The 56,803-nt window shown below is 72.2% G+C and carries 53 protein-coding genes (2 of these 53 running past the window's edge); 30 read left to right on the top strand and 23 right to left on the bottom strand.

Going from position 1 to position 56,803, the window contains the following annotated elements; translation table 11 throughout:
• From ACIODU_RS21350 to ACIODU_RS21330, 5 genes are all read right to left on the bottom strand, one after another.
• A protein-coding gene (locus ACIODU_RS21350) for a hypothetical protein (protein ID WP_401769500.1) crosses the window boundary here: on the bottom strand, positions 1-584 show its 5' portion. Its footprint begins 298 nt before the window's first position; the window shows 584 of its 882 coding nt (coding positions 1-584); it begins with the start codon at positions 582-584; its stop codon lies off the left edge, out of view.
• Positions 585-814: 230 nt separating this feature from the next.
• Positions 815-1,765 (bottom strand): type I pantothenate kinase, encoded by a 951-nt coding sequence (gene coaA / locus ACIODU_RS21345; protein WP_356432754.1) that lies wholly within the window; start codon positions 1,763-1,765, stop codon positions 815-817.
• 22 nt (positions 1,766-1,787) lie between these two features.
• Entirely contained in the window at positions 1,788-3,647 is a 1,860-nt protein-coding gene (locus ACIODU_RS21340) for a M16 family metallopeptidase (protein WP_401769499.1), read from the bottom strand.
• 4 nt (positions 3,648-3,651) lie between these two features.
• Positions 3,652-4,599 (bottom strand): hypothetical protein, encoded by a 948-nt coding sequence (locus ACIODU_RS21335; protein WP_401769498.1) that lies wholly within the window; start codon positions 4,597-4,599, stop codon positions 3,652-3,654.
• A 292-nt stretch (positions 4,600-4,891) separates the two neighbouring features.
• A complete protein-coding gene (locus ACIODU_RS21330) occupies positions 4,892-6,931 on the bottom strand; it encodes a hypothetical protein (protein ID WP_401769496.1) in 2,040 nt (679 codons plus the stop codon).
• Between the two features lie 161 nt (positions 6,932-7,092).
• Between ACIODU_RS21330 and glmS the strand changes: the two genes are divergently transcribed.
• The 7 genes from glmS (at position 7,093) to ACIODU_RS21295 (ending at position 15,667) form a co-directional block, all read left to right on the top strand.
• Entirely contained in the window at positions 7,093-8,940 is a 1,848-nt protein-coding gene (gene glmS / locus ACIODU_RS21325; protein WP_401769494.1) for a glutamine--fructose-6-phosphate transaminase (isomerizing), read from the top strand.
• 43 nt (positions 8,941-8,983) lie between these two features.
• Positions 8,984-9,352 (top strand): holo-ACP synthase, encoded by a 369-nt coding sequence (locus tag ACIODU_RS21320; protein WP_401769492.1) that lies wholly within the window; start codon positions 8,984-8,986, stop codon positions 9,350-9,352.
• A 91-nt stretch (positions 9,353-9,443) separates the two neighbouring features.
• Positions 9,444-10,904: an NAD(P)H-hydrate dehydratase gene (locus tag ACIODU_RS21315; RefSeq protein WP_401769490.1), complete on the top strand. Its 1,461-nt coding sequence runs from the start codon at positions 9,444-9,446 to the stop codon at positions 10,902-10,904.
• A gap of 1,245 nt (positions 10,905-12,149) precedes the next feature.
• On the top strand, positions 12,150-13,415 hold the full coding sequence (alr, locus tag ACIODU_RS21310) for an alanine racemase (RefSeq protein ID WP_401769489.1): 1,266 nt from the start codon (positions 12,150-12,152) through the stop codon (positions 13,413-13,415).
• A complete protein-coding gene (locus ACIODU_RS21305; protein WP_401769487.1) occupies positions 13,412-14,713 on the top strand; it encodes an alpha/beta fold hydrolase in 1,302 nt (433 codons plus the stop codon). The genes alr and ACIODU_RS21305 overlap by 4 nt, the downstream gene beginning before the upstream one ends.
• Complete coding sequence (gene tsaE / locus ACIODU_RS21300) at positions 14,685-15,242, top strand: tRNA (adenosine(37)-N6)-threonylcarbamoyltransferase complex ATPase subunit type 1 TsaE (RefSeq protein WP_401769485.1); 558 nt, start codon at positions 14,685-14,687, stop codon at positions 15,240-15,242. Before ACIODU_RS21305 ends, tsaE begins: the two co-directional genes overlap by 29 nt.
• Before the next feature lie 239 nt (positions 15,243-15,481).
• A complete protein-coding gene (locus ACIODU_RS21295; RefSeq protein WP_401769483.1) occupies positions 15,482-15,667 on the top strand; it encodes a hypothetical protein in 186 nt (61 codons plus the stop codon).
• 6 nt (positions 15,668-15,673) lie between these two features.
• Here ACIODU_RS21295 and ACIODU_RS21290 read toward each other — a convergent pair whose 3' ends face one another.
• Positions 15,674-16,228, bottom strand: a complete 555-nt coding sequence (locus tag ACIODU_RS21290; protein WP_401769481.1) for a hypothetical protein — start codon at positions 16,226-16,228, stop codon at positions 15,674-15,676.
• 103 nt (positions 16,229-16,331) lie between these two features.
• Here ACIODU_RS21290 and tsaB point away from each other — a divergent pair, with 103 nt between their 5' ends.
• The 7 genes from tsaB to ACIODU_RS21255 all read left to right on the top strand — a co-directional run bounded on the left by tsaB (position 16,332) and on the right by ACIODU_RS21255 (position 22,485).
• Positions 16,332-16,997, top strand: coding sequence for a tRNA (adenosine(37)-N6)-threonylcarbamoyltransferase complex dimerization subunit type 1 TsaB (gene tsaB / locus ACIODU_RS21285; RefSeq protein ID WP_401769479.1), 666 nt, complete (start codon positions 16,332-16,334; stop codon positions 16,995-16,997).
• A 74-nt stretch (positions 16,998-17,071) separates the two neighbouring features.
• Entirely contained in the window at positions 17,072-17,554 is a 483-nt protein-coding gene (gene rimI, locus ACIODU_RS21280) for a ribosomal protein S18-alanine N-acetyltransferase (RefSeq protein ID WP_401769524.1), read from the top strand.
• Positions 17,547-18,707, top strand: coding sequence for a tRNA (adenosine(37)-N6)-threonylcarbamoyltransferase complex transferase subunit TsaD (gene tsaD / locus ACIODU_RS21275; protein ID WP_401769477.1), 1,161 nt, complete (start codon positions 17,547-17,549; stop codon positions 18,705-18,707). Before rimI ends, tsaD begins: the two co-directional genes overlap by 8 nt.
• A complete protein-coding gene (locus tag ACIODU_RS21270) occupies positions 18,707-19,033 on the top strand; it encodes a hypothetical protein (protein WP_401769475.1) in 327 nt (108 codons plus the stop codon). Before tsaD ends, ACIODU_RS21270 begins: the two co-directional genes overlap by 1 nt.
• 73 nt (positions 19,034-19,106) lie before the next feature.
• Complete coding sequence (locus ACIODU_RS21265) at positions 19,107-20,540, top strand: FAD-binding protein (protein ID WP_401769473.1); 1,434 nt, start codon at positions 19,107-19,109, stop codon at positions 20,538-20,540.
• A 167-nt stretch (positions 20,541-20,707) separates the two neighbouring features.
• Positions 20,708-21,064: a YciI family protein gene (locus ACIODU_RS21260; RefSeq protein WP_356424192.1), complete on the top strand. Its 357-nt coding sequence runs from the start codon at positions 20,708-20,710 to the stop codon at positions 21,062-21,064.
• A gap of 125 nt (positions 21,065-21,189) precedes the next feature.
• On the top strand, positions 21,190-22,485 hold the full coding sequence (locus ACIODU_RS21255) for an RNA polymerase sigma factor (RefSeq protein ID WP_401769471.1): 1,296 nt from the start codon (positions 21,190-21,192) through the stop codon (positions 22,483-22,485).
• 12 nt (positions 22,486-22,497) lie between these two features.
• Here the strand turns inward: ACIODU_RS21255 and ACIODU_RS21250 are convergent, their stop codons facing one another.
• The gene (locus tag ACIODU_RS21250; RefSeq protein ID WP_356424186.1) at positions 22,498-23,160 is read right to left on the bottom strand and encodes a helix-turn-helix domain-containing protein; all 663 of its coding nucleotides are present in this window, start codon (positions 23,158-23,160) and stop codon (positions 22,498-22,500) included.
• 85 nt (positions 23,161-23,245) lie between these two features.
• Here ACIODU_RS21250 and ACIODU_RS21245 point away from each other — a divergent pair, with 85 nt between their 5' ends.
• Positions 23,246-24,241 (top strand): zinc-binding dehydrogenase, encoded by a 996-nt coding sequence (locus ACIODU_RS21245; protein ID WP_401769523.1) that lies wholly within the window; start codon positions 23,246-23,248, stop codon positions 24,239-24,241.
• A gap of 28 nt (positions 24,242-24,269) precedes the next feature.
• Here ACIODU_RS21245 and ACIODU_RS21240 read toward each other — a convergent pair whose 3' ends face one another.
• The gene (locus ACIODU_RS21240) at positions 24,270-24,710 is read right to left on the bottom strand and encodes a hypothetical protein (RefSeq protein ID WP_401769469.1); all 441 of its coding nucleotides are present in this window, start codon (positions 24,708-24,710) and stop codon (positions 24,270-24,272) included.
• Positions 24,711-24,836: 126 nt separating this feature from the next.
• Positions 24,837-25,343, bottom strand: a complete 507-nt coding sequence (locus ACIODU_RS21235; RefSeq protein WP_401769467.1) for a methyltransferase domain-containing protein — start codon at positions 25,341-25,343, stop codon at positions 24,837-24,839.
• Positions 25,344-25,609: 266 nt separating this feature from the next.
• Here ACIODU_RS21235 and ACIODU_RS21230 point away from each other — a divergent pair, with 266 nt between their 5' ends.
• A complete protein-coding gene (locus ACIODU_RS21230) occupies positions 25,610-26,173 on the top strand; it encodes a hypothetical protein (RefSeq protein ID WP_401769465.1) in 564 nt (187 codons plus the stop codon).
• 21 nt (positions 26,174-26,194) lie between these two features.
• Here the strand turns inward: ACIODU_RS21230 and ACIODU_RS21225 are convergent, their stop codons facing one another.
• Positions 26,195-26,620, bottom strand: coding sequence for a hypothetical protein (locus tag ACIODU_RS21225; RefSeq protein WP_356424177.1), 426 nt, complete (start codon positions 26,618-26,620; stop codon positions 26,195-26,197).
• Positions 26,621-26,673: 53 nt separating this feature from the next.
• Entirely contained in the window at positions 26,674-28,176 is a 1,503-nt protein-coding gene (locus ACIODU_RS21220; protein WP_401769463.1) for an MFS transporter, read from the bottom strand.
• 175 nt (positions 28,177-28,351) lie between these two features.
• Here ACIODU_RS21220 and ACIODU_RS21215 point away from each other — a divergent pair, with 175 nt between their 5' ends.
• Positions 28,352-28,762, top strand: a complete 411-nt coding sequence (locus tag ACIODU_RS21215; RefSeq protein ID WP_161311098.1) for a MarR family winged helix-turn-helix transcriptional regulator — start codon at positions 28,352-28,354, stop codon at positions 28,760-28,762.
• 64 nt (positions 28,763-28,826) lie between these two features.
• Here ACIODU_RS21215 and ACIODU_RS21210 read toward each other — a convergent pair whose 3' ends face one another.
• Together ACIODU_RS21210 and ACIODU_RS21205 are read right to left on the bottom strand one after the other, a co-directional pair.
• Positions 28,827-29,240 carry an SRPBCC family protein gene (locus tag ACIODU_RS21210; RefSeq protein ID WP_356424171.1) on the bottom strand — a complete coding sequence of 138 codons (414 nt, stop codon included), beginning with the start codon at positions 29,238-29,240 and terminating at the stop codon, positions 28,827-28,829.
• Between the two features lie 124 nt (positions 29,241-29,364).
• Positions 29,365-29,871, bottom strand: coding sequence for a DinB family protein (locus tag ACIODU_RS21205; protein ID WP_401769461.1), 507 nt, complete (start codon positions 29,869-29,871; stop codon positions 29,365-29,367).
• A 98-nt stretch (positions 29,872-29,969) separates the two neighbouring features.
• On the opposite strand from ACIODU_RS21205, the gene ACIODU_RS21200 reads away from it, so the two are divergent.
• The 5 genes from ACIODU_RS21200 (at position 29,970) to groL (ending at position 34,430) form a co-directional block, all read left to right on the top strand.
• Positions 29,970-30,644: a hypothetical protein gene (locus ACIODU_RS21200; protein WP_401769459.1), complete on the top strand. Its 675-nt coding sequence runs from the start codon at positions 29,970-29,972 to the stop codon at positions 30,642-30,644.
• A 71-nt stretch (positions 30,645-30,715) separates the two neighbouring features.
• Positions 30,716-31,081: a hypothetical protein gene (locus tag ACIODU_RS21195; protein ID WP_356424163.1), complete on the top strand. Its 366-nt coding sequence runs from the start codon at positions 30,716-30,718 to the stop codon at positions 31,079-31,081.
• Positions 31,082-31,133: 52 nt separating this feature from the next.
• On the top strand, positions 31,134-32,114 hold the full coding sequence (locus ACIODU_RS21190; RefSeq protein ID WP_401769457.1) for a polysaccharide deacetylase family protein: 981 nt from the start codon (positions 31,134-31,136) through the stop codon (positions 32,112-32,114).
• A gap of 286 nt (positions 32,115-32,400) precedes the next feature.
• On the top strand, positions 32,401-32,709 hold the full coding sequence (gene groES, locus ACIODU_RS21185) for a co-chaperone GroES (RefSeq protein WP_023539274.1): 309 nt from the start codon (positions 32,401-32,403) through the stop codon (positions 32,707-32,709).
• 98 nt (positions 32,710-32,807) lie between these two features.
• Complete coding sequence (groL, locus tag ACIODU_RS21180; protein WP_356424157.1) at positions 32,808-34,430, top strand: chaperonin GroEL; 1,623 nt, start codon at positions 32,808-32,810, stop codon at positions 34,428-34,430.
• A 71-nt stretch (positions 34,431-34,501) separates the two neighbouring features.
• Here the strand turns inward: groL and ACIODU_RS21175 are convergent, their stop codons facing one another.
• The 8 genes from ACIODU_RS21175 to ACIODU_RS21140 all read right to left on the bottom strand — a co-directional run bounded on the left by ACIODU_RS21175 (position 34,502) and on the right by ACIODU_RS21140 (position 43,408).
• Positions 34,502-35,530, bottom strand: a complete 1,029-nt coding sequence (locus tag ACIODU_RS21175; RefSeq protein WP_356424155.1) for a hydroxyacid dehydrogenase — start codon at positions 35,528-35,530, stop codon at positions 34,502-34,504.
• 84 nt (positions 35,531-35,614) lie between these two features.
• Positions 35,615-36,568 carry a carbohydrate ABC transporter permease gene (locus ACIODU_RS21170; protein ID WP_401769454.1) on the bottom strand — a complete coding sequence of 318 codons (954 nt, stop codon included), beginning with the start codon at positions 36,566-36,568 and terminating at the stop codon, positions 35,615-35,617.
• Positions 36,565-37,488, bottom strand: coding sequence for a carbohydrate ABC transporter permease (locus ACIODU_RS21165; protein ID WP_401769452.1), 924 nt, complete (start codon positions 37,486-37,488; stop codon positions 36,565-36,567). Before ACIODU_RS21165 ends, ACIODU_RS21170 begins: the two co-directional genes overlap by 4 nt.
• A complete protein-coding gene (locus ACIODU_RS21160) occupies positions 37,485-38,828 on the bottom strand; it encodes an ABC transporter substrate-binding protein (RefSeq protein ID WP_401769450.1) in 1,344 nt (447 codons plus the stop codon). The genes ACIODU_RS21165 and ACIODU_RS21160 overlap by 4 nt, the downstream gene beginning before the upstream one ends.
• A gap of 135 nt (positions 38,829-38,963) precedes the next feature.
• Positions 38,964-40,040, bottom strand: coding sequence for a substrate-binding domain-containing protein (locus ACIODU_RS21155; protein ID WP_401769448.1), 1,077 nt, complete (start codon positions 40,038-40,040; stop codon positions 38,964-38,966).
• Positions 40,041-40,191: 151 nt separating this feature from the next.
• Positions 40,192-40,965, bottom strand: coding sequence for an SDR family oxidoreductase (locus tag ACIODU_RS21150; protein ID WP_356424142.1), 774 nt, complete (start codon positions 40,963-40,965; stop codon positions 40,192-40,194).
• 22 nt (positions 40,966-40,987) lie between these two features.
• Complete coding sequence (locus ACIODU_RS21145; RefSeq protein WP_401769446.1) at positions 40,988-42,502, bottom strand: multicopper oxidase family protein; 1,515 nt, start codon at positions 42,500-42,502, stop codon at positions 40,988-40,990.
• A gap of 138 nt (positions 42,503-42,640) precedes the next feature.
• Positions 42,641-43,408, bottom strand: a complete 768-nt coding sequence (locus ACIODU_RS21140; protein WP_401769444.1) for an MOSC domain-containing protein — start codon at positions 43,406-43,408, stop codon at positions 42,641-42,643.
• 80 nt (positions 43,409-43,488) lie between these two features.
• Here ACIODU_RS21140 and ACIODU_RS21135 point away from each other — a divergent pair, with 80 nt between their 5' ends.
• On the top strand, positions 43,489-44,379 hold the full coding sequence (locus ACIODU_RS21135) for a LysR family transcriptional regulator (protein ID WP_401769442.1): 891 nt from the start codon (positions 43,489-43,491) through the stop codon (positions 44,377-44,379).
• A 107-nt stretch (positions 44,380-44,486) separates the two neighbouring features.
• Here the strand turns inward: ACIODU_RS21135 and ACIODU_RS21130 are convergent, their stop codons facing one another.
• Positions 44,487-44,870, bottom strand: a complete 384-nt coding sequence (locus tag ACIODU_RS21130; protein ID WP_356424130.1) for a WhiB family transcriptional regulator — start codon at positions 44,868-44,870, stop codon at positions 44,487-44,489.
• A 395-nt stretch (positions 44,871-45,265) separates the two neighbouring features.
• Between ACIODU_RS21130 and ACIODU_RS21125 the strand changes: the two genes are divergently transcribed.
• From ACIODU_RS21125 to ACIODU_RS21110, 4 genes are all read left to right on the top strand, one after another.
• Entirely contained in the window at positions 45,266-45,877 is a 612-nt protein-coding gene (locus tag ACIODU_RS21125) for a response regulator transcription factor (RefSeq protein WP_003948568.1), read from the top strand.
• A gap of 281 nt (positions 45,878-46,158) precedes the next feature.
• On the top strand, positions 46,159-46,734 hold the full coding sequence (locus ACIODU_RS21120) for a sigma-70 family RNA polymerase sigma factor (RefSeq protein ID WP_161307647.1): 576 nt from the start codon (positions 46,159-46,161) through the stop codon (positions 46,732-46,734).
• 120 nt (positions 46,735-46,854) lie between these two features.
• A complete protein-coding gene (gene guaB, locus ACIODU_RS21115; RefSeq protein WP_356424127.1) occupies positions 46,855-48,357 on the top strand; it encodes an IMP dehydrogenase in 1,503 nt (500 codons plus the stop codon).
• Between the two features lie 103 nt (positions 48,358-48,460).
• Entirely contained in the window at positions 48,461-49,585 is a 1,125-nt protein-coding gene (locus ACIODU_RS21110) for a GuaB3 family IMP dehydrogenase-related protein (protein WP_327234928.1), read from the top strand.
• A 246-nt stretch (positions 49,586-49,831) separates the two neighbouring features.
• Here the strand turns inward: ACIODU_RS21110 and ACIODU_RS21105 are convergent, their stop codons facing one another.
• The gene (locus ACIODU_RS21105) at positions 49,832-51,094 is read right to left on the bottom strand and encodes a nucleotide sugar dehydrogenase (protein ID WP_356424124.1); all 1,263 of its coding nucleotides are present in this window, start codon (positions 51,092-51,094) and stop codon (positions 49,832-49,834) included.
• Between the two features lie 275 nt (positions 51,095-51,369).
• Between ACIODU_RS21105 and ACIODU_RS21100 the strand changes: the two genes are divergently transcribed.
• The 3 genes from ACIODU_RS21100 to ACIODU_RS21090 all read left to right on the top strand — a co-directional run.
• A complete protein-coding gene (locus ACIODU_RS21100) occupies positions 51,370-53,076 on the top strand; it encodes a glycerol-3-phosphate dehydrogenase/oxidase (RefSeq protein ID WP_356424121.1) in 1,707 nt (568 codons plus the stop codon).
• A 232-nt stretch (positions 53,077-53,308) separates the two neighbouring features.
• Entirely contained in the window at positions 53,309-55,357 is a 2,049-nt protein-coding gene (locus tag ACIODU_RS21095; protein ID WP_401769438.1) for a protein kinase, read from the top strand.
• 264 nt (positions 55,358-55,621) lie between these two features.
• Positions 55,622-56,803, top strand: partial view of a protein kinase gene (locus ACIODU_RS21090; protein ID WP_401769436.1) — the beginning only. It continues 2,169 nt past the right edge of the window; 1,182 of the gene's 3,351 nt are visible here — the first part of the coding sequence; it begins with the start codon at positions 55,622-55,624; the stop codon falls past the right edge of the window.

The following is a 56,803-nucleotide window of genomic DNA, read 5'->3' as shown; positions in this document are numbered from 1 at the left end:
GCGGTTACGGCGATCTCGGCGGTCATCGCACGGGACTTTTCGGCGTCGAATGGTGTGCCGCGCCTGAGGATCAGTCCCGTCTCAGCCGGGGTGAACTGGGCCATGCAGGATGTCGCGGTCGGATGCGTCCACGCACTGGCCTCTTTGTAGTAGTTCCGGTAGAGCTGCACTTCGTCGTCCGAGACAACGCGGTTGTCCGCGAGCCACTGCCGGACCTTGCCGTCGGGCCACCACTGATCCTTGCGAAGCCACTTGTCCGCCATCACGGGATCCTTTGCGAGAGTGCGGCCCAAGCCTGCCGACTCGTACGCAGAGCGCAGGATATTGCGTACAACGCCATAGAAACCGTAGGAGAGCATCACCGTGGCGGCCTCAAGCTGCTCGAGGGCCTGTGCCATGCATGCTGCACTTGCCATGTCGTTGGAGAAGGTGGTCTCGTACGGGAACTTTTGCTGTGCGTGGACGGCGTAGTGGAGGAGCGACATGGCGAGGCCGAGCTGCTTGAGCTCGGGCTGGTCGTTGTCCGAATCCATGTACTGCACAAGGTGTTCAAGGAACCACGGCTGCTCCGGTCCGTACGTCATGGGTCAATTCTGGTAGTGCTGCTTCGTCTTCTTCAAGGAGTTTCCTACGCGTCGAAGCCCTTGAGTAGCTCGTACAGAAAAGGCCACCCCAGGCGTGTCTGCGGCTTCTACCGCGCACCGATCGGCGGTACGTACCCTGCCGCATAGCGGTAGAAATGCCCCGGCCGTGGCACGGGCTCAGCGCGCAGGAGGCCGGCGACCGGGGCGATCCAATCCGGGCCCGGGGGGCGTCAGAGTTTGCGTAGGGAGAGGCGTTGGACCTTGTGGTCCTGGCCCTTGCGGACGATCAGGGTGGCGCGGCCCCGGGTCGGGGCGACGTTTTCCAGCAGGTTCGGTTGGTTGACGGTCCGCCACATCGTGCGTGCGTAGTCCAGCGACTCCTCCTCCGACACCTGCGTGTACTTGCGGAAGTACGAGGAGGGGTCCTGGAACGCGGTCTCGCGCAGTTTGCGGAAGCGGTTCAGGTACCAGCTCTCGATGTCCTCGGCGCGGGCGTCCACGTACACACTGAAGTCGAAGTAGTCGGCGAGCCCGACCCGTGTCCTGCCGTCCTTGCCGGGGAGCGCCGGCTGGAGGACGTTGATGCCCTCCACGATCAGGATGTCCGGGCGCCGTACGGTCAGCACCTCGCCCGGCACGATGTCGTAGATCAGGTGCGAGTAGACGGGCGCCGTGACCTCGTCCTTCCCCGCCTTCACGTCGGCGACGAAGCGGGTCAGGGCGCGGCGGTCGTACGACTCCGGGAAGCCTTTGCGCGCCATCAGCCCCCGCGCCTCCAGCTCCTTCATCGGCAGCAGGAAGCCGTCGGTCGTCACCCGCTCGACGCGGGGGTGCTCGGGCCAGCGGGCGAGCAGCGCCTGGAGGAGGCGCGCCACGGTGGACTTCCCGACGGCGACACTTCCGGCCACCCCTATGACGAATGGCGTGCCGCGCTGCGCGCCGTGCCCGTTGCCCGCGTCCCCGAGGAACGTGTTGAGCGCGCCGCGCAGCTCGGCCGTGGCCTTGACGTACAGATTCAGCAGCCGGGAGAGCGGCAGGTAGACGTCCCGCACCTCGTCGAGGTCGATGACGTCCCCGAGCCCCCGCAGCCGCTCGACCTCCTCGGCGGTGAGCGGCAGCGGTGTCTTGTCCCGCAGGGCGCTCCATTCGGCCCGGCTGAGATCGACATAGGGGGTGATCATTCGGCCATTGTCACGCACGGGATCACCCGGGGGTCTCCCGGGTGGCGAGCGCCGTGCGCAGGACTTGAGTGAGGGCCAGCGAGCCGCCCAGCAGGAGCCAGTGGAGGACGACGAACGCGGTGCCCGGCCTCGGCTCGACCGTCCAGGTCAGCGTGACGGCGCGCAGGCCGAAGAACAGGGTGACGACGTAGGCCGCGTTCACGCCCAGCTTCAGGAACGGCGCGGGGACGCGGCGCCACGCGCTGGTCCGGGTCCGGCGTGCCGCCGTTCCGGACGCCGGCCGCGGCTGCGGGATCCGTTCCGGTGCCCGCTCCGGCGCCCGTACCACCGCCGAGGCCGGAACCCCGGCGTCGATCGCCGCGATCCTGTCCGGGGTCAGGCCCGCGTAGAGCGTGGGCTCCACGGCGATCTGGAAGCCGTCGAGGCCGGTGAGGCGGCGGCCGCCGTCCGGGTGGGCGACCATCGCGGCGCACTGGTCGTACCGGATGGTGATCACCCCGGCGGGGCGGCTGAAACTGACCCCTCCGGCCGCCACCGTCAGCACCGCGCTCTTGTCGTCGTGCGACTGGTGGCGGGTCCCGGTGAGGCGGTCGGTCTCCGGCGAGAACTGCGGCGCCTCGGTGAAGCCCGCCCAGTCGGCGCCCCGGCCGGGGACCTCCAGCAGGGCCGTGGCGTGCAGCTCGCGGGCGACGTCGCGCAGGTCGTCCACGGTGACGGCGGCCAGCCCGGCGCGGTATTCGTCCTTGGTCGAGTTGGGGTGGTCGACCAGCAGGTTCAGCGCGTACGAGGGCAGGCTCGCGGCGTGCGCGTCGGGCTGGTCGAACTGCTTGAGGGCCTTGTTGCGCGCCGCGTCCAGCTCCGCCTGCTCGATGCGGCCGGCCCGGAGCCGGGCGAGGACGTCGACAAAGCCGCCGACCACGGCGTCCTGCTTCTGCGGGAGCGCGTCGGCGTAGGCCGTGATGGTGGCGAAGTCCGCGTCGCGCGGGCTGTAGTGCCCGGCGGTGGCGTACGAGTAGCCGCCCTTCTGGCGCAGGTCCGTGTAGAGGGCCCGGCCCAGGACCTCGGCGAAGAGCGAGGCCGCGGAGGAGCGCCGGACGATGCCGTCCATGACGACACCCCCGTCCTCGCCGCTGATGTAGGCCGGGGTGACGGGCAGCGCGGAGGTGACGGGCGGCATCGGGTGGCGCGGCCCGGAGGGGAGGTCGAGCCGCAGTCCGTCCGGCACGGTGTCGCTGGTGATCCACAGGACCGCGTTGTCGCGGGTGAAGCGGGTCGCGGCCCAGTCCCGTACGGCCTCGGCCGTCAGGTGCCAGGCGCCCAGCTCGGTGTAGCTCACGAGGCCGTACCCCTGGGCACCGTAACGCCACAGCGGCAGCTGGTGGTTGGGGCCGTAGGTGCGGCCCGCCGCCTCCGTGCGGAGGATCTCGCGCTCGGTCTCCAGCCGCTCCAGCGGGAGGTCGCGCAGCGCCTCGCAGACGCCGTTGAGGTACGTGACGACCTCGTCGGCCGTGCCCGTGGCGTGGAAGATCGTGTACGTGGTGGCGGTGGCGCCGTTGTAGTGCAGGTCGGACACGCCGTGGCGGAAGAGGGCCAGGTGCTCGACCAGGTGGGTGATGCCGGAGGTGGCGTACGTCTCGTCGGCGGCGCCCACGCGGAAGACCAGCCCGGCGGTGATCTCGCCGCTGCCGGCGGCCAGGAGTGTCCGGACGCCGTCGACCTCGGTGAGGCGGATGCCGGGGTCGCCGCCGGTGACGCCGGCGGGAGCGGCGGTGGGGGCGGGGGTGTCCGTCGTGACGCCGGTGTCCGTGGTGACGGCGGTGTCCGTGGTGACGGCGGTGTCCGTGGTGACGGCGGTCACCGGGGCGGGGGTGTGCTGCGTCATTGGGTCAGCCCTTCGCCAGTGCGAGCGTGCGGTGCTTCGTGAACGCGGCGTCCTGGTCGCCCAGATACGTCCACGGGCGTTCGGTCGCGTTGTTGCCGATCGCGCGGAAGTGCGGGGCGGCCAGGGCGTGTTCGCCGGCCGTCGAGAACACCATCGCGAAGTGGTTGTGCGCCTCGACCGACCGGAACGTCGGCCGGTGGCCGGGGTGGAGTACGGACGCGGCGGCCGCCGCGACCAGTTCGTCCCGCACGTCCGCCGACGTGAGGTAGCGGGCGTCGTCGCCCGAGGGCAGGTCGAGCCAGTGCTCGATGTGGACCGCCGCGACCAGGACGCCCGCGTCGCTCCCCGCCGGCGCGGCGGCGGCGCGCTCCCGGGCGAAGCCGTGCGCGGCCTCCCAGGTCCCTCCCCACTTGGGGCACAGCTGCTGGAGCAGCGAGTTCTGGGCGGCGAGGTGGTGGGGGTGGTGCTCGGCGAGCCGGTCGTAGCGGCGGCGCGCCTCGCTCTGGCCCAGCTCCAGGCCGCGCGCGGTGGTCAGGCGTACGGACCAGGCCAGGGCGAACTCGGGGTGCTCGGCGCAGACGTCGATCAGGAGCTGCTCGGCCTTGCGGAGCCAGGCGTGGAACTGGTCGAACTGCCGGCGGGACACGTGCTGGGCGCGGGCCCCGCTGCGGATGTTCCAGCCGATGACCACCTGGCGGTGGGCGAGGAGGGTCCGGGGGAGCGGGGCGTCGGACCCCTCGGCCTCGATCCGCTCGAACAGCTTCTCCGTGCCGGTCAGGTCCGCGAGGAGGGCGGAGGCGTACGCGCGGTCGTCCTCGTCGGTGAGCCCGTCGAAGAAGCTCTCCACGGCGGGCAGGTCGCCGGCCCGGGCGGCGGTGCGCAGCGGCACGAGCGCCGGTATGGCGGCGTACGGATGGAACTGGGGGCGAGCCAGTGGCTCGGCTTGAGGCATGACGGTCCTCGGTACGGGGGGTCGGCGGACGGCGGGGCGGAAGAAGGCGCGCCTCGCGTACGGCCCTGGGAACGGGGTCCCCACGATGTGTGCGTGAGGTGAAGGCGCAGGTTAGCACCGGGGACTGACAGAGGGTCGGGGAGTTTTCGGGGGCGGGCTCGGGTGAGGCGGCGGGGGTGGGTCGGGGTGGGCCCGGGTGGGGATGCGTCGGAGTGGGCCCGGGTGGGGGTGCGTCGGGTACGGGCCCCAGGGCCTCGTCGCCCGTCGCCCGTTGCCCGGCGCCCCGCCCCCGTCAGCCGCGCCCCCGGCGCTGGCGCCAGGCGCGGGTGACGCGGGCCGTCAGCCAGAGCGCGGCGATCGTGGAGCTGACCGCCCGGAAGGGGCCGATGTCCGGGGCCCACCAGGCGTAGGCCGCGGCGGGGACGGCGAGGCACAGGCCCAGGACGTGGAGGAGCCACCAGAGCCGGGGGCGGGGAAAAGCGGCGCGGGGAACGTCGGCGCGCGGAAACGCGGTACGGGGAAAGGCGGCAAGGGAAGCGCGCCCGCGCGCCTGCGCGCTCCCGGCGCCGGACGAGGTCGCCGACGCCAGGGACTCCCTGATGCCCGTCAACAGGCCCCGGCTGACCAGGACATGGGCGTCCGCCAGCCCGGTGAGGGCTTCGGGCCGGGTGCCGAAGGACTCGGGGAGCGGGGGCAGGCCCAGCAGCCCCACCAGGGTCCGCTGCCGCTCCGCCGGGGCGTTGGCGCCGCGCAGGAGGGCGGTGAGGGGGCGCGGGTCGGCGACGCCGTACGCCTTGGCGAGGGCCGCCGCCGTGGCCGCCGCCGTCGCCTGGTCGGGGACCGGGGCCGCTTCGTCCCACTCGTGGGCGGCCACCTTCTTGCCCTTGCGGAGGAGGGTGAAGCCGTGGCGGTCGCCGGTGCGGTGGAGGACGAGGGCCGGCCAGCGCTCGCCCGTGGTGAAGGTGTCGGCCGCGGCGGTGAGCCCCTCCTCGCCGAGGAGCCGGGCGCGCCGCCCCGGGGCGGCGTTCGCGGCCAGCTCGACGTACGACATGGCGCCGTCGGCGGCCGGCGCGATCCGCAGGGGGACCCCGCAGAGCAGCGCCGCCTCCGCGACCTTGTGCGGCGGCGCGGCGGCGACGGCGAGGGAAAAGGTGGCGGGTGGGCCGGGCGTGGTGGTGGCGTCCGGGGCGGCGGGAAGCGGCGGCGGTACGGGGGTCGAGAAGAACTTGACGCGCGCCGCGACCTCCATCCGTACCCCCCGGCGAAAGTCCAGGAACTCCTCCCGCGCGTCCCCGAAGTACGCCCACGGAAGCTCCGTCGCGTGCGTGCCGATCCGCCGGAACTGCTCCAGCGCCTCCGCGTGCCGCCCGGCCAGGATCAGCGCCAGGGCCAGGTGGTTGCGTAAGGTCGCCGCCTCCGGATCGCCCGCCGCGTGGGCGTCCGACAGGGCCAGGGCCCGTTCCGTCGCGGCGTGGACGCGGGCGCGGGCCGGGGCCCGGGCGGCGCCGGGCGGGGTGGGGGTGCCGTGGAGGGTGACGGCGGGGACAGGGCGGTTGCGGGGCGCGCCGAGCGCGGTGTCGGCCGTCGCGGCGGACGTCGTGGGGTGCGCCGCCACCTCGTACTCGACCGCCGCCAGCAGCGGCAGCGCGTGCAGCTGCGAGCCGGGCAGCGCCTCCGCCGCCGCCTGTTCCGCGAAGTCGAACATCTCCTCGTGCGAGCCGTGCCACTTCTCGCACAGGTACTGGAGCGCCGCGCGGTGGCAGCCGTAGTGGTGCGGGGCGCGGGCCGTCGCCTCCGCCCAGTACGCGGCGAAGACCTCGCGCGGCGCCTGACTGCCCGTCGCGTGCGTGAGCGCGATCTGCCACGGCACGGGGTCGGCGGGGTTCAGCTCGGCCGCCGTACTGATCACCGGGACCGCGTCGTCCAGCAGCGCGAAGAACGCCTGGAACTGGTCCCTGGACACGTCCTGGGCGCGCGACCCGGTCCGTATCTCCCAGGCCTGCGCCACGCACAGCTCCGCCTTGACCAGCACCGCGTCCGGATCCTCCGGCGCCTCGGCCAGCCAGGCGTCCAGCCAGCCGCGGTGGTGCAGGGCGTTCCTGGCCAGCTGCGGTACGAAAATACCGCGCCGCTCCCACTCCGCGCCCCGCCGGGTGGCCGCCAGCACGTCCCGCGCGGGCCCGTGGTCCCCGCCCGCCGCCGCCCGGAGCGCGTCGCGCAGGTTCGGGTGGACCGGGTCGAGGGCGACGGCCGTGTCCGGCGGCAGGTCCGCGCCGACGGTGGCGCCGTGGCGGAGCATCCGGGGCAGGGCGATCAGCGTACGAAGTGTCACGAAGCCCCATTCAATGCGGTGGTGGCGGCAGCGACAAGGCGGGGGTGTGCGCGGGGCCGGGGTGCGAGCGGCCGGGGCGCGAGCGGCCGGCGGACAAGGCCGGGGCCACCGTACGGGCCTGGTTGCGCGGGGCGTGGCGTCCCGCGCCTTAGGCTGCCGACATGTGTGGAATTGTGGGATATGTCGGTGGTCAGTCGGCGCTCGATGTGGTCGTCGCGGGCCTCAAACGACTCGAATACCGGGGCTATGACTCGGCCGGGGTCGCGGTGCTCGCGGACGGCGGGCTCGCCATGTCGAAGAAGGCCGGCAAGCTCGTCAACCTGGAGAAGTCGCTCGCGGAACAGCCGCTGCCGAGCGGCGCCACCGGCATCGGGCACACCCGGTGGGCCACCCACGGCGGCCCGACGGACCTCAACGCCCACCCCCACCTGGACAACGCGGGGCGGGTTGCCGTCGTCCACAACGGGATCATCGAGAACTTCGCCGCCCTGCGCGCCGAACTGACCGACCGCGGCCACGGCCTGGAGTCCGAGACGGACACCGAGGTCGTCGCGCACCTGCTCGCCGAGGCGTTCTCGGCCTGCGGCGACCTGGCGGACTCCCTGCGCCAGGTGTGCCGGCGGCTGGACGGCGCCTTCACCCTCGTCGCCGTACACGCGGACGAGCCGGACGTAGTGGTGGGCGCGCGGCGCAACTCCCCGCTGGTGGTGGGGGTGGGTGACGGCGAGGCCTTCCTCGCCTCGGACGTCGCGGCCTTCATCGCCCACACCCGCTCGGCGATCGAACTGGGCCAGGACCAGGTGGTCGAGCTGCGCAGGGACGGCGTGACGGTGACGGACTTCCACGGCGCACCGGCCGAGACCCACGCGTACCACATCGACTGGGACGCCTCGGCGGCCGAGAAGGCCGGCTACGAGTCCTTCATGCTCAAGGAGATCGCCGAGCAGCCGAAGGCGGTCGCGGACACGCTGCTGGGACGTATCGACGGCGAGGGACAGCTGTCGCTGGACGAGGTACGGATCCCGGCGGAGGTGCTGCGGGAGGCGGACAAGGTCGTCATCGTGGCGTGCGGGACGGCGTTCCACGCCGGGCTGATCGCGAAGTACGCCATCGAGCACTGGACCCGGATCCCCTGCGAGGTGGAGCTGGCGAGCGAGTTCCGCTACCGCGACCCGATCCTGGACCGGCGGACGCTGGTGATCGCCATCTCGCAGTCCGGCGAGACGATGGACACGCTGATGGCGCTGCGGCACGCCCGGGAGCAGGGCGCGAAGGTGCTGGCGATCTGCAACACGAACGGCTCGACCATCCCGAGGGAGTCGGACGCGGTCCTGTACACGCACGCGGGCCCCGAGGTCGCCGTGGCGTCCACGAAGGCGTTCCTCACGCAGCTGGTGGCGTGCTACCTGGTGGCGCTGTACCTGGGGCAGTCGCGCGGGACGAAGTGGGGCGACGAGATCCGGGCGGTGGTACGGGACCTGTCGCACATCTCGGGCGAGGTGGAACGGGTCCTGGAGACGATGGAGCCGGTACGGGAGCTGGCGCGCTCGCTCAAGGACAAGAAGACGGTGCTGTTCCTGGGGCGGCACGTGGGGTACCCGGTGGCACTGGAGGGTGCGCTCAAGCTGAAGGAGCTGGCGTACATGCACGCCGAGGGGTTCGCGGCGGGCGAGTTGAAGCACGGCCCGATCGCGCTGATCGAGGAGGACCTGCCGGTGGTGGTCGTCGTACCCTCGCCGCGCGGCAGGTCGGTGCTGCACGACAAGATCGTGTCGAACATCCAGGAGATCCGGGCCAGGGGAGCGCGCACGATCGTGATCGCGGAGGAGGGGGACGAGGCGGTGGCACCGTACGCGGACCACCTGATCCGCGTCCCGGTGACGCCGACGCTGCTGCAACCCTTGGTCGCGACCGTGCCGTTGCAGGTGTTCGCGTGCGAGCTGGCGACGGCGCGGGGCAACGAGGTGGACCAGCCGCGGAACCTGGCGAAGTCGGTGACGGTGGAGTGAGCGAGTGAGTACGTGAGTACGTGAGTGAGGGAGTGGGTTCAGGGTGATCATCGGGGTGGGGATCGACGTCGCGGAGATCGACCGGTTCGGGGAGTCGCTGCTGCGTACCCCCCAGATGGTCGAACGGCTCTTCTCGGAGCGGGAGTTGCTGCTGCCGAGCGGTGAGCGGCGCGGTACGGCGTCCCTCGCGGCGCGGTTCGCCGCGAAGGAGGCCGTGGCGAAGGCGCTGGGCGCGCCCGGGGGGCTGCGCTGGCTCGACGCGGAGGTGTACGTCGAGGAGAGCGGGCAGCCGAGGCTGCGCGTGCTCGGGACGGTGGCGGCGCGGGCGGCAGAGCTGGGGGTACGGCACTGGCACGTGTCGCTGAGCCATGACGCGGGGGTGGCCTCGGCGGTGGTGATCGCGGAGGGGTGAGGGGGGCGGGGGTGCGGGGGCGGGGGTAGGTCGTTGGCGGGTGGGCCGGGTGTGGACGGTCGGCCCGGGTGTGGACGGAGAGAGGGGCGTTATGCGGACTGCTTACAGCGTGGAGACGGTACGGAACGCCGAGCGGGAGCTGATGGCGCGGCTGCCGGAGGGCGCGCTGATGCAACGCGCGGCGGCCGGGCTGGCGGCGGCCTGCGCGGACCTGCTGGGTGGTGGGCCCGGGTCGGTGGCGGGGCGGCGGGTGTACGGGTCCAGGGTCGTCGTCCTCGCCGGGAGCGGCGCCAACGGCGGCGACGCGCTGTACGCGGGGGCCCGGCTGGCGGCCAGGGGCGCGCGGGTGTCGGCGGTGCTGCTGGCGCCGGACCGTACGCACGAAGGCGGCCTGTCGGCGCTGCTGGGGAAGGGCGGACGGGTCGTGGACGACCCGTTCGAGGTGCTGGCGGCGGCTGACCTGGTGCTGGACGGTATTACGGGCATCGGGGGGCACGGGGGGCTGCGCCCCGACGCGGTGCCGGTGGCGCGGGCGGCGCGCGGGGGGAGCGGGGTGATCGTCGCCGTGGACCTGCCGAGCGGGGTGGAGGCGGACACCGGGGAGGTGAAGGGGGAGGCGCTGCGGGCGGACGCGACGGTGACCTTCGGCGCGTACAAGCCGGGGCTGCTGATCGACCCGGCGCGCGAGTACGCGGGGGCGGTGCGGCTGGTGGACATCGGCCTGGGCCCGTACCTGCCGTCCGTACCGGAGTTGGAGGCGCTCCAGCACGCGGACGTGGCGCGGCTGTTGCCGGAACCGACGGGCGAGAGCGACAAGTACCGGCGGGGGGTGGTCGGGATTGTGGCCGGTTCCGCGAGGTATCCGGGTGCGGCGGTGCTGGCGGTGGCGGGTGCGCTGCGGGGCGGTGCGGGGGCGGTGCGGTACGTGGGGCCTGGCGGCGACGCGGTGATCGCCCGCTACCCGGAGACGCTGGTGCACGACGGCCCGCCGTCGAAGGCGGGCCGGGTGCAGGCGTGGGCGGTGGGCCCGGGGCTGGGCGACGGCCCGGGCGTGGCGGACGTCCTGGCGTCGGACGTCCCGGTCCTGGTCGACGCGGACGGCTTGCGGCTGCTGGACCCGGCGACGGTACGGGCGCGCACCGCGCCGACCCTGCTCACCCCGCACGCGGGGGAGGCGGCGGCGCTGCTGGGGGTGGACCGGGCGGAGGTGGAGTCGGGCCGGCTGGCGGCGGTACGGGAACTGGCGGCACGGTACGGCGCGACGGTGCTGCTCAAGGGCTCGACGACGCTGATCGCGTCGCCGGACGGGTCGGTGCCGGTACGGGTGAACCCGACGGGCACGCCCTGGCTGGCGACGGCGGGCAGCGGCGACGTGCTGTCGGGCCTGGCGGGTTCACTGCTGGCGTCGGGCCTGGAGACAAGGGACGCGGCATCGGCGGCGGCATATCTGCACGGCCTGGCGGGACGCCTGGCGTCCCGGGGAGCGCCGGTGGCGGCGCACGAGGTGGCGGAGGGGGTGCGGGAGGCTTGGCGGAGTGTGCAGGGGGGGTGACGATTTCATGTGCGGGTTCAGACCGAGGGGTAGTCGGGGGCACCGGTCTTGTATTGGTCGGCGTGGGGCCGCCCTGGTTGTTGATTGTCGCGGGGCCGGGGTGGGCGTCAAGGGCGCTCCTGCGTCGCGTCGGCTTCGCCGATTGCGCTTCGCTTCACCCTTGACTCCCACCCCGGCCCCGCAAGTGCAGCTGAGGGGGGCGGCCCGGGGGAAGGTCCCCCGGGGGCTTGTTTGCTGTTGGGGTTTCGTCGCGGGCTGCGGCTCTCGGCGGGGTTTTGCGCACCACTTGAATGGGGCGGTGGCGACTCGGCTTAGCGGCTGGAAGGCCGTCTGTTGGCCGGTGCGCAAGCACCGTGTCTGGGGTGAGTGGGTGGTGGGGCGGACGTGGCCGGGTGGGGTGGTTGTCGGGCCTGTTTCGGTGGGTTGTGTGCTCTGAGAGCCCGTTAACGAAACACAGGACACAAGACCGGGTGGGAAGAGCCCTCAGGAGTCCTCAAAGTCAGGGCAAATGGGGCATATTCCCTTGCTGGGGTGGGGTGATGCGCGGCCTTGGCGGTCGGCTGCCACCCACCGGCCCGCACGAGGCCGCCACACCCGAGCTGAGTGGGTGGTGGGGCGGAAGGTGATTGCCGGGACGGCCGTCCGGCCCGTTTCGGCCGGATGTGGGTCGTCAGAGCCCCTTAGGACACAAGACCCGGGGAAAGAGGCCCCCGCCGGACCTCAAAACCCAGCCAAATGGGGCACATTGGCCGCCGGGATGAAAGGCCCCCGGTCCGGCCGCCGCAGTTGACCACGAATCTCAGACACGGTGCCTGCACGCCCACCAACAGACAGCCGTCAGCCGCTAAGCCGACCCGTCACCGCCCCATTCAAGTCGTGCGCAAACCCACGCCGAGAGCCGCAGCCCGCGACGAAACCCCGACAACAAACAGGCCCCCCGGGGGACCTTTCCCCGGGCCGCCCCCCTCTGCCTGCACTTGCGGGTCCGGGCCGGGGGTCAAGGGTTAAGCGCAGCGCAATCGGCGAAGCCGACGCTCCGCAGGAGCGCCCTTGACGCCCGGACCGGACCCGCGACAATCAACACCAAGGGGCGGCCCCACCCGCACCACACAACCCGGCCACACCCGACTACCCCTCGGCCTGAACCCGCACCGCCCGTCCGACCCCAACCACCCCCCACCCCAACCCGCACCCAACCATCCCACCTCAACCCCCACAGCCCCCCGCTCTGAGAGACTGGCCCTGATGACCGGAAACATTCAGGCGCCACACGACCAGCCACAGCATCAGCCACACGACCCACCCCGCGACGCCCCCCCACCCCCCCGCGCCCGTGCCGAGATCGATCTCGGTGCCCTGCGGGGCAACGTGCGAGCGCTTCGGGACCGTGCTCAGCCCGGTGCTGCCCTGATGGCCGTCGTGAAGTCCGACGCGTACGGGCATGGGATGGTGCCCGTCGCCCGGGCCGCGCTCGAAGCCGGTGCCCGGTGGCTCGGGACCGCCACCCCGCAGGAGGCACTCGGCCTGCGGGCCGCTGGGATCCGCGGTCGCATCCTGTGCTGGCTCTGGACCCCCGGCGACCCCTGGCGCGCCGGTATCGAAGCCGACCTCGACATGGGGGTCAGCGGGATGTGGGCCCTGCGCGAGGTGGCCGCCGCCGCCCGGGAGGCCGGGCGGCCCGCCCGTATCCAGCTCAAGGCCGACACCGGCCTCGGCCGCAACGGCTGCCAGCCCGCCGACTGGCCCGCCCTCGTCGCCGCCGCCCTCGCCGCCCAGGACGCCGGCCAGGTCCGTGTCACCGGCCTGTGGTCCCACTTCGCCTGCGCCGACGAGCCCGGTCATCCCTCCATCGGCGCGCAGCTCGACCTCTTCCACGAGATGCTCGCGTACGCCGAGAAGGAAGGCATCGAGCCGGAAGTACGGCACATCGCCAACTCCCCGGCCACCCTCACCCTCCCCGACTCGCACTTCGATCTCGTACGGACCGGCATCGCGATGTACGGCATCTCCCCCAGCCCCGCGCTCGGCACCCCCCAGGACTTCGGCCTGCGGCCCGTCATGACGCTCTCCGCCTCCGTCGCCCTGGTCAAGCAGGTCCCCGAGGGCCACGGCGTCAGTTACGGCCATCACTACGTCACCCCTCAGCGGACCAACCTCGGCCTCGTGCCCCTCGGGTACGCCGACGGCGTCCCCCGGCACGCCTCCGGCCGTGGGCCCGTGCTGGTCGGCGAGGGCGGCGGGGCAGGAGGGAAGGGCACCCCCTGGCGGCGTGTCGCCGGGCGAGTCGCCATGGACCAGTTCGTCGTCGACCTCGGCGACGACGTCGTCGAGCCCGGCACCCCCGCCGTCCTCTTCGGCCCCGGCGATCGCGGTGAGCCGACGGCCGAGGACTGGGCCGAGGCCGCCGGGACCATCGCGTACGAGATCGTCACCCGCATCGGCGCGCGCGTTCCCCGCGTCTATGTCGACGAGAGACAAGACAGCGAGACGACCGCGAGGAGCGCACGGTGACCGAGAGCAGCGCGGCCGGCGACGTGGCGCGGGAAGTCGCCACCCTCACCTCGGCCGCGACCGGCACCTGGCGCCGGGCCGGGGTCGCCGGGGCCGCGATAGGCGTCATCGCCGCCGGCGCCGCCGCCGGAGTGGCGATCGAACGCCTCACCGTCGGCCGGGGCATGCGCAAGAAGGCGCGGCTCGCGCTCGACTCGTCGGGGCCGTACGGCGGTCTGCGCGGCACCCCGGGCACGGCCCGCGCCGACGACGGTACGGAGCTGTACTACGAGACCGACGAGGTGGAGGCCGAGGAGACCGGCAAGGCGGGCAAGGGGGGAGCGAAGGGGGCGACGGACGGCACGGCGGGCAGCGCGAGCGCCGCCGCGCCCCGGCGGCGCCGGCTCTTCGGACGGCGTACGCCCGCGCCCGTCACCGTCGTCTTCAGCCACGGTTACTGCCTCAACCAGGACTCCTGGCACTTCCAGCGCGCCGCGCTGCGCGGACTCGTCCGTACCGTCCACTGGGACCAGCGCAGCCACGGACGGTCCGCGCGCGGAGCCTCCCAGCGGGGTCCCGGCGCCGTCCCCGTCACCATCGACCAGCTCGGCCGCGACCTCAAGGCCGTCATCGACGCGGCGGCGCCCGAAGGGCCGCTCGTCCTCGTCGGGCACTCCATGGGCGGCATGACGATCATGGCTCTCGCCGACCAGTACCCCGAGCTGATAAGGGAACGGGTGGTCGGTGCCGCCTTCGTCGGTACGTCCAGCGGCAGGCTCGGCGAGGTCAACTACGGTCTTCCGCTCGCGGGCGTGAACGCCGTCCGCCGGGTCCTGCCCGGTGTGCTCAGGGCGCTCGGTTCGCAGGCGGACCTGGTCGAGCGGGGGCGGCGGGCGACCGCCGACCTGTTCGCGGGGCTGATCAAGCGGTACTCGTTCAGCTCGAAGGACGTGGACCCCGCCGTCGTACGGTTCGCCGAGCGGCTCATCGAGGGCACCCCGATCGACGTGGTCGCGGAGTTCTACCCGGCCTTCGCCGACCACGACAAGACGGCCGCGCTGGACGTCTTCCTGGAGGTCCCGGCGCTGATCCTGGCCGGGGTGAGCGACCTGGTGACCCCCAGCTCGCACAGCGAGGCCATCGCCGACCTGCTGCCGGACGCGGAGCTGGTGCTCGTACCGGACGCCGGGCACCTGGTGATGCTGGAGCACCCGGAGGCCGTCACGGACCGGCTCGCCGACCTGCTGGCGCGCGTCGGCGCGGTGCCGGCGGAGACTAACGTGGGCACTTATGGAACGACCGCACAGCCGGGCGACTGAGCCCGCCACGGGACCCGGCGGCCCCGGTGACGCCCCGCTCGTCCGCACCCGCACCCGCACCCTCACCGTCGACTCGCCCGAGCGCATGCGCGAACTGGGCCTGGGCCTCGCCGCCCTGGTGCGCCCCGGTGACCTGGTCATGCTCACCGGCGAACTGGGCGCGGGCAAGACGACCCTGACGCGCGGACTCGGCGAGGGGCTCGGGGTCCGGGGAGCCGTGACCTCCCCGACCTTCGTGATCGCCCGCGTGCACCCGTCCCTGGTGGACGGCCCGGCCCTGGTCCACGTCGACGCGTACCGGCTCGGCGGGGGCCTGGACGAGATGGAGGATCTCGACCTGGACGTCTCGCTGCCCGACTCGGTGGTGGTCGTGGAGTGGGGCGAGGGCAAGGTCGAGGAACTGTCGGACGACCGGCTCCACGTCCTGATCGACCGCGTGGTCGGGGACACGGACGACGAACGCCGCGAGGTCACCCTGACGGGCGTGGGAAAGCGATGGGCGAACGCGGACCTGGGCTCGCTGTCGTAAAACGCGCAGTCCGGGCATACGTGTCTGCGGAGGCCCCGGCCGCCGTCACCACGGCACACCCAGCCCGTCCGGCGATTGAGGACATCCGTAAGCGCAACCATGCGCCCGGCGGCACGTTCCGACAAAGCGTCGGGAAAATGTTGCGCGTGCCGGGCCGCGCGTGGTCACATGGTGTCCAGAGGTGGTTAGGTCTACCTAACTTACGACCACGCTTGCCCCCGCAGCCCCAGGAGGCATCCATGCCGCAGCCGCCGCACCCCCACCCGTCGCCCTCCGACGTACCCATGCGGGACCTGCTCGCCTCCTGCGCGGCGGCCGCCGCCGTGTCGGCTCCGCCGGAGTGGCCCGTGGCCGCGCCCGTGGCGACACGCCCCGCCGCGCAGGCGTACGCGGAGGCCCCCACCACAGGCGCCCACGCCGCCTAGGCGCCCTCAGGGGACGACGACCACCGTCGAGTTGATCGTCGCGAACGACCACAACGCCGCCCCGTCCGCCCGCTTCATCCGCACCCCGCCCGTCCTCAGCGCGGGATTCGGCGTCGGCAGCGACCCGTCCACCGCCGCGCTGAAGCCGACCGTGGCCCCCTCCGCCGTCGCGAACCGTACGACGTGTTCGACCAGGACCCCGTCCGAGCCCTGGACCTGGGCGGACCGGGAGTTGACGGTGTACGAGCCGGGGGCCGGGTCGAGGGTGCTCGGGACGACCGGGAACGTACGCGTCGCCTGGTTGGTCCGGTCGACCAGCCAGACCCGGCGGTCCTTCAGGCCATACACCACCCGCCGGCCCGTGCCCGACGCCGCCGGCACCGTCAGCGGGTCCTTCTTCGGCGCGGGGGAGGCCGACGCGGTCGGGGAGGAGGCGCTCGGGGTGCCGTTCTTCCCGAGGGTGTCGGGCACGCTCGCCGAGGCCTGGTAAGCGAGGAAGGCGACGCCGGCGATGGCCGCCGCGGTGAGCCCGGCCACGATTCCCGAGCTGCTCCTGGACACCCTGTTCCACCTCTCGTACGTATGACTCCGTGGTGACGTTAGCAGCAGCGGAATGACGGGACTGGGCGCCGTGCCCCGCCGCCGGGAGCCGTAGGCTGTTTGCGTGCTTCTGCTCGCCGTTGATACCGCCACGCCCGCCGTCACCGTCGCCCTCCATGACGGCTCCTCCGTCCTCGCCGCCGAGAGCCAGGTGGACGCGCGCCGCCACGGCGAGCTGCTGCTGCCCGCCGTGGACCGCGTCCTCTCCGAGGCCGGGGCGGGGGTGGGACTCGGCGCCGTCACGGATGTGGTCGTCGGGGTCGGGCCCGGTCCGTACACCGGACTGCGGGTGGGGCTCGCCACGGCGCTGGCCTTCGGTTCCGCGCTCGGGGTGCCGGTGCACGGGCTCTGCACGCTGGACGGTCTCGCGTACGCCTCCGGCCTCGAAGAGCCCTTCGTCGTGGCCACCGACGCCCGCCGCAAGGAGGTCTACTGGGCGCGGTACGCGGATGCCCGTACCCGCGTAGGTGACCCGGCAGTCGACCGGCCCGCCGACCTCACCGAGCGGGTCGCCGGGCTGCCCGCCGTCGGCGCCGGCGCGTTCCTCTACCCGGCCACGTTCCGGGACGCCCGTGCCCCCGAGCACCAGTCGGCCGCCGCGCTCGCCGGGCTGGCGGCGGAGCTGCTGGCCGCGGGGCGGACGGACGACTTCCTGCCGCCGCTGCCCCTCTACCTCCGCAGGCCCGACGCCGAGGTGCCCAAGAACTACAAGGTGGTCACCCCGAAGTGACCAGGGGCGAAGAAGGAGCGGACGAGGTGGGCGGAGCGGCCGGCACGGCTCCCCGCGGCGCCGTCCTCCGCGAGATGCGCTGGTGGGACATCGAGCCCGTCCTCGCCCTCGAACACGACCTCTTCCCCGAGGACGCCTGGTCCCCGGGCATGTTCTGGTCCGAGCTGGCCCACGCGCGCGGCCCCGGCGCCACCCGCCGCTACGTCGTGGCCGAGGCGGACGGCCGTATCGTCGGGTACGCGGGCCTCGCCGCCGCCGGCGGACTCGGGGACGTACAGACCATCGCCGCCGCCCGCGACCAGTGGGGCACGGGTCTCGGCTCCCGCCTGCTGACCGACCTCCTCCAGCACGCCAGCGCCGCCGAGTGCGAAGAGGTGCTGCTCGAAGTGCGGGTCGACAACATACGGGCGCAGAAGCTGTACGAACGGTTCGGCTTCGAGCCCATCGGCTTCCGCCGCGGCTACTACCAGCCCGGCAACGTCGACGCGCTCGTGATGCGCCTGCCGATGCAGGGGCTCCACATACAAGACGTCCAAGGAACTGGGATCAATGGCTGACGAACCTCTCGTCCTCGGTATCGAGACCTCCTGCGACGAGACGGGCGTCGGCATCGTGCGCGGTACGACCCTGCTCGCCGACACCGTCGCGTCGAGCGTCGACGAGCACGCGCGCTTCGGCGGTGTGGTGCCGGAGATCGCCTCCCGCGCGCATCTGGAGGCGATGGTGCCGACCGTCGAGCGCGCGCTGAAGGAGGCGGGCGTCAGTGCCCGCGACCTCGACGGGATCGCGGTGACGTCGGGCCCCGGCCTGGCGGGGGCGCTGCTGGTGGGGGTGTCGGCGGCGAAGGCGTACGCGTACGCGCTCGGCAAGCCGCTGTACGGCGTGAACCACCTGGCCTCCCACATCTGCGTCGACCAGCTGGAACACGGCCCGCTGCCCGAGCCGACAATGGCGCTGCTGGTGAGCGGCGGACACTCGTCGCTGCTGCTGGCGCCCGACATCACCTCGGACGTACGGCCCATGGGCGCGACCATCGACGACGCCGCCGGTGAGGCCTTCGACAAGATCGCGCGGGTGCTGCACCTGGGCTTCCCGGGCGGTCCGGTGATCGACCGGCTGGCGAAGGAGGGCGATCCGGCCGCGATCGCCTTCCCGCGCGGGCTGACCGGGCCGAGGGACGCGCCGTACGACTTCTCGTTCTCCGGGTTGAAGACGTCCGTGGCGCGCTGGATCGAGGCGAAGCGGAACGCGGGCGAGGACGTGCCGGTACGGGATGTGGCGGCGTCGTTCCAGGAGGCGGTCGTGGACGTGCTGACGCGGAAGGCGGTCCGCGCGTGCAAGGACCAGGGGGTCGATCATCTGATGATCGGCGGCGGGGTCGCGGCGAACTCGCGGCTGCGCGCGCTCGCCGCCGAGCGCTGCGAGCGGGCGGGCATCCGGCTGCGGGTGCCGCGCCCGGGGCTGTGCACGGACAACGGCGCGATGGTCGCGGCGCTGGGCGCGGAGATGGTGGCGCGGAACCGGCCGGCCTCGGACTGGGACCTCTCGGCGGATTCGTCGCTGCCGGTGACGGAGCCGCACGTGCCGGGTCGTAGGCAGGTCAATGAGCCTGAGTCTGGGGCTGGGCGCGAGTCTGAGCGTGGGCACGGGCACGGGCACGCGCACGCTCACGACCATGTGCACGAGCTGGCGAAGGACAACCTCTACTGATGACGGTCGCGCTCATGTGGGAGGCCAAGGCCGCCGACGGCCGGGGCGCGGAGCTGCTGGAGTGGGCCCGCGCGCGGGGCGCGGAATTGCCGTACGAGCCGCTCCGCCGCGAGCTGCTGCGCGCCCCCGGCGGCCGGGTCCTGGTTCTCACCTGGTGGGAGGGCCCGTACGACGCCGTCGTCCCCGAACTCCCCGATCCTCCGGCCGAGTTGACTGCCCGGCCGGTCCACCGCTGGCGCTTCGAGTCGCTCGGGGACGACGGACGGGGCGGCCTGGAGGGCCTGGACCCTTCCCGTACGCCAAAAGGGGCAGATCGCGACAAATAGCGACAGGATGGGGTGCGGGGGAACCGTCGCGCGCGCCGAGTCGCGCGTACCGCATCGCGAAAGGCCCGTTCGTATGACCTCGGCACCGAACCTCCCCTCCGGCCCCCGGCCGTTCTCTCCCCGCGACATCCGCACCCTGACGATCGATGTCGCGGGCCCCGTCTTCCTCCCCGGCGACGACGGGTACGCCGAGGAGGCCACCGGCTTCAACCGGGTGGTCACGCACCGTCCCGCCGTGATCGTCGGCGCCGCGGACGCGGCGGACGTCCTGAGCGCGGTGCGCTTCGCGGGCCGGTACGGGCGTCCTGTCGCCGTCCTCTCCACCGGGCACGGCCCCACGGGGGACGTCCCCGAGGACGCCGTCATGATCACGACCCGCCGGATGACGGGCCTGTCGATCGACGCCGGGGAGCGTACGGTCCGGGTCGAGGCGGGGGTGCGCTGGCGGCAGGTCGTCACCGAGGCCGCCGTGCACGGCCTGGCGCCGCTCGTCGGGTCCGCGGCGGAGGTCGGCGTGGTCGGCTACACCCTCGGCGGCGGCCTCAGCGTCACGATGGGCCGGGCCTTCGGGTGGGCGGCCGACCACGTCCAGTGGATCGACCTGGTGACGGCGGACGGCGAGCTGCGCCACGCCTCGCGCGACTCCGAGGACGACCTCTTCTGGGCGCTGCGCGGCGGGAAGGGCAACTTCGGGGTGGTCACCGCGATGGAGTTCTCCCTCTTCCCGGTGACCCAGCTGTACGCGGGCGCCCTGTACTTCTCCGGTGACGACGCCCGGGAGGTGCTGCACGCGTACCAGCGGTTCGCGGCGACGGCCCCGGAGGAGCTGATGTCGTCCGCCGTCCTGCTGCGCCTGCCCGACCTGCCCACGGTCCCCGAGATCATGCGGGGGCGGCTGACCGCGGCCGTACGGTTCTCCTGGCTCGGCTCGGAGGCCGACGGGGAGGAGCTGATCGCACCGCTGCGGGCGGCGGCGGCGGTGCTGCTGGACACGGTGAGCCTGCGCCCGTTCACGGAATTCGACGCCATCAGCGTGGATCCGCCGGACGGCATCAGCTCGGTCGAGCACTTCGCGGTCCTGGACGAGGTGACGCCGGAGACGATCGACGCCCTTCTGGAGGTCGCGGGCCCGGAGTCCGGCGCCCGGGTCAACGTCGTGGACCTGCGCCAGCTCGGCGGCGCGCTGAGCCGCTACTCCGGCGCGCCGAACGTGGTCGGGACCCGTGACGCGGCCTTCGCCGTCTTCGCCTTCGCGTTTGTGCCGCCCGGCGAGGACCCGGAGGCGTACCGGACGGTGGGGAGTGAGGTGATGGAGCGGCTGGAGCCGTGGCTGAGCGTGCGGAAGCACACCAATTTCCTGGGGGCGGACGATGTGACGGCGGAGCGGGTACGGCTGGCCTTCGACGCGCCCACGTACGCCAGGCTCCAGGAGATCAAGGCGGCGCGGGACCCGGCGAACATGTTCCGGCTGAACCACAACATCCCGCCGGCGGGGGCGGGGTCGTGAGTCCGGGTTCCGGGTCGGGATCCGGGGTGTGGATCCGGGGTGTGGAGTGATCTCTTCCGAATGTTTTCCCGGCCCGTGTCGATTCCGGTGCCGGCCGTTCGACGTACAGGTGAGAGGCGGGAACGGCCCGCCTCACCACCGCCCGACAGGGGCACCGAGGAGTCACCATGCCGCGCTTTCTGATGATGGTCCGCGTTGACGAGAACAACGCCCCCGCCGGCGGCCCCAGCGAGGAGCTGATGCGGCGCATGGGCGAGCTGATCGAGGAGATGTCCAAGGCCGACGTCCTCGTGGACACCGCGGGGCTGCTGCCGACCGCGCAGGGGGTACGGGTCCGGCAGAGCGGCGGGAAGATCTCCGTCACCGACGGGCCGTTCACCGAGACCAAGGAGGTCGTCGGCGGGTACGCGATCATCCAGGCCCCGGACAGGGACGAGGCGGTCGCGTGGGCGCGGCGCTTCGTCGAGATCCACGAGGCGGAGTGGGAGATCGCGAGCGAGGTGCGCGAGATCGTGCAGGGTTAGGGAGAGCCTTCCCGGGGCCCTGTCCCGTGGCCGGGGCCGCTCCCGTCACCGTTTGCCCTCGCCTGCCCCCGGTGTTCTGATGGGTGGCCGTGGGAGCACACAGGTCGGGAGCGGACGGGCCGGGAGTGAGCGGGCCGGGAGCGGACGGGCCGGAGGCGGGCGCGCCCCAGAGCCCGGACAGCGCCGTCGAAGCGGTGTTCAGGATCGAGTCGGCGCGCATCATCGCCGCCGTCGCCCGCATCGTCCGTGACGTCGGCATCGCCGAGGAGCTGGCGCAGGACGCCCTGGTCGCGGCGCTGGAACGGTGGCCGGAGTCGGGTGTCCCGGAGAAGCCGGGAGCCTGGCTCATGGCCACCGCCAGGAACCGTGCCGTCGATCTCGTACGGCGCCGGGAGACGTACGCCCGCAAGCTCGCCGAGGTCGGCCGCGCCCTGGAGGACGTCCCGCCGCCCGACACCGCGAACATCACCGGCATCGGGGCCGGGGTCGACGACATCGACGACGACCTCCTGCGTCTCATCTTCACCTCCTGCCACCCGGTCCTCTCCACCGAGGCCCGGATCGCCCTCACCCTGCGCCTCCTCGGCGGCCTCACCACCGACGAGATCGCCCGTGCCTTCCTGGCCCCCGAGGCGACCGTGGCGCAGCGCATCGTGCGGGCCAAGCGCAGCCTCGCCAAGGCGGGGGTGCCGTTCGAGGTGCCGTACGGGGACGAGCGCGCGCAGCGCCTCTCCTCCGTCCTGGAGGTCATCTACCTGATCTTCAACGAGGGGTACTCCGCGACCGCCGGTGACGACTGGGTACGGCCCGGCCTGTGCGAGGACGCGCTGCGGCTCGCGCGGGTGCTCAGCGGGCTGATGGACGAGGAGCCCGAAGTCCACGCGCTGGCAGCGCTGTTGGAGCTCCAGGCGTCCCGGATGCCCGCGCGGACCGGGCCCGACGGCGAGCCGGTGCTGCTCGCCGACCAGAACCGCTCGCGCTGGAACCGGCTCCTCGTCCGCCGCGGCTTCGCCGCGCTCACCCGGGCGGGGGCGCTGGGCCGGCCGCCGGGCCCGTACGTCCTCCAGGCCGCCATCGCGGCGTGCCACGCCCGGGCCCGTACGTACGAGGAGACGGACTGGACGGCGATCGCCTCGCTGTACGGACAGCTCGTCGCCCTCACCCCGTCCCCGGTGGTCGAGCTGAACCGCGCGGTCGCCGTGTCGATGGCCGAGGGCCCGGCGGCGGCGCTGCCCCTGGTCGACGCGCTGGCGGACGAACCGGCCCTGAAGGGCTACCACTTGCTGCCGAGCGTGCGCGGCGACCTGCTCGCGCGGCTGGGCCGTACGGAGGAGGCGAGGTCGGAGTTCGAACGGGCGGCGGCCCTGACCCGCAACGCGCGGGAACGCCTCTTCCTGCTGGACCGCGCGGCCCGGCTCTGAGCGGCGAGGGCCTCAGAAGTGCGCGGGTGCCAGCCACGCCGCGGGCGGGAGCGGCGTGTGCTGCGGGGAGGCCTGGATCACCTGGATCACATAAGCCGCGAAACGGCGGGAGGCCGCCACCTGGGCGGCGGGGGTGGCCGCGCGGATGCCCTGGTTCCCCATGAGCATGAGGATCAGATCGTCCGGGACCAGGAAGTCGGGGCGCAGATGACCGGCCTCCTTCGCGCGCCGGGCCAGTTCGGTGACCGTCTTCACCGTGTACGCGCGGCTCTCGGTGACTTCCGTCGGTGTCGGGAAGGTCGCCATGAAGGCTTCGGTGAAGCCCCGGTCCCGGGCGTGCAGCTCGCAGATCCTCTCGATGACCAGGCAGAGGCCGTGCCAGGGGTCGGGGTCGGCGCTCCCTTCGTCGACGATGGCGCGGCACGCGCGCATCTCGTCGGCGAAGGCTTCGGTGACCAGCGCCTGCTTGGTCGGGAAGTGGCGGTAGAGGGTGGCGGGCCCCACCCCCGCGCGCCGCGCGATCTCCCGGATCGGCACGCCCAGCCCGTCGGCGGAGAAGAGCGCGCGGGCCGCGTCGAGGATGCGCGCGCGGTTGTCGGCGGCGTCGGAGCGGGGGGTGTGAGGGGCGTTGCGGGCTTTGGGGGCGTTCGGGGCGTGAGGCAATCGGGCGGGCACCTCTCTCACTTTAGCGAAACGGACGGGGGCGTCCGTTAGCGTCGCGCCGTCGCGGAACGGTCGTACCGAGCACATGGAGGCCACGTTGAAGGCGGTTTCGATCCGGGAATTCGGACGTCCCGAGGGCCTGGCGGTCGTCGAGGTCCCCGATCCCGCACCCGGCGCCGGGCAGGTGGTGATCGCCACCGAGGCGATCGGTGTCGGCGGGGTCGACACGCTGATCCGGAGGGGAGTCCTGGCCGCCTACGGCTTCCAGGAGGGCCACATTCCGGGGGGTGAGGTGGCGGGCACGGTCACGGCGGTCGGCGACGGGGTCGACGCGTCGTGGATCGGACGGCGGGTGTGGGGGTTCACCGGCACCGGCGGGGGCTATGTCGAACAGGCCGTCGCCCCGGTCGCGGAGATCCTTCCGCTGCCCGCGGACCTGTCCGCCGCCGACGCGGTGACGCTGGGCAGCGCGGGGGTGGTGGCGCACTTCGCGCTCGTCCGCGCCCGTTTCGTACCCGGGGAGACGGTGCTGGTACGGGGCGCGGCGGGCAGCCTGGGGATCATGGCGGTGCAGTTCGCGGCGCGGGGCGGGGCCGGGGCGGTGGCGGTCACCACGTCGTCGGCGGAACGCGGGGAGCGGCTGCGGAGGCTCGGGGCGACGCACGTCCTGGACCGCGCCGGTTCCGCTGCCTCCGGTGCCGGAACCGGCTCCGGCTCCGGCTCGGGGGACACCTCGGCGGGCTACGACGTCATCATCGACGTGGTGGCCGGTGAGCACCTGCCGTCGTTCCTCGACCGGCTCGACCCGAACGGCCGCATGGTGGTCGTGGGCATCGTCGGGGGCCCGCCGCCGGCGGACTTCGGTACGAGGATGACGGCGGCCTTCCAGAAGTCGCTGTCGTTCTCCACGCTCAGCACGGACACGGTCCCCGCGGCCGACCGGACGGCCGCGCGCGCCGCACACTTCGCGGCGGCGGCCCGCGGGGAGATCGAGGCGGTGGTGCACGAACTGCTGCCGCTGGACGAAGCCGCCCTGGCGCACCGCAAGATGGACGCGGGCGAGGTCTTCGGCCGCATCGTCCTGACGCCGTAGCCCTCTGAGCGGGCTCCCGAGCCCGCGGTCATGCGGGCGTCACCGGCGTGTCCGGGCTGTCCAGCCAGGCCGTCTGCCCCTCGGGCGTGACGGTCAGCCCGTATCGTCCGATCGCCGGGCGGCCGGTCTCCGTCCACCGGTCGTAGGACGCGCGGATCTCGTCCCAGAGGCGGCGCGGTCCGTACTGGGCCGTGCGGAACGCGTCCGTCCGGCGGCCGTCGTAGTCGACGCTCGCCCAACTCGTCGCGGTGGTGTCGGCGATCCACAGCCGGGTGTGGGCGTCGGCGGACGCGGTGTCCCACGAGTACCAGGCGCCCGGGACGGTCAGCCCGAGGTGGAAGTCCAGCGCGGGGTCGTCCCCGGCGACGGCCCACGGGGAGAGGCCGGTTGTCCCCGTCTCGGGGGTCTGGTCCTCGCGCAGGACGTCGCGGAACAACTCGATGTCGGTGCGCTGTCCGTTGATCAGCATGTACGAGCCGTACGCGGCGAACGTTCCCTCCGCGCGGCCGTCCTGGCGCTTCGTCAGGCGGAGGGTGCCGTACCCGCTCCATCCACTGTCCCAGGGGGTGACGATGCGTCCGCCGGGCGCTGTCTGCTACAGCCAGGAGGTGGGCACCGTACGGACGGAACAGGTGGCGAGGACACGGTCGTACGGAGCGTGCGGAGGCCAGCCGTCCCCGCCGTCGGTGTGGATGACGGCGGGGGAGTACGACAGGGCGGCCAGGTTCTCGCGCGCGCGGGCGGCGAGGGGCGCGTCCACCTCCACGGAGGTGACCAGTCCGTCGCCCAGGCGGGCGCAGAGGAGCGCGGTGTTGTAGCCGGAGCCGGTGCCGATCTCCAGCGTCCTCGCGCCGGGGCCCAGTTGGGCGTCCTCCAGGAGGCGCAGGACCATGCTGGGCATGGACGCGGAGGACGAGGGCGAGCGGGTGCCGTCGGACTCGGTCACGAACTGGGTGACGAGAGGAGCGTCGGAGTACGCGGCGCCCATCCACCCACCCGGATCCAGACGCCGGTCACACGCCACGTACCCGCCCTCACCGTCCCTGACCCACACCACGTCGGGCAGGAAGAGGTCCCGGGGAACACGCGACAGCACATCCACCCACGCACCGGAAACCGGCTCCGTAAGGGCCTGTTGAACCGCACGCAACAGCCCCCGCGTCCCCGCCGCGCGGGCGGGGGCGTCGTGGGCGCCGACCGGTGACCGGTACGTCTGTCCCACCCCCGCCCCTCCCCTGCCCCTCCCGCTCAGCCGAGCGGCCGCTTCGTTACGTTCCGTAGTCTACGGTGACATGGCGTGGCGTGAAAGCGGACGACCGGCTCCACCGTCGCGTTGTACTCTGCCCCGCCAAGCGGGAGGGGGAGTCCATGTCGGCAGAGGGTCGCTTTCGGGCAAGTGGGTGGCGGGGGCGGGAAGTTGAGATACCGCGGGCCGCCGGGAGGCAGGGGCCGATCCTCCTGGAGTTCACGGGGGGCCTGACCTCGATCTTCCAGGTGGACATGCTGCGGCGGTCGGCAACGCGCAAGGACCACGGCGGGCAGCTGCTGCGCGTCTACGGGCCCAGGGTGCACCGAGCGCTGCTGCCCGTCGGCTACGACCGGGTGATTGTCACTCGCGTCAGGCCGAGGTCCAGCTCGGGGAGCGGCGTCTCCCGCTGGCGCCTGCGAACCGTCGAGGCGGCTGAACTGCCCGTGCTGACGGACACTCTGTCCGGCAAGGTCGCGGGGCTTGTGTACTTCGACGCTCGCGCAAGGGTGGCCTTCGTCTGGCAGGGCAGCACCGAACACGGCGAACTGCGTTTCACCTCCGTCGCCGGGTTCAGGACCGAGCGCCTCTCGCGGGAAGGCGCCACCCGGGGCGTGGTCACCGTCCCGGGCAGCGGTTTCCTCACCGTCTCCACCTCGGAGAAATGGACGCTGGAAAGGCGATGACGCGGCGGCCCGGACGGTCCGTCAGCCGGCTGTCGCCGGGGTGACCGTTACCGGTACCGCGCGGGCGCGGAAGGCGGTGGCCAGGTGTTCCATTTCCACCAGGGTGCCGAGCAGGCCCGTCGTTCGTAGTTCGGCCGCCTGGCTTCGGGCCTCGGGCAGGGACAGGCCCCGGGTGCGGCTCAGGACGCGGGTGACCGAGATGAGGTTCGCCGTGCCGTCGGTGAGGGTGAGGCGGGCCGGGCCGTGTGCCGTGAGGAGGAGGTGGCGGATGTCCTCGGGGGTCGTACCGGCGGTGGGTGGGGTGGAGCCGCCCGCCCGGCAGCCCGTGCAGGCCGTCTCCGTCTCCCACCGCACCTCGTCCTGGTCGACGCGCTGACCCACGGTCCGGGTCAGCACACCCCCGCACGCCCCGCACGGGGCGGTGACGCTCGCGCCTTGACTTGTCATCGGACTCCTCGCCGTCATTTCCGTCCATCATGCCCCGCCGGCGAGGACCCGCCCTACGAACCGCTGCGTTCCGGGACCGGGGCCAGGGGATCGCCGGTCGGCACGCCGGAGGACGCGGCCGGCGGCGTCGCCGCCAACCGCTTGCGGCCCGGGATCGCCACGACCACCAGCGCCGCGATCAGGGCGACCCCGCCGCCGATCACGAAGCCCGTACGGAAGCCGTTCTCGGAAGGGACGGTGAAGCCGCCGGACGAAACGGTCATGTGGGCGAGGACCACGCCGAGCACCGCGCTGGAGACCGACGTACCGATCGACCGCATCAGGGCGTTGAAACCGTTCGCCGCCGCCGTCTCCGACACCGGCACCGCGCTCATGATCAGCGCGGGCATGGCCCCGTACGCGAAGGCGATCCCCGCGCTGCTGACGCAGGTGAAGACCAGCAGGCCCCAGGTGGATCCCATCAGGACCAGCGCCAGGCCGTACCCGCACATGATGATCAGCGAGCCCGTGAGCAGCGAGACCTTCGGGCCGCGCGCGGCGGAGAGCTTCGCGCCCAGCGGGGAGACGCCCATCATGACCAGGCCGGCCGGGGCCATCCACAGACCCGCCGCGACCATCGACTGGCCGAGGCCGTAGCCGGTGGCGGAGGGCAGCTGGAGCAGCTGGGGGACGATCAGGGACTGGGCGTACAGCGCGAATCCGACCACGACGGACGCCAGGTTGGTCAGCAGCACCTGACGCCTGGCGGTGGTACGGAGGTCGACCAGCGGGTCGCGGGTACGCAGCTCCCACACGCCCCACGCGAGCAGGACCACCAGCGCCGTGGCCAGCAGGCCGAGCGTGGTGCCGCTGCCCCAGCCCCAGTCGGTGCCCTTCGTCACGGCGAGCAGCAGGGCGACCAGCCCGGCGCCGAGCCCCAGGGCTCCGACGAAGTCGAACCGGCCGGTGGCGCGGACCGGGGCCGCCGGTATGACGAGCAGGATGAAGACACCGAGCACCAGACCCAGGCCGGCCGAGCCCCAGAACAGCGTGTGCCAGTCAGTGTTCTGGGCCACGACCGCCGCGAGGGGCAGGCCGAGGGCGCCGCCGATGCCGAGGGACGAGCTCATCAGGGCGATGGCGGAGCCGACCCGTTCGGGCGGCAGGATGTCCCGCATCATGCTGATCCCGAGCGGGATGATGCCCATGCTCGACCCTTGCAGCGCGCGGCCCGCGACGGCGGGGAGCAGGGAGTCGGACAGCGCGCACACCACCGAGCCGCCGACGAGCAGGAGGACGCAGACGAGCATCAGCCGCCGCTTGCCGTACAGGTCGCCGAGCCGGCCCGTGACGGGGGTGGCGACGGCGCCCGCGACCAGGGTCGCGGTGATCACCCAGGACGCGTCGGCCGGGGTGGTGTCCAGGAGGCGCGGCAGCTCGCCGATGAGGGGCACGACCAGGGTCTGCATCAGCGCGGCGACGATGCCGGCGCTCGCCAGGACGGCGACGACGGCTCCGGTACGGGGTGCGGGAGGCGCCGCGAGGGCTGCCGGGGGCGGCGGAACGGTGGGTTTCACAGCGTCTCCTGTCAGGGGCGTGACGTGATGCACTGTGTAGCGTACATGCTGTGTGTACGGGGCATATTGCGCTGATATACATGCAGGTGGGTGTGCCGGTGACGGGCGTGGTGCCGAGGACGGACAGGAAGAGGTTGCCGTGGTGCGTGAGGCGAGCGAGAAGATCCAGCTGGAGATGACGCTGCTGGCGCGTTATCGCTACATGGCTCTGGCGCCCAAGGCGCGGCTCGACCGCAGCGCGTACCTCCTGCTCAGCCGGATCGAGGCCGAGGGGCCGCTGTCCATCGGGCAGTTGGTCGACGCGCTGGGCCTGGAGACGTCCACGCTCAACCGGCAGACGGCCGCGATGACCCGGGCGGGGCTGGTGGAGCGCATCCCGGACCCGGAGGGCGGCATCGCGCGCAAGTTCCGTATCACGGACGAGGGTCTGGGCAAGCTCCACGCGGACCGCGAGGACGGGGTGCGGGGCCTGGAGACGGTCCTGGCGGAGTGGAAACCGGAGGAGGCGGCCGCGTTCGCCACGGCGCTGGAACGCTTCAACTCCAGCATCGAGAACCTGATCGGCCACACCTGGCCGCGCGGCTGAACGGGCTCCGGCCGCGCGCGCCCGACAAGCCGCGCGCGCCCGACCACACGCCCTGCCGTCCGCCCTACCGCGCCGACTCCAGCAGCTCCTTGAGCCGGGCCAGGTCGCCGGCGACCGTCCCGGCGTCCCGCGCGAAGTCGGCGTCGCTCATCTCCGCCTGCCGCCGGAGGGTGAACACCACCTCGCTCCCCGCCCCGTCGGCGATCACGCGGACCGGGTTGTACACGGTCTGCCCCGAGGGCAGCGTCACGTCGTGGTCGAGCACACCGAAGTCGTTGCGCGGCGCGAAGGCGACCACGACGCGCCCCATGGGCGAGAACTCCGCGACCCACTGGTCGCCGCTCTTCTCGATGGCCCCGCCCAGGCCGTGCGCCCAGGCGGGCAGGTTGGCCGGGTCCGAGGCGTACGCGTAGACGTCGCGCGCGGTGCGGTCGACATGGACGCTGACGTGGCGCGATTCCTGGTGGGTGCTGTTCATGGCGGCGACGCTAGCGGGCGGCGGCCGCCCCGGTCTTGAACGAAACGGACGCGTGCGGCGTACCGGCCGGGGCGGCGGCGGGTGCGGCTCCGTACCGCTCGTCCGTACCGCTCGTCCGTATCGCTCAGACGCCCACCGTCCCGTCGATCCCCTCGCGCAGGAAGTCCGCGTGGCCGTTGTGGCGTGCGTACTCGTGGATGAGGTGCAGCATCACCATCCGCAGCGAGACGTCCTCCTCCCACCTCGCCGAGTACCCGGTGACGTCCAGGGACTCCGCCTCCTCCTCGATCCGCCGGGAGTGGGCGACCTCCGCCTCCCACGCGGCGAACGCCTCGGCGCGGGTGGCGGTACGGGTGTCGTACGCCACCTGGAAGTCACCGTCCTCCGACCACACCAGGGGGATGTCCTCGCCGTTGATCACCCGGCGGAACCACGTGCGCTCGACCTCCGCCATGTGCCGTACGAGCCCGAGGAGGCTGAGGGTGGACGGCGGCATCGAGCGGCGGCGCAGGTCCTCGTCCCCGAGGCCGTCGGTCTTCATGGCGAGGGTCGCCCGGTGGTAGTCGAGGAAGGCGCGCAGCATGACGCGCTCCTCGGCGACCGCGGGGGGTCCGATGCGTTCTGTGGTCATGACCGGGGCCTTCCTGGAGGGTGGACGGGGTGAGGGTGGGGTGGCGGGCGGGGCGCCGGACGATCGTCGCAGAGGCTACCGCCGCTACCCTCACCCGGGTGATCAACCGCCTCGCGCTTCCGCCGTACCCTCCCGAGCCCCCGCCCGGGGAGGGGTTCGAGGCGTGGGAGGCGGAAGAGGGCGGGGACGGGGCGCTCTCCCCCGGGCTGCTCGCCGAGCGGGACGCCACCGTCGTGGCGCTCGCCGCGCGTGCGCTGGCCGTCCGGCGCCTGCTGCTCCTCTGGGGGATCGCCGCCGTCGCCGTGCTCGGGTGGGCCGCCGTCGGGCTCGCCGTCCGGAGCATCGAGGACGGCGGCCTGGGGCTCCTCAGCGGCCTCGTCGCGCTGGTCCTCGCCGCGGTCCTGCTCGTCCCCGCCGCCGTCGCGCTGGGGCTCTGGGTGCGCCGGAACCAGGAGGTACGGGACCGGCTGGACGCGTGGGCGTATCTCGGCCCGGAACCCGTCACCGACGAACGGGTGCGCGCGCATGGCAGGTCCGTGCTCTGGCTGCTGCCGTCCGTCGCACTGTGCCTGGCCGGTACGGCGGTCGCGGGCCGGGCGGCGACCCGGATGGACACGGTCACGCTGAGTGCCACGTCGTACGCGCTGGGTCTCGGCGGCACCCTCCTGGTGACCGGTCTGCTGGGACTTGTCCGGTCCGTCGGACACCAGCGCTGGGCTGGGCGTTTGCTGGATCCGGTGCCCGTACGCAGGGGTGGCGGCGCCCACCGCTGAGGTGCTTCCTACAGCCCGCGACTTATCCTGGAGGGGGAACGCATGCGCCATTCAGGGTTAAGGGGCGGCGGATGGAATGGATTTGGTGGCTTTTCGTCTTCTTCATCGTGGGCGGCTTCGGATGGGTGGCCGACACGGGCCGCACGGCGCTGCACACGCGTCACGAGCGCCTCATGGAACGCCTCAAGCTGGCCGAGGACGAACGGAAGGCGCTGGAGGCGGCCCACAAGCCACCCGCGCCCATCTGCGGGTGTTCCCACCACCTGGCGAAGCATGACAAGCGGGGGAAGTGCCACGAGGACGTCGAGGTCGCGACGGAGTGGGACGAGGACAAGAAGCCGCTGAAGTACGAGCGCAGGCAGTGCAACTGCCAGCAGTACATCGGGCCGCAGCCGCTCTCGAAGATCTACGCCGACGAGTTGACGGACCTGGAGTAGTCCGGCGAGTCGTACGGCCGGGGGGTGTGTGGCGCTGACAGGATGCAGCGCCATGCAGCTTTTACGACAAAGGCGAGAATACGGACACGTACGTGTCCTGGTGGCCGCCCTGCTCGTCGCCGCGCTCGGTTCCGGCTGCACCGGAGAGCCGAACAGCGGCGGGGCCTACGCCCCCGAGGGGCGCCCGGCACCACAGGCGCCGCAGGGACCGCAAGCACCGCAAGCACCACAGGCACCGAAAGCCGGCCAGGCGCCCAAACTCCGTAGCGCCCCCGCCGGCGCCCTCGCCGCCTACGCCGAGAACCTTCGCCGCGCCGAGGCCGTCCGTACCGCCACCGCCAAGCGGTGGAAGCTCGCCGGCACCCCCCTGACCGCGCCCCCGCCCCCCGCCGTCAAGCCCGTGATCAAGACCCGCAAGGGCTTCGAGGTCTCCGGCGGCGCCGCGCTCCCGCCCGTCTTCACCACCGTGCCGGTCAAGGACAAGATCGTGTTCCTGACCATCGACGACGGCGCGGAGAAGGACCCCGAGTTCCTCCGCATGATGGCCGAGCTGAAGATCCCGTACAGCGCCTTCCTCAGCGACTACGTGATCAACGACGACTACCACTACTTCCGGCTGATGCGGGACAAGGGGGTCGCGCTGCACAACCACACCCTCAACCACCCCTACCTGCCCGGCCTCTCCCACGCCGGGCAGAAGCGTGAGATCTGCGGTCAGCAGGACAAGCTCCAGAAGCGGTACGGGAAGCGGCCCCGCCTCTTCCGTCCGCCGTACGGCAACTACAACGGCGACACCCTGCGCGTCGCCAAGTCCTGCGGCATCACCGCCGTACCGCTGTGGGCGGCCGAGGCGTTCCCCGACCACATGGAGTGGCGCGAGTGGGACCGGGACCTGCACCCCGGCGACATCGTCCTCAGCCACTTCCGGGGGCGCGAGGACGGGAAGGGCTCCATGCCCGACATGATCCGGCGTGTGATGAAGACCATCACGGACAAGGGGTACGCGGTGGCCAGGCTGGAGGACTACGTCTGAGAACCCCCGGCCGCAGGCCCGGTGTTCACAGGTCCGGTGCTCGCACGCCCGTACGGGGACAGCCCCTCGTACGGGCGTTTTCGCGTCCCGGACGCACCGCCACGCGCACGCTCATTGGCACTCCGCTTGACCGAGTGCTAATCGCGGTCATAGTCTCGGGTCTGGCACTCCCCACTGGAGAGTGCCAAAGCGCGACCGACGGATCCGGCACCCGCGACGACGGATCCACCCGGTCGCCACCCAAGACAGTTCACCCCGTGAGATCTCCGAAGGGGGAGGTCGGATCGTGACGACCGCCAGCACCAAGGTTGCCATCAAGCCGCTCGAGGACCGCATTGTGGTCCAGCCGCTCGACGCCGAGCAGACCACGGCCTCTGGCCTGGTCATCCCGGACACCGCCAAGGAGAAGCCCCAGGAGGGCGTCGTCCTGGCCGTGGGCCCGGGCCGTTTCGAGAACGGCGAGCGGCTCCCGCTCGACGTTTCCGTCGGCGATGTCGTTCTGTACAGCAAGTACGGCGGCACCGAAGTGAAGTACAGCGGCGAGGAATACCTCGTCCTCTCGGCTCGCGACGTACTCGCGATCATCGAGAAGTAATTCACCGAAAGTTTTGCTTGTGAGCTGCGCCCTCGGCCACCCTGCGATTGCCGGGCGGACGGGGGCGCAGTTCGTTCGAGAGGACTAGAGAAGCTCCCATGGCGAAGATCCTGAAGTTCGACGAGGACGCCCGTCGCGCCCTCGAGCGCGGCGTCAACAAGCTGGCCGACACGGTGAAGGTGACGATCGGCCCCAAGGGCCGCAACGTCGTCATCGACAAGAAGTTCGGCGCCCCGACCATCACCAACGACGGTGTCACGATCGCCCGCGAGGTCGAGCTCGACGACCCGTACGAGAACCTTGGCGCCCAGCTGGTGAAGGAGGTGGCGACCAAGACCAACGACATCGCGGGTGACGGCACCACCACCGCCACCGTCCTGGCCCAGGCGCTGGTCCGCGAGGGCCTGCGCAACGTCGCCGCCGGCGCGTCGCCCGCCTCCCTGAAGAAGGGCATCGACGCCGCGGTCAAGGCCGTGTCCGACGAACTCCTCGCGACCGCCCGCCCGATCGACGACAAGTCCGACATCGCCGCCGTGGCCGCGCTCTCCGCGCAGGACCAGCAGGTCGGTGACCTCATCGCCGAGGCGATGGACAAGGTCGGCAAGGACGGTGTCATCACCGTCGAGGAGTCCAACACCTTCGGCCTGGAGCTCGACTTCACCGAGGGCATGGCCTTCGACAAGGGCTACCTGTCCCCGTACATGGTGACCGACCAGGAGCGTATGGAGGCCGTCCTCGACGACCCGTACATCCTGATCAACCAGGGCAAGATCGCCTCCATCCAGGACATGCTCCCCCTGCTGGAGAAGGTCATCGCGGCGGGTGGCTCCAAGCCGCTGCTGATCATCGCCGAGGACGTCGAGGGCGAGGCGCTTTCCACGCTCGTCGTCAACAAGATCCGCGGCACCTTCAACGCGGTCGCGGTGAAGGCCCCCGGCTTCGGTGACCGCCGCAAGGCCATGCTCGGCGACATCGCCACCCTCACGGGCGCGACCGTCATCGCCGAGGAGGTCGGCCTCAAGCTCGACCAGGCCGGTCTGGACGTGCTGGGCTCCGCCCGCCGCGTCACCATCACCAAGGACGACACCACGATCGTCGACGGTGGCGGCGACCACAGCGAGGTCGCCGGCCGCATCAACCAGATCAAGGCCGAGATCGAGTCCACGGACTCCGACTGGGACCGCGAGAAGCTCCAGGAGCGCCTCGCGAAGCTGGCCGGCGGCGTGTGCGTGATCAAGGTCGGTGCCGCCACCGAGGTGGAGCTCAAGGAGAAGAAGCACCGTCTGGAGGACGCCATCTCCGCGACCCGCGCCGCGGTCGAGGAGGGCATCGTCTCCGGTGGTGGCTCCGCCCTGGTGCACGCCGCCAAGGTCCTGGAGGGCAACCTCGGCAAGACCGGCGACGAGGCCACCGGTGTCGCGGTCGTCCGCCGCGCCGTGGTCGAGCCGCTGCGCTGGATCGCCGAGAACGCCGGTCTCGAGGGCTACGTCATCACCGCGAAGGTCGCCGACCTCGACAAGGGCCACGGCTTCAACGCCGCGACCGGCGAGTACGTCGACCTGGTGAAGGCCGGCGTCATCGACCCGGTCAAGGTCACGCGCTCCGCGCTGGAGAACGCCGCGTCCATCGCCTCCCTGCTGCTCACGACCGAGACCCTGGTCGTCGAGAAGCCGGCCGAGGAAGAGGCCGAGGCCGGTCACGGCCACGGTCACAGCCACTGACGTCGTGTGCGACAGCCGAAGGCCCGGCACCCCGGAAGGGGCGCCGGGCCTTCGCGCGTGCCGGGGTCTCTTTACGCGGAGAGGTGCAGTGTCGTCGGGTGTACGGGGTCGGCGAACGGCAGCCCCTTCGTCCAGCGCTCCACCTCGTCCAGCGCCTGGTCCGCCATCCGGTGGATCTCGCCGCCGAGGGACCCGGCGACATGCGGGGTGAGCAGGACATTCGGCAGGTCGTACAGCGGCGAGTCGACGGGCGGCAGTTCGGGCTCCGTCACGTCCAGTACGGCGTGGAGGCGGCCCGCGACCAGCTCGGGCAGCAGCGCGTCCTCGTCGACGAGCGACCCGCGTGAGGTGTTGATCAGCGTCGAACCGTCCGCCATCGCCGCCAGCTGCGCGGCGCCGATCATGCCGTCCGTGGCGGGGAGCTGCGGGGCGTGGACGGATACGACATGGCTGCGCGAGCAGAGTTCGTCCAGGGTGACGAGGTCCGCGCCGAGCGCGGCGGCGTCGGACGGCTCGACGTACGGGTCGTACAGCAGGACCTCCAGGTCGAAGGGGCGCAGCAGCTCGATGACGCGGCGGCCGATGCGGGACGCGCCGACGATGCCGACCGTACGGCGGTAGTTGCCCGCGCTGTCCAGCTCCTCGCGCCAGTCGTGGTGGGTGCGCAGGTTCCGGTAGCGCTGGGCGGAGCCGAGGACGTTCTTGCCCGCGAAGAGGATCGCGGCGAGCGTGTACTCGGCGACGGGGCGGGCGTTCGCGGCGGCGGCCGAGGTGACGGCGATGCCCCGCTCCCAGCAGGCGTCGGTGATGTGGTGCTTGACCGAGCCCGCCGCGTGGACGACGGCCCGCAGGCGGGGCGCGGCGTCGAGGACACCGGCGGTGAGCGGGGGCGCGCCCCAGCAGGTGACGAGCAGTTCGGTGTCGGCGAGGGCGGCGGCGACGGCGGGCGGCGGGTCGGTCAGCTGATGGGCGATCAGGGCGGGATCGGTACGGACGAGGCCGGTCAGCCGGGTCCTGTGGGCGTCGGTGAACAGGCGCTCGGCGATGCCGGGGCCCATGGAGAGCAGGGCCGCGGGGCGATTGTCAGTGGTGGCTGGCATGGTGGAACTCAAGCTCCTCGGGTGTCGCTGGGACTCGCTCGGGTCTCGCTCGCTCCTACCCAGGCAGGTCGCGCTCGGGGGCGGCTATTTGACGCTGCCGGCCGTGAGGCCGGCCTTCCAGTGCCGTTGGAGGGTGACGAACGCGATGATCAGCGGGGTGACGGCGAGGAGTGAACCGGTCACGACCATCGGATAGAAGTCCGGGGTCGCGTTGGCGTTGCTGTGCCAGTTGTAGAGGCCCAGGCTCAGCGGATAGAGGTTCTTGTCCGAGAGCATCACGAGGGGGAGGAAGAAGTTGTTCCAGACGGCGGTGAACTGGAAGAGGAAGACGGTGACGAAGCCCGGCATGATCATGCGCAGACCGATCGACCAGAAGGCGCGCAGTTCGCTCGCGCCGTCGATCCTGGCCGCTTCCAGCGCCTCGTCCGGGATATAGCCGGCGCTGAAGATCCGGGACAGGTAGACGCCGAACGGGTTGACCAGGACGGGGATCAGCACGGACCAGTAGGTGTTGACGGTGTGGGTTTTCACGGCCAGCAGGTACAGGGGGAGGGACAGGGCCGTGGAGGGCAGCAGCACGCCGAGCAGGACGACGGCGAACAGCTTCTCCTTGCCCCGGAAGCGGTATTTGTCGAAGGCGTAACCGGCGGCGACGCTGACCAGCGAGCAGCCGAGGGCGCCGACTCCCGCGTACAGCAGCGAGTTGCCGTACCACCGGAAGTAGACGCCGTCCTGGTAGGTCGTCAGGTCGGAGTGGTTCTGGCCGAGGTGGAAGCCCTGGAAGGAGAAGACGTCGCCGCCGAGCAGGTTGCCCGCGTCCTTGGTGGCGGCCGTGACCAGCCAGATGAGGGGGAACAGGGTGTACGCGGCGGCCAGGACGAGCACGCCGTTGACGGCGGACCTGGACAGCCACCGGCCGGTGCCCGGCCGGCCGGCCGCGCGGACGGGGGCACGGCGGGGGGTTCCGCGGCGCGCGGGGGCGGGCGGGGTGGCGGGGTCGGCCGGGTCGGCCGGGGTGGCGACGAGGGGGGACGTCATGCTGCCCGTGCCTCCTTCCGTCGGGAGAGTCGGGTGACGCCGAAGGAGAGCGCGGCGGCCACGAGGGCGATGAGGACGGACGCGGCGGCGGCCAGGCCGTAGTCGTTGCGCTGGAAGGCCGCGCTGTAGGCGTACATGTTGGGCGTCCAGGTGCTGGGCACGGACGCGCCCGAGCGGCTGAGGATCAGCGGTTCGGTGAAGAGCTGGAGCGATCCGATGATCGTGAAGAGCAGCACGAGCGCCAGCGAGGAGCGGATCAGGGGGAACTTGATGCTGAACGCGAGCCGCCACTGCCCCGCGCCGTCCACGGTGGCGGCTTCGAGCAGCGAGCGGTCGATGGCCTGGAGGGAGGCGTAGAAGATGACGACGTTGTAGCCGAGCCACTCCCACAGCGCGATGTTGACCACCGAGGGGAGGACGCCGTCGGTGGACAGGAAGTCGTAGCCGAGTCCGCCGGCGTCCATGGCGTTGATGACCGGGCTGAGCCCCGGCGTGTAGAGGTAGATCCAGATCAGGGCGGCGATCAGGCCGGGGATGGCGTGCGGGAGAAAGAGCGCCAGCTGGAAGAAGCGGCGGGCGCGGGCCAGGGCCGTATCGAGCAGCAGGGAGAGGACCAGCGCGCCGCCGACCATCAGGGGGATGTAGAAGGCGCAGTAGCCGAGGAGCACCCAGAAGCCGTCGCGGAACGCCTGGTCGCCGAGGGCTTCGGTGTAGTTGCCGAGGCCGTGGAAGACGGTACGGGGACCGTCGAAGCCGAGGCCCGAGGCCTTCTCGGTGAAGAGGCTGAGCCAGAGGGCGTAGCCGACGGGTATCACCATCGCCACGGTGAACAGGGCGAAGAACGGGGTGAGCAGGACGGTGGCGGCGACGCCGGTGCGGGTGGCGGAGCCGCCGCGTCGGTTCTGGGTATTGGTGGTCATGAGGCGTCCTCGACGTTGAGACCGCGCTTCTTGAGATCGGCGACGGTGGCGTCCTGGGCCGTTCTGACGGCGCGGGAGAGGCTGGAGCCGCCGCCGACGGCTTCGCGGAGCTGGTCGCCCAGCGCCGCGTTGGTGGCACCGGTGCTCGGGCCCCAGATCCAGTCCGGTTTGATCGATTCGCCGGCCCGGAGGTAGAGGCCGTACAGGTCCTGGCCGCCGAAGAAGCTGGTGTCGATGGCCTTTCGGGCGACGGGGACCATCGCGGGGGAGGCGGGCAGGGCGGTGGAGGTGCTGGCGCCGATCCGGGCCTTGATGCCGGCTTCGGAGGTGGCCATCCAGAGGGCGAACTCGACGGCGGCCGCCTTCTTGTGGCTGTTCTCGCTCACGGCGAAGGTGGAGCCCTGGATCATTCCGCTGGCGGGTCGCGCCGCGTCCCAGCTCGGCACCGGCGCCGCCGCCCACTTGCCCTTCTCCTCGGGCACGATGCCGGCGAGCACGCCCGCGCTCCAGGAGGCGCCGAGGTAGCCGACGAGCGTGCCCTGCTTGAGGCCGCCGGTCCACTCCGGGCTGAACGAGGAGGAGGTGTTGACGAGGTCGTCGTCGATCAGCCCTTGCCAGTACTCCGCCGTCCTGATCGTGGCGGGGTCGGTGGTGTCGACCTGCCAGGCGTTCCTTTGCGTGTCGGTCGTGAACCACCGTGCGCCGGCCTGCCAGGCCATCGCCTGGAAGAAGGTCGGGTCGTCGGGGAAGAAGCTGGCGATCCTGGTGTCCGGGGCCGCCTTCTTGACCTGCGCGGCGGCGGTGCGGAACTCGTCCCAGGTGCGTGGCGGCGTCAGGTGGTGCTTGGCGAAGAAGTCCTTGCGGTAGTAGAAGACCTGCGGGGACGCGTCGAACGGGACGGCCCAGTTCTTGCCGCCCAGGGTGGTCAGCTTGATCGTCTGCGGCAGGAACTCCTTCTTGACGTCGTCGGTCAGATAGCCGCTCAGGTCCTGGAGCGAGCCCTGGCTCACGAACTGCGACAGCATCGGGTACTCGATGGAGAGCAGGTCGGGGGCGATCCCGGCCTTCACGGCGTTGGCGATCTTGGGATAGCCGCCGTTGCCGCCGGAGGGGATCTCCTCGAACCTCACCTTGATCGTGTCGTGCGAGGCGTTGAACGCGTCCACGACTTCTTGCGACCCCTTGGTCCAGGCCCAGAACGTGACGGTGACGGGATGTTCCGCGGTGCCTTCCGCGGGTGCGTCGGCGCCGCCGCCGCACGCCGTGAGGGCGGCGAGAGCGGCCAGCGCGGTGGCGGCGCCGGCACAGGCATGGAGAGAACGGGACCAACTGCGACTCACGGCGCGGCTCCTGTGCGTACGGGGACAGGCGGTGGCCGTGATACTTCGATCCGGCGTGAGCGAAGTCAAGAGCGAAAGATTGATTGATCGAAAAATGATCGAAAGGGGTGGCTGCCTACAGTCCGGGGCGGGGGGTCAGGTGGAGGCGCGCACCCGCAGGCGCGGCAGCAGCTCCACATGACGGCGCGGCTCGTCCGCGCCCCCGCCGGCCGACGTCAGCCGCTCCACCAGCAGCTCCGCCGCGCACCGCCCCACCTCCCGCTTGGGCGGGGCGACCGCGGTGAGCGGGGTGTCCGCCAGGGCGGCCACCTCGTCGTCGTACGTGATGAGGGCCAGGTCCTCGGGGACCCGTACCCCCAGCTCGGCGAGGCGCCGGACCATGCGGATCGCGTCCTCGTCGTTGTGCATCAGCGCGGCGCTCGCCCCGCCGTCGCGCACGGCCGCGCACACCGCCCGCGCGGCCCGCTCGAAGACCTGCGGATCGCGCTCCGCCGACGTCGAGTCGATCACGGGCCCGGGCGCGGTCAGCCCGAGGACGTCGAGCGCCTGCACGTATCCGGCCCGTACCGCCGTCGCCGTCGGGCTGTCCCGCCGCGCCACGAGCAGCGGGGTCGGGTGCCCGAGCCCCACCAGGTGCCGTACGGCGATCAGGACGCCGTGCGCGTGGTCCGAGCAGACCCGGTCCAGGGCGGCCAGCGGCCCGCCCGGGTCCCCGCGCCGCTCCACCAGCACGGTCGCCACCGGCAGCCGGGCGATCCACTCGCTGTACGTGCCGGGGTGGCCGGGCTCGGTCCAGCTCGGGGCGAGCAGCAGCCCCTCCGCGCCGGCCGCCAGCAGCCCGGCCGCGTGCGCGGCGTCGTCCTCGGGCCGGTAGTCGGAGACCCGCAGGATCAGCCGGGCGCCGAGCCGGGCGGCGGCTTCGTGCGCCCCGCGGATCACCTCGGCGAAGTAGTACGCGGCCGCCGGCGCGAGCAGGCCGATGACCGGGCCGCCGCCGCCCGGCGCGATCCCCGCCGGGCCCTGCCGCTCCGGCCAGGAGACCGAACCGTGCACCCGGTCCAGCAGCCCCCGGGCGGCCAGCGCCTCCGCGTCCCGGCGCGCCGTCACGGGGGACACGCCGAGCCGGTCGGCGAGGTCGGACACCCGGACCGTGCCGCGCTCGCGGACCAGGTTCAGCAGTCGGTCATGACGTTCAGCGGCACCTTCGCGCACGGTGACGGCCCTCTCGCGAGTACGGCGACCCGGGCACGGGTGCGTCCCGGACCACCGACCCTAATGCGTACGATCGAACGGCAGGACATTCGATCATTCGCTCACCGCTGTGCTCGGGGTCCGGCGGGTCGCCCCGGGGGCGCGGCGCCCGCTACTGCGGGCCGTACTTGCGTCCCGTCTTCGACGTGAGGCCGCTCAGCAGGCCGCGCGGGGCCAGCTTCACCGCCCCCATCAGGGCCTTGTAGCGCGGGTCGGGGATGGACACGGCCTTGCCGCGGGCCAGGTCCCCCAGCGCGGCCGTCACCAGTTTGTCCGCGTCGAGCCACATCCAGTCGGGGATCCGCTGCGTCCCCAGCCCGGCCCGCTCGTGGAACTCCGTCCGTACGAAGCCGGGGCACAGCGCCATCACCCGTACCCCCGACCCCACCAGCTCCCTGGCCACACCCTGGCTGAACTGCACGACCCACGCCTTCGACGCGCCGTACGTCCCCCGGGGCACGAACGCCGCCACCGACGCCACGTTGACCACCGCGCCCCGGCCGCGCGCCTTCATGCCGGTGACCGCCACCGACGTGAGCCGCAGCACCGCCTCGATGTGGACTTTCAGCATGACCAGTTCATCGGAGACCGGGACCTCCAGGAAGGGCCCCTTGTTGGCGAAGCCCGCGTTGTTCACGAGGAGGTCGACCGGCTGCGTGAGGTTCGACAGCCGCTTCTCGACCGCCTCGATCCCGCTCTCGGTGGAGAGGTCCGCGCTCAGCACCTCCGCCTCGATGCCGTGCCGGTCGTGCAGTTCGGTGGCGTGTTCGCGCAGCCGTTCCGTGTCGCGCGCCACCAGTACCAGGTTGTGTCCGTCCGCCGCCAGCCGCCGCGCGAAGGCGGCACCGATCCCCGCCGTCGCGCCCGTAATCAAAGCAGTCGTCATAGGCGGCACGTTAGCGCCTGGGTCAGTGGCCCTGATGGGCGTGTTCCAGGGGTGGACGGCCCGCCTTCTGTCCCTTCTCCACGACGACGAACTGGCCCATCATTCCCTGGTCCTCGTGGAGGAGGAGATGGCAGTGGAACATGTACGGCGCGTTCGGGTCGGCCGGTCCCCCGAAGCGCATCGCCAGCTTCACCGTGGTGCCGTTCGGGACGAACACCGTGTCCTTCGCCCCGCGCAGCGCCGGCGCCGGAGGCCGCCCGTTCACGCTGAGGACCCTGAACTGCACGCCGTGGACGTGGAAGTTGTGCGGCATCCCGTTCGTGTTCCGTACCGTCCAGGTCTCCGTCGTGCCGCGTGTGACCGTCTCGTCGATCCGGCCCATCGACATCCGCCGGCCGTTGATCCCGGACAGCTTGAGGTCGAAGAACCGTCCGCGCACCGCGTCCTTGCCGTCCGGCACCTCCAGCTTCCCGAGCTTCGCGGGGAGCGCCGGCGACGGGCGCAGCCGGGACTTGGCCCGCAGTTCCAGGATGTCGAAGGTGTCGTCGCCGCCGTTGAAGCGCTGGTTGATGAAGTCCATGCCGACGTCGAGGGGGAAGCTGCGCAGGACCGTCCGCTCGCCCGGCCGCACGCGCACCACGACCTCGGCCCGCTCGCCCGGGGACAGCTGGATCCGGTCCATCCGCGCCGGCTGCTCCAGCAGTCCGCCGTCGGTGCCGATGAGCGAGAACGCCCGGCTGTCGTCGAAGCCGAAGTTGTACGTCCGCGCGGTCGACGCGTTGAGCAGCCGGAGCCGTACCTGCTCGTCCCCCACCACGCGGTACGGGTCCAGCGTGCCGTTCACCATCGTTTCGTCGCCGAGGAACCCGACGCTCTGGGCCACTCCGTGCCCGTGGTCGAACCGGGCCCCGTCGAACTTCACGTCCTGCACGATGACCGGGAGATCGTCCACGCCGTATCTCTTGGGCAGGGCGAGCGTGCGGGACTTCTGGTCGTCGAGGATGAACATCCCCGCCAGGCCCCGCTGGACGTGGTCCTCGGTCTCGCCGTGCGGGTGCGGGTGGTACCAGAGCGTCGCGGCCGGCTGGGCGACCGTCCACCGCGGCGACCAGGTCTTCCCCGGCGCGACCATCTGGTGCGGGCCCCCGTCCATCCGGGCGGGCAGGTCCATCCCGTGCCAGTGCACGTTGGACGTCTCGTCCAGCGTGTTGGTCACCCGGACCCGTACCTTCTCCCCGCGCGCGGCCCGCAGCGTCGGCCCGAGGTAACTCCCGTTGAAGCCCCAGGTGGGCGTCTTCTCCCCGTCCTTGAACTCCGTCGTACCGGCCCGCATCCGCAGGTCGAAGACGCGGGTGCCGTCCGCCGCGACGGTGGATCTCGCGAGCGGCGGCACCGCCAGTGGGTTGCGGAACCCGCCGCGGCCGACCGTGGACACCTTGGCGCTGGAGTAGAACCACGCGGCGCCGCCGCCGAGCGCCAGGGCGAGGACAAACGCGACGGACGTCAGAATGATGAGGACACGCTTGAGACCGGACATGCGACGAGCGTCGCGGCGGGCACCGCCCCGGGCCATCGGGGCCCACCCCCAGCCACCCCCGAGGGACCCCGCACCCCTCTCAGGGGCATCCCCTACGCATCAGGTATACCGGTGTCGGCACGCCCAACAAGCCGCAGGTCAGGGCTGGTTGGCCAGAGCGGCGTCGTCCCTCCCGGGAGTCCGTCCGCCCGCTTCCGCGCGCACATCCGTCTGCTCCGCCCCGACCGCGGGGCGACCGATCCTCCCGTATTTCTCGACGTACGCTTGAGCGATCCTCAACTTCTCCGCGTGCAGCGCCTCGCCGGCGGCGAGGATCCGCGGCAGCAGCTCCCGCTCCAGGGTCACGGCCCGGAAGACCATCGTGACCGTCACGTCGTGCGCCGGCCGGTGCACGATCTCGATCGGGTCGCCCGCGCGGATCTCGCCCGGGGTGATCACCCGCAGATAGGCGCCCGTGACGGCCTGGTGGGTGAAGCGCTTCATCCACCCGTCCTCGCCGAGCCAGGCCTGGAACGTACGACACGGGATCCGTCCGCTCGTCGCCTCCAGCACCAGATCGGGACCGATCCGCCAGCGCTCGCCGATCAGCGCGTTCCTGACGTCGATCCCCGACGTGGTCAGGTTCTCCCCGAACACCCCGTTGCTCAGCGGGCGCCCCAGCTCCCGCTCCCAGAAATCCAGATCCTCCCTCGCGAACGCGTACACCGCCTGGTCGGAACCTCCGTGATGACGCAGGTCGCAGACCGCGTCACCCCCCACCCCGCTCGCGCCCACCCCCTTCGGTCCCGGATCCGCCACCCGCACGGGACCCTCGACCGGCCGCTTGTCGATGCCCGTGACACCGCCCGCCGCGTCGCTGTACTCCACGGCCTTCGGTCGTCCCGCGTTCACGGTCAGAAGCTTCATGCAGGCAAGCTAACCGGACCCGCCTCAAAGGTTCTACCCCTCAACCCGCGAAAACCCCAAGCGTGTCTTATAGTCGCCACATGATCGAAGCCCGCCATCTCCGTGTGCTGCGCACCGTGGCCGCCACCGGTTCCTTCTCCGCGGCCGCGCGGGCACTGGGATGCACCCAGCCGGCGGTCAGCCAGCAGATGAAGGCGCTCGAAGCCTCCGCCGGCACTCCGCTGATCGTCCGGGCCGGCCGTGAGATGCGCCTCACCCAGGCCGGGGACGTGCTCGTCCGGCACGCGACGGGCATCCTCGCCGGGCTCACCGCCGCCGAGGAGGAGATCGCGGCGATCGTGGGACTGCGGGCCGGCCGGGTCAGGCTCGCCTCCTTCCCCAGCGGCAGCTCCACCCTGGTCCCCGCGGCCCTGGCCGCGCTGCGCGCCGCCCACCCCGGCACCCGCGTCTCCCTCGTGGAGGCCGAGCCGCCGCGCTCGTCGGGCATGCTCAGGGACGGTGACTGCGAGGTGGCACTGGCGTTCCGGTACGGCGGCTCAGCTGCGGAGTGGGACGACCTCGTCGTGAGGCCGCTGCTGGTGGACCGGCTCGTCGCCGTGGTGCCGGACGGGCGTCCGCCGGCGGGCGCCACGTCCGTCTCCCTCGGCGATCTGGCCGGCGAGCCGTGGATCGCGGGCTGCCCGCGCTGCCGGGAGCAGCTCGTCGGCGCCTGCGCGCGGGCCGGGTTCACGCCCAGGATCGACTTCGCCACCGACGACTACCCGGCCGTGATCGGCCTGGTCGCGGCGGGTCTGGGCGTGGCCGTCCTGCCGGAGCTGGCGCTGCGGTCGGTCCGTACGGAAGGGGTCAGGACGCTCGCGCTGGAGCCGGCCGTCGAGCGGGAGGTCGTGGCGCTCACGCTGCCGGACCTCGCGCACGTACCGACCGTCGCCGCCACGCTGGACCAGTTGGTCCTGGCGGCGGCGCGCTGAAGCGCGGCACGGGAGCCGCGCTCCCCGGGGCCGGGGTGCGCGCTGCCGGACCGCGGGGTGGGTGCCGGTGGTCGCAGGAACGTTTCTTCGCTGCCGGGGTGCGACGGTCAGTCGTCGGGGTGGCGGTCGTGATGATCGTGGTGGTCCTGAGGGGCGGGGTCGCCGTGGTGGTGGTTCGCGCCGTGCGCCGAGGGCGACGCCGAGACGAGCCGGGTGCGCGCCCGCCCCATCAGCTCCTCGCGCTCGTCCTCCGTCAGCCCGCCCCACACGCCGTACGGCTCCCGCACCGCCAGCGCGTGCGCCGCGCACTCCGCGCGGACCGGGCACCGCATGCACACCTCTTTCGCCGAGTTCTCACGCGCGCTTCGCGCCGCGCCCCGTTCCCCCTCCGGGTGGAAGAAGAGCGAGCTGTCGACACCACGGCAGGCCGCGAGCAGCTGCCAGTCCCACAGATCTGCGTTCGGTCCGGGAAGGCGGGAGAAATCTGCCATTGCTCATGTCCCCTTGAAACCGTACTGAAGCGGATACGGGCCGATCTTCCGATCTCATCACGACCGTACATCTACTATCTAAGTAGATGTAAATATGACTCATGGCGAATCTAGCGTCAGACACCGTCAAAAGTGAAGAAAAGCCACTAAATGGGGCATAGCTCGGGACGAACACCAGGCGGTCGGGGCCGCTCTGCCGCGTGCGCGAGCCCTCACGGGGAGTGTCGAAGTCGATCGTCCGACCCGTAACTCTTTCGAGTGACCATCGTTGAATGTGCGAGGCGGTTGAGAGAACGAGCGCTCGGGCACATGTCCGAGAGCGTCAATCGCACAGGTGACGATATGTACTCAGCCTGGAGGCCCAAGGTGACGCGCATCAGCTGCGGAGGACGGTCATGACATCCGTCCTCGTCTGCGACGACTCCCCGCTTGCCCGAGAGGCGCTCCGCCGCGCGGTCGCGACCGTGCCCGGCGTCGAGCGCGTGACGACCGCGGCCAACGGCGAGGAAGTCCTCCGCCGCTGGGGCGCCGATCGGTCGGACCTGATCCTGATGGATGTCCGGATGCCCGGCCTCGGGGGTGTCGAGACGGTCCGCCGGCTCCTGTCCGCCGACCCGGGCGCGCGGATCATCATGCTCACGGTCGCGGAAGACCTGGACGGGGTCGCGCTCGCGGTCGCCGCGGGTGCCCGGGGCTACCTGCACAAGGACGCCTCGCGCGCGGAACTGCGCGCGACGGTCACCCAGGCGCTCGCGGACCCGACCTGGCGCCTCGCCCCGCGCCGGCTCCGCTCGGCCGAGATGGGCGCCGCGCCCACGCTCACCGCGCGCGAGATCCAGGTGCTCGAAGGCATGAGCCACGGCCGGTCCAACGCGGAGATCGGGCGCGAGCTGTTCCTCTCCGAGGACACGGTCAAGACGCACGCGCGCCGGCTCTTCAAGAAGCTCGGCGCCTCGGACCGCGCCCACGCGGTCGCCCTCGGCTTCCGCTGGGGCCTGGTGCGCTAGGGCGTGTCCTCCTAGGACGTGTCTCAGGAGGCGCCGCCCCGCTCGTGGACAGGGCCCTTACGGGCGACAAGCCCGGTGCGAGCGGGGCAACGTACGGCGGTACGCCACCGTTTCCCGCGCCATGCCGCATCCTTGAAGATGTGGAGTTCCTCGGGGACGAGTCGGACGAGCGCGAGGGGAGGGCGCAGGGGATGAGTTCTGCCGCACCTGCTCATAACGCTTCGGTGCACAACTACGGACGCGGTGCCACTGATCAGGAGCCGTCAAGGCACCATGGACCGATGCGCGATGACGAGACCACGGTGATCGGTGCGCTCGTTCATCGTGCTGTCGACGGCGACGAGCAGGCCACGCACGATCTCCTGGCCCGCGTCCACCCGCTCGCGCTGCGCTACTGCCGTACGCGGCTGAGCCGGCTGCCGGGCGACGCCCGTCATTTCACCGAAGACCTCGCGCAGGAGGTCTGCGTCGCGGTCCTGATGGCCCTGCCGCGCTACCGCGACACCGGCCGCCCCTTCGAGGCGTTCGTCTTCGCGATCGCCGGGCACAAGGTCGCCGATCTCCAGCGGGCCGCCATGCGGCACCCGGGATCCACGGCCGTACCGTCCGACGAGATGCCCGAGCGGCCCGACGACTCGCTCGGGCCCGAGGAGCGGGCGCTGCTCAGCAGTGACGCCGAATGGGCCAAGAAACTCCTGGCCAACCTCCCGGAGAACCAGCGCGAACTGCTCGTCCTGCGGGTGGCGGTCGGACTGACCGCCGAGGAGACCGGCCAGATGCTCGGGATGTCCCCGGGCGCGGTACGGGTCGCCCAGCACCGCGCCCTGAGCAGACTGCGCGCGCTGGCGGAACAGTGAACGGGACAGTGACCCCGCGTACCGGAGGAACGGCGGGCGGGCGGTGGCCGTGGAATGAGACGTCCGCGCGGCCCGTTAGCATGGACATCCGCACCGATCAAGCCATCTGGGGAAGGTGTCATGACTGCATACGTCGACGGAGTGCCTGAGAAATTCGCGACGCTCGGGCTGACATACGACGACGTGCTGCTGCTGCCGGGCGCCTCGGAGGTCCTGCCGAACCAGGTGGACACCGCGTCCCTGGTCTCCCGCAACGTCCGGGTGAACATCCCGCTGCTCTCCGCCGCGATGGACAAGGTCACCGAGGCCCGCATGGCGATCGCCATGGCGCGGCAGGGCGGCGTGGGCGTGCTGCACCGCAACCTGTCCATCGCCGACCAGGCCAACCAGGTCGACCTGGTCAAGCGCTCCGAGTCCGGCATGGTCACCGACCCCATCACGGTGCACCCCGACGCGACGCTGGCCGAGGCCGACCAGCTCTGCGCCAAGTTCCGGATCAGCGGCGTCCCGGTCACCGACCGCGCGGGCAAGCTGCTCGGCATCGTCACCAACCGTGACATGGCCTTCGAGTCGGACCGCGGCCGCCAGGTGCGCGAGGTCATGACCCCCATGCCGCTCGTCACCGGCAAGGTCGGCATCTCCGGCGTGGACGCCATGCACCTGCTGCGGCGCCACAAGATCGAGAAGCTGCCGCTGGTCGACGACGCGGGCATCCTCAAGGGCCTCATCACGGTCAAGGACTTCGTCAAGGCCGAGAAGTACCCGCACGCGGCGAAGGACGGCGAGGGCCGGCTGCTCGTCGGCGCCGCCGTCGGCGCCAGCCCCGAGGCGCTGGAGCGCTCGCAGGCGCTGGTCGCGGCCGGGGTCGACTTCCTGGTCGTGGACACCTCGCACGGCCACAACAGCAACGCGCTCAGCTGGATGTCCAAGATCAAGTCGAGCGTCCCGGTGGACGTCATCGGCGGGAACGTCGCCACCCGCGACGGCGCGCAGGCGCTGATCGACGCGGGTGTGGACGGCGTGAAGGTCGGCGTGGGCCCCGGTTCCATCTGTACGACCCGTGTGGTCGCCGGGATCGGCGTCCCGCAGGTCACGGCGATCTACGAGGCCGCGGTGGTCTGCCGCGCGGCGGGCATCCCGGTCATCGGCGACGGCGGCCTCCAGTACTCGGGCGACATCGGCAAGGCGCTGGCCGCCGGTGCCTCGACCGTCATGCTGGGCAGTCTGCTCGCGGGCTGCGAGGAGTCCCCGGGCGAGTTGCAGTTCATCAACGGCAAGCAGTTCAAGTCGTACCGCGGCATGGGGTCGCTCGGTGCGATGCAGTCGCGCGGCCAGGGCCGTTCGTACTCGAAGGACCGCTACTTCCAGGGCGACGTGGCGTCGGACGACAAGCTGGTGCCCGAGGGCATCGAGGGCCAGGTGCCCTTCCGCGGCCCGCTCGGCGCGGTGCTGCACCAGCTGATCGGCGGACTGCGGCAGACCATGGGGTACGTCGGCGCGGCGTCCATCGACGAGATGGAGCACAAGGGCCGGTTCGTACGGATCACCGCGGCGGGCCTCAAGGAGAGCCACCCGCACGACATCCAGATGACCGTCGAGGCGCCGAACTACAACCAGCACTGATCGTCGCGCGTGTCCGTGAGGGGCGGGTCCGGTTCCGGACCCGCCCCTCACGGGTGCGTCGGGGATACTGGACCGGCAGACGTAGAGGGAAAGGCCACACATCGTGACTGAGATCGAGATCGGGCGCGGCAAGCGCGGCCGCAGGGCGTACGCGTTCGACGACATCGCCGTCGTCCCGAGCCGGCGCACCCGGGACCCGAAGGAGGTCTCGATCGCCTGGCAGATCGACGCCTACCGGTTCGAGCTGCCGTTCCTGGCCGCTCCGATGGACTCCATCGTCTCCCCGGCGACGGCGATCCGGATCGGCGAGATGGGCGGCCTGGGGGTGCTCAACCTGGAAGGGCTGTGGACCCGTTACGAGGACCCGCAGCCGCTGCTCGACGAGATCGCGGAGCTGGAGGAGGCGACCGCGAACCGCCGCCTCCAGGAGATCTACGCGGAGCCGATCAAGGAGGAGCTGATCGGGCGGCGGATCAAGGAGGTGCGGGACTCCGGGGTGGTCACCGCCGCCGCGCTGTCGCCGCAGCGCACCGCGCAGTTCTCCAAGGCCGTGGTGGACGCCGGGGTCGACATCTTCGTCATCCGCGGGACGACGGTCTCCGCCGAGCACGTCTCGGGCGCGGCCGAGCCGCTGAACCTCAAGCAGTTCATCTACGAGCTGGACGTCCCGGTCATCGTCGGCGGCTGCGCCACGTACACGGCGGCGCTGCACCTGATGCGTACGGGCGCGGCGGGGGTGCTGGTCGGCTTCGGCGGCGGCGCCGCGCACACCACCCGTAACGTGCTGGGCATCCAGGTCCCGATGGCGACGGCCGTGGCGGACGTGGCGGCGGCGCGGCGGGACTACATGGACGAGTCCGGCGGCCGGTACGTGCACGTCATCGCGGACGGCGGGGTCGGCTGGTCCGGCGACCTGCCCAAGGCGATCGCGTGCGGCGCGGACTCGGTGATGATCGGCTCCCCGCTGGCGCGGGCGTCGGACGCGCCGGGCAAGGGCCACCACTGGGGTATGGAGGCGGTCCACGAGGACGTGCCGCGCGGCAAGCTGGTGGACCTGGGGATCGTCGGGAGCACGGAGGAGGTCCTGACGGGCCCCTCGCACAGCCCGGACGGCTCGATGAACTTCTTCGGCGCGCTGAAGCGGGCGATGGCGACGACGGGGTACAGCGAGCTGAAGGAGTTCCAGCGGGTCGAGGTGGCGGTGGGGGACTCGCAGCACCGCCGCTGACCGCGTCCCCGCACGGGGCCCGGGCGCGCCGCGCCCCGGGCCCCGTTCGTACCGGTCCAGGTGGTGTCGGACAGCCGCCCGGCGTCGGCCCGCGCCCGGGTGCGCCGCGCTTCTCGCTCCAGGAAGCGCAGCCTGCGGCGGATGACGTCGCCGGCGCGCTCACCTTCGCGCATCGCGGTGCGGATACGCGCTCGTCCTCGGCTGTGGGCCGGGCCCCATGGTCGCCGCCGTGAGGTGGGCCCCCGCTCACAGCCGGTACGCCGCCCCCGCAGGGCTCGCTCCCCTCGTGTCCAGGAGTAGTTGCGCCTTGACCGCCAGGCCCTGGAGGTCGTACGTGCGGTGGTGTTGGAGCAGGACCGTCAGGTCCGCGTTGGCCGCCGCCTCGTAGAGGGAGTCCGCGCGCGGGACGGGGACGTCCCGTACGCGCCAGTCGGGGACGTACGGGTCGTGGTAGCTGACCGCCGCGCCCAGGTCCATCAGGCGGCAGGCGATCTCGGTGGCCGGTGAGGCCTCCTGGTCGGCCAGGTCCGGCTTGTAGGTGACGCCCAGGAGCAGCACGCGCGCGCCGCGCGCGGACTTGCCGTGTTCGTTCAGGAGGGTCGCCGAGCGCTGGATGACGTACTGCGGCATGCGCGTGTTGATCTCCTGGGCCAGCCCCACCATCCGCAGGGGGTGCCCGGGGGTGCGGCCCGCGTGCGGGAGATAGCTGGGGTCCATCGGCACGCCGTGGCCGCCGACCCCCGGGCCCGGGCGGAACGCCTGGAAGCCGAAGGGCTTGGTCTCGGCGCAGCGGATGACGTCCCAGAGGTCGACGCCGAGGTCGTGGCAGAGCACGGCCATCTCGTTGACCAGCGCGATGTTGACGTGCCGGAAGTTCGTTTCGAGGAGCTTGACGGTTTCGGCCTCGCGCGGACCGCGCGCCCGGACGACCTTGTCGGTGAGGCGTCCGTAGAAGGCCGCGGCCGATTCCGTGCAGGCGGGGGTGAGGCCGCCGATGACCTTGGGCGTGTTGGCGTAGCCGTGGGTGCGGTTGCCCGGGTCGAGCCGGCCGGGCGAGTACGCGAGGTGGAAGTCGCGTCCGGCGCGCAGCCCCGAGCCCTCCTCCAGGACGGAGCGCAGGAAGCCCTCCGTCGTGCCGGGCGCGGCGGGGGACTCCAGCAGCACGGTGGTGTTCGGGCGCAGCCGGGGCGCCAGGGCGCGGGCCGCGTCGCCGACGGCGGTGAGGTCCGGGGTGCGGTCCGCGCCGAGGGGGGTGGGCGCGCAGATGACGGCGGTACGGACCCGGCCCAGCTCGGTCGGGTTGGTGGTCGGCCGGAAGCCCCCCGAGAGCATCCGGCGGATGTCGGAGGCGCTGAGCGAGCCCTCGACCGGGGGGTGGCCCGCCGCGAGCCGCGCGACGGGCGTGGGGTCGGTGTCGTAGCCGATGGTGTCGATCCCGGCGGCTACGGCGGCCTGGGCGAGGGGCAGGCCGAGATGGCCGAGTCCGATGACGGCGAGATCTGCGGGCATGGCGCTGGCCGCCCTTCCCTTGACCGGAGTGGACAGTGAACGCAAGCCGTGTGGACAGAACGGGCAGGCGCACTGTCAGACTAGGCGTAAATATGACCGATATGCGGCATTGCGGGGCCCGGGAGTGCCGGGTTTTCCGGGGAGCCGCGTGACCGTCGGCCGGTGTTGTCCACAGGCGATGGCTGAAGTCCTGGTCTGCGGACAGAATCGATCTGTGGGCCCGGTGCCGCCGGGCGCACACGGTCCGACCACGCGGGGGACGACGGGAGGCAGCGGTGAAGACAGCGACACTGGGACCTGAGGAGCGCGCCCAGGCGCTCGCGACGATGGCCGAACGCGAGCTGGACGTGCTGGTGGTGGGCGCGGGGGTGGTCGGAGCGGGGACCGCGCTGGACGCGGCGACCCGCGGCCTGTCGACCGGCCTCGTCGAGGCCCGCGACTGGGCGTCCGGCACCTCCAGCCGGTCGAGCAAGCTGATCCACGGCGGCCTGCGCTACCTGGAGATGCTCGACTTCGGCCTCGTACGGGAAGCGCTCAAGGAGCGCGGCCTGCTGCTGGAGAAGCTGGCGCCCCACCTGGTCAAGCCGGTGGCCTTTCTCTATCCGTTGCAGCACAAGGGCTGGGAGCGGCTGTACGCGGGCTCGGGCGTCGCGCTGTACGACGCGATGTCCGTGTCGTCCGGGCACGGCAGGGGCCTGCCGACACACCGTCACCTCTCCCGCCGGCACGCGCTGCGGGTCGCGCCCTGCCTCAAGAAGGACGCGCTGGTGGGGGCGTTGCAGTACTACGACGCGCAGATGGACGACGCGCGGTACGTGGCGACCCTGGTCCGTACGGCCGCGACGTACGGCGCGCAGGTCGCCTCCCGCGCCCGGGTCGTCGGCTTCCTGCGCGAGGGCGAGCGGGTCGTGGGCGCGCGGGTGCGGGACGAGGAGGCCGGCGGGGAGTACGAGATCCGCGCCAAGCAGGTCGTGAACGCGACCGGGGTGTGGACGGACGACACCCAGGCGCTGATCGCCGAGCGCGGGCAGTTCCACGTCCGCGCCTCCAAGGGCATCCACCTGGTCGTCCCCAAGGACCGCATCCACTCCTCGACGGGCCTGATCCTGCGCACGGAGAAGTCGGTGCTGTTCGTCATCCCCTGGGGCCGCCACTGGATCGTGGGCACCACCGACACCGACTGGGACCTGGACAAGGCCCACCCGGCGGCCTCCAGCGCCGACATCGACTACGTGCTCGAACACGTCAACGCCGTGCTGCGGACCCCGCTCACCCGGGACGACGTCCAGGGCGTGTACGCGGGGCTGCGCCCCCTGCTCGCCGGCGAGTCGGACGCCACGAGCAAGCTCTCGCGCGAGCACACGGTCGCGCACCCGGTGCCGGGCATGGTCGTCGTGGCCGGCGGCAAGTACACGACGTACCGGGTGATGGCGAAGGACGCCGTGGACGAAGCGGTGCACGGCCTCGACCAGCGGGTCGCGGAGTGCGTCACGGAGGACGTGCCGCTGCTCGGCGCGGAGGGGTACCACGCGCTGTGGAACGCCCGCGCGAGGATCGCCGCGCGCACCGGCCTCCACGTCGTCCGGGTGGAGCACCTCCTGAACCGGTACGGCACGCTCACCGAGGAGCTGTTGGAGCTGATCGCCGCCGACCCCGGCCTGGGCGAGCCGCTGACCGGCGCCGAGGACTACCTGCGGGCCGAGGTCGTGTACGCCGCGTCCCACGAGGGCGCGCGCCATCTCGACGACGTCCTGACCCGGCGGACCCGGATCTCCATAGAGACCTTCGACCGGGGCACGCTCAGCGCGCGGGAGTGCGCCGAGCTGATGGCGCCGGTCCTCGGCTGGGACAAGGACCGGGTGGAGCGGGAGGTCGAGCACTACGAGAAGCGGGTGGAGGCGGAGCGGGAGTCGCAGCGGCAGCCCGACGACCTGACGGCGGACGCGGCGCGGCTGGGCGCTCCGGACATCCTGCCGATCTAGGGCACGTCCGTCCGGCCCTCGAACAAGGCTCTGACCTGCCGGGTGATCAATGAAGCCGGGGGTAGTGGCATGGTGTGGGTCCCTCGCCGTGTTCTCCTCCCGGTGGACGGCGGACCCGGGATCAGTGGTGGTCCCGGAGTGAGGGACAATGAAGGCTCTGCCAGGGCGCGTTACGGCATCGCGTGTGCGGGTGGCAGCCGCGGGCCGGGATCAGGGATCGCAGAGGGGACGCATGTCGGAGGCGGAGCAGTCGCGGGACACGGCGCAGGAACCCCAGCGGGACGAGGCCGAGCGGGGCGAGGCCGGTCGGGACGCGGAGAAGGACGCCGGGAAGGATGCCGACGGGGCCCCCGAGGGGCGCCTGCTCGCGGGCAGGTACCGGCTCGGCGCCGTCCTCGGGCGCGGCGGCATGGGCACGGTCTGGCGGGCGCTCGACGAGATGCTCGGCCGTACGGTCGCGGTGAAGGAGCTGCGCTTCCCCTCCAGCATCGACGACGACGAGAAGCGGCGGCTCATCACCCGAACCCTGCGCGAGGCCAAGGCGATCGCCCGGATCCGCAACAGCGGCGCGGTCACCGTGTTCGACGTCGTGGACGAGGACGACCGCCCCTGGATCGTCATGGAGCTGGTCGAGGGCAAGTCCCTCGCCGAGGCCGTCCGTGAGGACGGCCTGCTGCCGCCCCGGCGCGCCGCCGAGGTGGGGCTCGCCATCCTCGACGTGCTGCGCTCCGCCCACCGCGAGGGCATCCTGCACCGCGACGTGAAGCCGTCGAACGTGCTGATCGCCGAGGACGGGCGGGTGGTCCTCACGGACTTCGGCATCGCGCAGGTCGAGGGCGACCCCTCGGTCACGTCGACGGGCATGCTCGTCGGCGCCCCCTCGTACATCTCGCCGGAGCGCGCCCGCGGCCACAAGCCGGGGCCCGCCGCCGACCTCTGGTCGCTCGGCGGTCTGCTGTACGCGTCGGTCGAGGGCAGCCCGCCGTACGACAAGGGCTCCGCGATCGCCACGCTCACCGCCGTGATGACCGAGCCGCTGGATCCGCCCAAGCACGCCGGGCCCCTGACGGACGTCATCTACGGCCTGCTCGACAAGGACCCCGAGCGGCGGCTGGACGACAGCGGCGCGCGGGCGCTGCTCCAGGCCATCGTGGACGCGCCCGAGCGCCCCGCGGAGCCCGAGCCGGGCGCCGAGGCCACCCGGGTCGTACCGCTTCCGCCGGTGCCGGGCCGGGACAAGCAGGCCAAGCAGAGCAAGCAGACGAAGCAGGCCGGGCAGGCGGGCGTCGCGGGCGCTTCGGGAGAAGCGACGGGCGCGCACGGGGGGCCGCGTTCCACCACCGTACGGAGCGCGTCGGCGGCGGTCGGATCCGCCCCCGCGCGCACCGCCGAGCCGCTCGCCCCGTCCAGGCCCGCCCCGCCGCGTGCCTCGCTCACCGACGTGGTGCCCCGGCGCACGCTGATCATCATCGGGATCGTCGCCGTGCTCGCCGTCCTCGGCACGATCCTCGCCGTCTCCCTGGGCGGAGGCCCCGGCGGGGGTACGGACCAGGGCAAGGACGCCGCCTCCTCCGCCGGATCCACGGCGGGCGACAGCGGCACCGGCGACGGCAAGGACACCGGACAGGACCAGAGCGCGGAGCCGAACGGCGGCAAGACGGCCGACACGAAGCCCTCCGGGGACACGGCCGCCTCCGCGGGATCCTCGGACGACAAGGGCGGCGAGGACGACAGCGCCGGCGACGGCGGGTCGGAGGACAACTCCGGTTCGTCGGACGGCGGCAAGGGCAGCGACACGGGCAAGGGCGGCGGCGGGGAGATACCGGCCGGATACGCGACGGTCACGGACACCCAGTTCCACTTCACGATGGCGATGCCCAAGGGCTTCACCAAGCAGTCCATCGCCGGGGAGAACTCCGGCGGGAAGTACAGCCTCGTCAGGGACGGCCTCCCGCGCGTCCAGGTCGACTACACCAACAGCCCCGGCGCCGACGCCAAGGCGGCGTGGGTCCAGCAGCGGCAGGCGATCCGGGGCGGGATCTCCGGCTACCAGGACCTCGGCATCGAGAACGTCTCGTACAACGGCTATCCGACGGTCGCCGACTGGCAGTGGCGCGAGACGGTGAACGGCCAGCGGGTACGGGTCCTCAACCGGGGCTTCAAGGTCGACGGCGACCACGGGTACGCGATCCTGATCCGCTGCAAGGACAGCGAATGGGACGGCGAGGCGTGCCGGACACTCCGTGAGACGGCTTTCAAGACCTTCGCGCCGAAGGACTGACGGGCCGCCAGGCGGGCAATCTCTTCTGGAGCAGCACGTTCTCGGTGTCAAGGCGGCCTGTTCGGCCTGCGGGATCCCAACGTTCCCGTACGGGTTGCCCCGACCCTGCGGCGCGTTTGCCTGCGGCCACGTATCGTGAGAGGTCGCGAACCGTACGCATCCACAATGGGCCGGTAAACGACCGGAATTGGCGGTTTCGTGGGTCTCCGAGACCGTTCGCGGGTCTCCGGGGACCGGGAGACGGCACGTGTGTGGGGAGGCGCTGTGGACGACTACGCGGGCCGGGTGCTGGCCGACCGCTATCGCCTTCCCCTGCCACCGTCCGACGAGTACGAACTCGCCGAGACCCGGGCCTTCGACACGTACAGCGGCCAGGAAGTCCTGGTGCGGCAGGTGCCGTTGCCGGAGGTCGTGGAGGCGGAGGTCATCGACGCGGACGGCGGCGCGGCGCCCCGGCGCGCCTCGGGGCGGGAGCCGCGCAGGCCCACCGACCCGGCGGTGCGGCGGGCCATCGAGGCCGCGCAGAGCGCCGCGCAGATCCCCGACCACCCCCGGCTCGACCAGGTCTTCGACGTGTTCGCCGAGTCCGGGTCGCTGTGGATCGTCAGCGAACTGATCACCGCGCGCCCGCTGGCGGCGCTGCTCGCCGAGCGGCCCCTCAACCCGTACCGGGCGGCGGAGATCGCCGCCGACGTGCTCACGGCGGTCCGGGTCCTGCACGGCCACGGCTGGACCCACCGCAACATCACCGCGCGCACGGTGCTCGTCTGCGACGACGGGCGGGTCGTGCTGACCGGGCTGGCGGCGGGCGCGGCGGAGGAGGCCCTCTGCGGGTACGCGCCGGTGCCGCAGGCGCCCGGTGTGCCGGGCATGCCGCTCCCGCCGGAGCCCGCCGGGGAAGAGCTCGGCGCGCCCTGGGAGGCCGGGCACGACACGCGGACCGATGATCCTCCGGTGCACGGGGTGCCCGGTCTTGAACACGAGCACGAGCACGAGACCCAGGATCCCGAGCTGGCGGCCCCCGGGCCCGCGGGACCCGGGCTGCCGGGCCTCCCGCGCTCGGAGCAGGGACAGTCCGGGTACGGGTACGGCGCGGCCGGCCCCGAACTGCCGGGGCAGACGGCCGGGGTGCCGTACGGCGGGTCCTCCGGGACGTCCGGCGCGATGCCGCGGCCCCAGCACGGCACGCCGGGGATCCCGGCGCCCTACGGAGGCCAGCCGGCGCTTCCCGGCGGCAACGCGTCGGGGGACATCCGCGCGGCGCGCGCCGGCGCGATCGCGGCGTACCGCGCGGGGGCGCGGGCGGCGGCCCGCGTCACGGAGGAGCAGCAGCGCGCGGCCGACGCGGGCCCCGTGCCCGTCGCCGTACCGAGGCAGCCGGAAGGGCCGGGGCGGCCGGGACAGCCGGGACAACTGGGGCAGCCGCGTCAGCCGGGGCAGCCGGGG

It is taken from the genome of Streptomyces sp. NPDC088261 (assembly GCF_044740805.1).
Lineage (GTDB): Bacteria > Actinomycetota > Actinomycetes > Streptomycetales > Streptomycetaceae > Streptomyces.
Note: the sequence above shows the minus strand (reverse complement) of the source record. Positions and strands in the feature narration are given on the sequence as shown.

Coding starts and splice junctions, on each gene's coding strand:
- ACIODU_RS21225 (WP_356424177.1), bottom strand. CDS start 26,620: ATGACAAGTCAAGGCGCGAGCGTCACCGCCCCGTGCGGGGCGTGCGGG.
- ACIODU_RS21165 (WP_401769452.1), bottom strand. CDS start 37,488: ATGACCACCAATACCCAGAACCGACGCGGCGGCTCCGCCACCCGCACC.
- ACIODU_RS21340 (WP_401769499.1), bottom strand. CDS start 3,647: ATGACGCAGCACACCCCCGCCCCGGTGACCGCCGTCACCACGGACACC.
- ACIODU_RS21120 (WP_161307647.1), top strand. CDS start 46,159: ATGCGCGATGACGAGACCACGGTGATCGGTGCGCTCGTTCATCGTGCT.
- ACIODU_RS21195 (WP_356424163.1), top strand. CDS start 30,716: ATGGAATGGATTTGGTGGCTTTTCGTCTTCTTCATCGTGGGCGGCTTC.
- tsaD (WP_401769477.1), top strand. CDS start 17,547: ATGGCTGACGAACCTCTCGTCCTCGGTATCGAGACCTCCTGCGACGAG.
- ACIODU_RS21175 (WP_356424155.1), bottom strand. CDS start 35,530: ATGCCAGCCACCACTGACAATCGCCCCGCGGCCCTGCTCTCCATGGGC.
- glmS (WP_401769494.1), top strand. CDS start 7,093: ATGTGTGGAATTGTGGGATATGTCGGTGGTCAGTCGGCGCTCGATGTG.
- ACIODU_RS21260 (WP_356424192.1), top strand. CDS start 20,708: ATGCCGCGCTTTCTGATGATGGTCCGCGTTGACGAGAACAACGCCCCC.
- ACIODU_RS21230 (WP_401769465.1), top strand. CDS start 25,610: ATGTCGGCAGAGGGTCGCTTTCGGGCAAGTGGGTGGCGGGGGCGGGAA.
- ACIODU_RS21265 (WP_401769473.1), top strand. CDS start 19,107: ATGACCTCGGCACCGAACCTCCCCTCCGGCCCCCGGCCGTTCTCTCCC.
- rimI (WP_401769524.1), top strand. CDS start 17,072: ATGCGCTGGTGGGACATCGAGCCCGTCCTCGCCCTCGAACACGACCTC.
- ACIODU_RS21135 (WP_401769442.1), top strand. CDS start 43,489: ATGATCGAAGCCCGCCATCTCCGTGTGCTGCGCACCGTGGCCGCCACC.
- ACIODU_RS21205 (WP_401769461.1), bottom strand. CDS start 29,871: ATGACCACAGAACGCATCGGACCCCCCGCGGTCGCCGAGGAGCGCGTC.
- ACIODU_RS21315 (WP_401769490.1), top strand. CDS start 9,444: ATGCGGACTGCTTACAGCGTGGAGACGGTACGGAACGCCGAGCGGGAG.
- ACIODU_RS21140 (WP_401769444.1), bottom strand. CDS start 43,408: ATGAAGCTTCTGACCGTGAACGCGGGACGACCGAAGGCCGTGGAGTAC.
- ACIODU_RS21145 (WP_401769446.1), bottom strand. CDS start 42,502: ATGTCCGGTCTCAAGCGTGTCCTCATCATTCTGACGTCCGTCGCGTTT.
- ACIODU_RS21170 (WP_401769454.1), bottom strand. CDS start 36,568: ATGACGTCCCCCCTCGTCGCCACCCCGGCCGACCCGGCCGACCCCGCC.
- ACIODU_RS21215 (WP_161311098.1), top strand. CDS start 28,352: ATGACGCTGCTGGCGCGTTATCGCTACATGGCTCTGGCGCCCAAGGCG.
- ACIODU_RS21295 (WP_401769483.1), top strand. CDS start 15,482: ATGCCGCAGCCGCCGCACCCCCACCCGTCGCCCTCCGACGTACCCATG.
- ACIODU_RS21095 (WP_401769438.1), top strand. CDS start 53,309: ATGTCGGAGGCGGAGCAGTCGCGGGACACGGCGCAGGAACCCCAGCGG.
- alr (WP_401769489.1), top strand. CDS start 12,150: ATGACCGGAAACATTCAGGCGCCACACGACCAGCCACAGCATCAGCCA.
- ACIODU_RS21240 (WP_401769469.1), bottom strand. CDS start 24,710: ATGCTGATCAACGGACAGCGCACCGACATCGAGTTGTTCCGCGACGTC.
- ACIODU_RS21335 (WP_401769498.1), bottom strand. CDS start 4,599: ATGCCTCAAGCCGAGCCACTGGCTCGCCCCCAGTTCCATCCGTACGCC.
- ACIODU_RS21150 (WP_356424142.1), bottom strand. CDS start 40,965: ATGACGACTGCTTTGATTACGGGCGCGACGGCGGGGATCGGTGCCGCC.
- ACIODU_RS21125 (WP_003948568.1), top strand. CDS start 45,266: ATGACATCCGTCCTCGTCTGCGACGACTCCCCGCTTGCCCGAGAGGCG.
- coaA (WP_356432754.1), bottom strand. CDS start 1,765: ATGATCACCCCCTATGTCGATCTCAGCCGGGCCGAATGGAGCGCCCTG.
- guaB (WP_356424127.1), top strand. CDS start 46,855: ATGACTGCATACGTCGACGGAGTGCCTGAGAAATTCGCGACGCTCGGG.
- ACIODU_RS21130 (WP_356424130.1), bottom strand. CDS start 44,870: ATGGCAGATTTCTCCCGCCTTCCCGGACCGAACGCAGATCTGTGGGAC.
- tsaE (WP_401769485.1), top strand. CDS start 14,685: ATGGAACGACCGCACAGCCGGGCGACTGAGCCCGCCACGGGACCCGGC.
- ACIODU_RS21190 (WP_401769457.1), top strand. CDS start 31,134: ATGCAGCTTTTACGACAAAGGCGAGAATACGGACACGTACGTGTCCTG.
- ACIODU_RS21210 (WP_356424171.1), bottom strand. CDS start 29,240: ATGAACAGCACCCACCAGGAATCGCGCCACGTCAGCGTCCATGTCGAC.
- ACIODU_RS21270 (WP_401769475.1), top strand. CDS start 18,707: ATGACGGTCGCGCTCATGTGGGAGGCCAAGGCCGCCGACGGCCGGGGC.
- ACIODU_RS21105 (WP_356424124.1), bottom strand. CDS start 51,094: ATGCCCGCAGATCTCGCCGTCATCGGACTCGGCCATCTCGGCCTGCCC.
- groL (WP_356424157.1), top strand. CDS start 32,808: ATGGCGAAGATCCTGAAGTTCGACGAGGACGCCCGTCGCGCCCTCGAG.